Genomic DNA, 57,671 nt, shown 5'->3' with positions numbered 1-57,671 from the left:
GCGCAACAAGTCGTTGCTCTACATACAGCGAGGTTGAAGATGGCCGAGGTGACGGTGGTTGGAGGCGGGCTTTCGGGCTCGGAGGCGGCGTGGCAGCTGGCGGAGCGCGGGCACGACGTCACGCTGTACGAAATGCGCCCGGTGCGCGGCACCGATGCGCACAAGACGGAGCTGCTGGGCGAGATCGTCTGCTCCAACACCTTCAAGAGCGAAGACCCCTCCAACGCGCACGGCCTCCTCAAGCAGGAGATGGACGCGCTGGGCGTGGGCGGCTCGCTGCTGCTGGCCTGCGCCCGCGAAAGCCGCATCCCCGGCGGCACCGCGCTGACGGTGGACCGCGGCGAGTTCGCGCAGCGGATGACGGACGCCATTGCGTCGAACTCCCGCATCCGCGTGGTGCGCGAAGAGGTGACGGAGCTGCCGGCCGGCCCCGCCATCGTGGCCACGGGGCCGCTGACCAGCGACGCGCTCTCCGCCGCCATCCGCGGCGCGCTGGGCGACGAGGGGCTGGCCTTCTTCGACGCCATCGCGCCCGTCGTCAGCGCCGACTCGCTGGACATGGACACGCTCTTCTTCGCCAGCCGCTGGGGCAAGGGCGACGAGGCCGCGGGCGACTACCTGAACGCGCCGATGACGCAGGAGCAGTACGAGGCCTTCATCGAAGCGCTCAAGACGGGCGAGGAGCACGCGGGGCACGACTGGGAGAACGTGCCGTACTTCGAAGGCTGCCTGCCCATCGAGGTGATGGCGCACCGCGGCCCCGAGACGCTGCGCTTCGGACCCATGAAGCCCGTGGGCCTGCAGGTGCCGCAGTGGGACGGAAAGCGCGCGCACGCCGTGGTGCAGCTGCGCCGGGAGGACCGAGCGGGGAACCTGTGGAACCTGGTGGGATTCCAGACGCGCCTGCGCATCCCCGAGCAGAAGCGCATCTTCCGGATGATCCCCGGGCTGCAGGAGGCGGAGTTCCTGCGCTGGGGATCCATCCACCGCAACACGTACCTGAACTTTCCCGCCAGCCTGTCGGAGCACGGCTCGCTGCGCGACCGGCCGGAGCTGCTGTTCGCCGGCCAGGTGACGGGGGTGGAGGGATACACGGAGTCCACCGCCGTCGGAATCCTGGCGGCGGCGAACCTGGACCGCATCGTCCGCGGCCTGGACCCCGTCGTCCCCCCGCCGACGACGATGATGGGCGGGCTGATGCGCTACCTGCGGGAGAGCGACCCGAAGCACTTTGCGCCCATGAACAGCAACTTCGGCCTGCTGGACCCGCTGGACCGGCGGGTAAAGGACAAGGACGAGAAGCGCGCGCTGCTGGCGGAGCGCGGCCGGGCGGACTTCGCGGCGTGGATGGAGGCGCACGGGCTGACCGGCGGCGTGATGGCCGCGGCCGCGCGGTGACCGACGCGGGCGCGGCCGCCGAGCTGCAGCGCGGGGGCGAGCTGGACGAGTTCATGCGCTACGTGGCGCACGAGCGGCAGCTGTCCCCGCAGACGGTGCGCGCCTACGGCGACGACCTGCGCGAGTTCCAAGAGTTCCTGGACCGCTACTACGGCGCGCCCGAGTGGTCGTGGGGCGGGGTGGACCGGCTGGCCATCCGCGCCTGGATGGGCGACTGCGCCACCCGCCGCGGCCTGGCGCGGACGAGCATCGCACGAAAGCTCAGCGCCATCCGCTCGTTCTACCGCTACCTGCATGTGGAAGAGCGGGTGCAGGCCAACCCCGCCCGCGCCGTGCGGACGCCCAAGAAGCAGCGCACGCTGCCGGGGTTCCTGACCCGCGAGCAGATGCAGGAGCTGTTCGAGACGGCGATGATGCGCGCGCAGGCCGGCGGATTTCGCGCCCAGCGCAACCTGGCCATCGTGGAGCTGTTCTACTCCGCCGGCCTGCGCGTCTCGGAGCTGGCGTCGCTGAGCACCAGCGCGGTGGACCTGGTGAGCGAGCAGCTGCGGGTGCTGGGAAAGGGAAGGAAGGAGCGCATCGTGCCCATCGGCGGGATGGCGGTGCGGGCGCTGCGGGGATACTACGACCAGCGCGAGCGGATCATCGCGCAGGCGACGCGGCCGGACGCGCGCGCCGTGTTCGTGGGGCAGACGGGGCGGCGGCTGGGCGTGCGGCAGGTGCAGAACGTGGTGGGGGTGTTCCTGCGCGAGGTGGCGGGCGAGGCGGGGCTGAGCACGCACTCGCTCCGCCACACCTTTGCCACCCACATGCTGGACGCCGGCGCGGACCTGCTGGCGGTGAAGGAGCTGCTGGGCCACGCCAGCCTCTCGACGACGCAGATCTACACGCACACCAGCAAGGAGCGGCTGAAGCGCGTGTACCGGCAGGCGCATCCGCGGGCGTAGGGGGAAGTGCGGGAGTGCGTGAGTGCGTGAGTGCGTGAGTGCGTGAGTGCGTGAGTGCGGGAGTGCGTGAGTGCGGGAGTGCGGGAGTGCGTGAGTGCGGGAGTGCGGGAGTGCGGGAGTGCGGGAGTGCGGGAGTGCGGGAGTGCGGGAGTGGGCGCGCGGAGCTGACTTCGGGCTGCGTCCGCGGGGGCCTCACCCGCGGCTTGAGAGCCGCACCCTCTCCCACAAGCGGGGAGACGGGATAGGCGTCGCGGCGGCCCTCTGTGCGCTCCGGCTTGCGTATCTGCTGGCGCGGCGCGAGTTTGTCAGCCCCGTGCGCGGGAGCGAGTGAACTCGCCGCAACAACGGCGGAAAGCCCCGCAAACGGCGCGGGGCTTCACCTGCGGTAAAGACGAGGCCCGGGCGCGCACCGTACGCTCCGGAACACCGGGGCCGCCTGTCCGCGAAGGCGGACTTCGTGTGGTTGTTGCAGCGAATTCATTCGCCCTTGCGGGCGGACGGCACGGGATCCGGACCGGGAGCGAGTCCACCTCCCGCACTAACGCACTAACGCACTAACGCACTAACGCACTTTCGTTTTCGCACTTTCGCACTTCGGTCATACATGGCAATCACCACCTTCCACGCCACCACCATCCTGGCGGTCCGCCGCGACGGCAAGGTCGCGCTGGGCGGCGACGGGCAGGTCACCATGGGCGACGTGGTCGCCAAGAGCAGCGCCACCAAGGTGCGCAAGCTGCGCGAGGGCAAGATCCTCGCGGGGTTCGCCGGCTCGGTGGCCGACGCGTTCACCCTGTTCGAGAAGTTCGAGGAAAAGCTGGAGCGCTACCCCGGCAACCTGTCCAAGGCCGCCGTGGAGCTGGCCAAGGACTGGCGCAGCGACCGCTACCTGCGCCGCCTGGAGGCGCTGCTGGCCGTGGCCGACCGCGAAAACCTGTACATGATCAGCGGCACCGGCGACGTAATCGCCCCCGACGACGACATCGTCGCCATCGGCTCGGGGGGCAGCTACGCCCTGGCGGCCGCGCGCGCGCTCAAGGAGTACTCGACGCTCGAAGCGCCCGAGATCGTCCGCCGCGGGCTGGAGATCGCGGGCGAGATCTGCATCTACACCAACACCAACATCACCGTGCTGGAGCTGGACGGAAATCCAGCCCCCCGCGCGCCGGAAGTCTGAAAATCAATGGCGACCAACGAAACGGAAGCAGCGGCCCCCGCGGCGGCGGACGGACAGACTCCCGAGCAGCCGCTCTGGCTGGACGAGATGACGCCCCGGCAGATCGTGGCCGAGCTCGACAAGTACATCGTGGGGCAGAACGCGGCCAAGAAGGCCGTGGCCATCGCGCTGCGCAACCGCTGGCGCCGCCAGCGCGTCAGCGAGGAGCTGCGCGAGGAGATCGTCCCCAACAACATCATCATGATCGGCCCCACGGGCGTGGGGAAGACGGAGATCGCCCGCCGCCTGGCCCGCCTGGCCGGCGCCCCGTTCGTCAAGGTCGAAGCCTCCAAGTTCACGGAAGTGGGCTACGTGGGCCGCGACGTGGAGTCCATGGTGCGCGACCTGGTGGACGTCGCGGTGAACATGGTGCGCACCGAGCGCGAGGACGAGGTGCAGGAGCAGGCCGAGCAGCGCGCCGAGGAGCGGCTGCTGGACCTGCTGATTCCGCCCGTGGAGACCGGGCCCCCCGCGCAGGGCGAGGACAAGGAGCCGCAGCGCGTGTGGTTCGCCGGCCCCACCGGCGGGCAGACGGAGCCGGTGACGGAGGACGCCGCCACCCGCGAAAAGCGCGAGCGCACCCGTGAGAAGTTCCGCCAGCTGCTGCGCGACGGCAAGCTGGAGGACCGCGAGGTGGAGGTGGAGGTGAGCCACAGCATGCCCATCGAGAACATGATGGTGCCGATGGGCGGCGGGATGGACGGCGGCGGCGGCATGGACGGCAACTTCATGGACATGCTGCAGGAGTGGCTTCCCAAGCGCACCAAGCGCCGCCGCGTGTCGGTGGGCGAGGCGCGCCGCATCCTGGTGCAGGACGAGCTCGACAAGCTCGTCAACATGGACGAGGTCATCAACGAGGCGCTGGACCGCTGCGAGGAGATGGGGATCATCTTCCTGGACGAGATCGACAAGATCGCCGGCGAGCGCAGCGGCTCCTCGGGCCCCGACGTGTCGCGCGAAGGGGTGCAGCGCGACCTGCTCCCCGTGGTCGAAGGCTCCACCGTGCAGACCAAGTACGGCATGGTGCGCACCGACCACATGCTGTTCATCGCCGCGGGCGCCTTCCACGTCAGCAAGCCGTCGGACCTGATCCCCGAGCTGCAGGGCCGCTTTCCCATCCGGGTGGAGCTCACCACGCTGACGGAGGACGACTTCGTCCGCATCCTGCAGGAGCCCAAGAACGCGCTGGTCACGCAGTACCGCGCCCTGGCCGAGGCCGACGGCGCGGACCTGCAGTTCACCAGCGAGGGCGTGCGCGAGATCGCCCGCACGGCGGCCAACCTGAACGTGAAGATGGAGAACATCGGAGCGCGGCGGCTGCACACGGTGCTCACCACGCTGCTGGAGGACGTGATGTTCGACCTTCCCGACATGGTGGACAAGAAGATCACCATCGACCCCGACCGCGTCCGCGACCGGCTGAAGGACATCGTGGAGGACGAGGACCTGCGCAAGTACATCCTCTGATCCGCCGTTTGATGGATGAAGACCGGCCCTCCTCCGGGATTTCCGGGGGAGGGCCGATTGTTTTTGCGTTGCGGCGGGCCGAACTCGCTGCTCGATGCAACAACTACACAAAGTCCGCCTGCCCGGACACGGCGCGCCGACGGCATGCGGCGTCCCAGGCACCTGCGCGTCCGCGACCGGGGGAATTACGGCACCGTGGAGTCCACACCGCACCTGATCGGAGCCTGCGCGCACCGTACGAGCAGGCACGGGCCCGAACCTGACGGTGAGGCTCGGACCCGCTCAGGATGATGCGCCGTACCATTCCCCCGGATTCGCTAGTAAACGCAGATTTTGCAAGGATTCCCCGTATTACACGAGAATTGAGGGTAGCACGTGTCGCCAGTACAGTTGCAGGTCCGAAGCGTGGCCAGGAGGTCGTTCGCGACCACCGTCCCCTCCTCCGCAACTTCCGGCTGCACCTCGAATCGCTCGACGCGCAAGGCGTTTACATCCAGCTGGAGCTTCTTCATGGGGTCTCCTGGTAAAGGATCTCGGTGCAAGGCGGCACGAAACGCCACTCTGTTCTCTGCGTGCCCCAAAGGGTTCCGATGCAGGACGGCTCGCCAAGAGGCGTCCGATAAAGATAGGTTAGCCGGTGGACTGGCACAATACAATCCGGCGGATAAGGTGGCGGAATATTGCGGAACGATAAGGACGTGCGGGATCGAACTCTCCCCTTTCTCCCGCCGCAGCGGGAGAAAGGGGCCGGGGGAGAGAGGCCGCGCCGGGCGCCGGTTCGATGCGATTCGCCGATCCGTGCGCCCTCGGTCAGCCCAAGCGTAACGAACTGATACAGACTGTTTTCTTGTGCTGCGCGCGCTGGACGATTATACCTAAAGCTTCGTGGACAGCTTGCATCGGGACGCTCTGGACGGCCGGACGGCGGGGGACATTTTTCGCGTTTCCCGCCGCACCGCATCCCGTTCGGGACGACGGTTCCCGATCTGCCCACGAGAAGCGGCGCAGCACGGCGCCAAGCCGGATCCTGAAGTCCAGGGATCCGCAGGGTCGTTCCCCACGTTTCCCCCTCGGAGGCTTCATGACTACGCGTCCCGCTCCCCCTTGGTCTCCCTCACGGCCGCGGCTGCTGGCATTGGTGGCCGGCGCCGTGCTGCTGGCGGCGTGCGCCGGAACCGGACCGGCTCCTTCGGCGGGCCCGGAAACGGGCGGCGGCCTGGGGGCGGGGGCGCCGGCGGCCTCGCTCGACACGCTTACCCAGCCCATGGAGATCACCTCCCGGAACCGCGTCCTGGACGTGACGCTGCGCGCCACGTTCCAGAACCTGTTCGTGGCCGACACCCCGCAGGGGTCGACGATGCGGCTGCGGACCTACCAGGTGATGAACGCCAACGGCGTCGACTACACCGACTCGGCGAAGTACGGGTTTCCCGCGCCCACCCTGCGGGCGTACCCGGGCGACTCCATCCACATCGTGCTGCAGAACCGGATGTTTCCGGAAGGCACCAACACGGAGTGCATGGACTACCCCGCCGCCGACTCCATCGACAAGTTCGAGGACTGCTTTCACGGCGCCAACTGGACCAACATCCACTACCACGGCATGCACGTGACGCCCGACTCCGTGGGCGACGACGTGCTGCTGCTCATCCCCCCCGGCCAGGACCACGAGTACGGCTTCCGCATTCCCGCCAACCAGTCGCCGGGAACGCACTGGTACCACCCGCACAAGCACGGGTCGGTGGCCATCCAGGTGATGAACGGGATGACGGGGGCGATCGTCGTGGACGGCGGGCCGCTGGACTCGCTGGCCGACGCGCACGGGATGGTGGAGAAGGTGATCGCGATGCAGCAGATCGACTCGCTTCCCAACCTGATCGACGTGCCGCCGGGAGCGAACACCAGCGTTCCGCTCACCCTGGTGAACGGCAAGGTCACCCCGGTGATCGTGATGCGGCCGGGCGAGGTGCAGCGGTGGCGGCTGGTGGACGAGAACGTCACCAAGACGGCGGCGTTCCGCGTGGCCTTCCGCGACGATCCCGGCGAGGAGCCGGCGATGTACGACGTGGCCCGCGACGGGGTGACCTACGCGGACACCAACTACGCGCCGGGGGGCGTGCTCACGCGCGACACCAGCGTGCTGGTGGCCCCCGGCAACCGGCTGGACGTGTTCGTACAGGCGCCCCGCACCAGTGGGCTGTTCCTGCTGCGCGGCACCTCGGTGGGGCACGACCGGCCCGGCGACGAGACGCGCAAGGACGGGCTGCGCGACGACCAGGACCCCACCACGGTCCGCGGCCGCCGCGGAGCGAACGCCGCCCTGGGGGCCACGGCGACGAACGCGCTCTTCTACGTATACGTGGACAGCACCCTGGCGCCCAACGGCTCGTCGCTGCCGGCCTCGCTGCCGCCGCTGCAGCCGTTCCTGGCCAACCTGCCCGGAAGCCTGAACCCCCAGCAGATCCTGGCCGACTCCGCGAACCTGGCGGTGGTGGTGTTCGCCTCTACCGGGAGGCCCACCGGGAACAGCGGCTCTCCTCCGCGCTTCTTCGTGGGGACGGCGCGGAACCCGTTCATGCAGTTCGATTCGGACTCGGTGTACGTCCCGCGCAACGCGGCCAACGACTCCATGCCCATGGTGCTGGACTCGGTGCAGACGTGGAAGGTGATGAACCAGACCAACGTGAACCACCCGTTCCACATCCACATCAATCCGTTCCAGGTGATCGACGTCTTCTACCCGAACCCCAACGATCCCAACGCCGCCCTGTACGCGCAGCTGGACTCGGCGGCGCAGCAGCGGGGTTCGCCCATCTGGCTGGACGTGCTTCCGCTACCCCAGAACAACGGCACCGTGGCGGGATACGCCCTCATCCGGCAGGGGTACGAGCCGTTCCGCAACCCGGACGGCAGCATCTGCACCAGCTGCGGGCCGGCGTTCGGCGAGTTCGTGATGCACTGCCACATCCTGGGCCACGAAGAGCGCGGGATGATGCAGGTGATCGAGATCGTTCCCACCGCGGGCATGGCACCCGGCCAGGGGCTGCGGACGGGCGGCCACGGCACACACGGCGGCCACGGCTCGGGCTCGGGGTCCAGCCCCGAAGGCAGCGGACACCGCCACTGACCGTTTCGACGCACTGAAGACGACCGCCCGGGGGCTCCCTGCCTCCGGGCGGTCTTCGTCATCCGAACCGCAACCACGAGAAAAACGCGTCCGGCCGATCGGTGTCCAGAATGACAGTTCAGGTGATCTGGTACCATCTCGGATCCGGGAAAACACGTGTCATACCGAATCCCGCAGTCCATTGTGCACCCAAACTTCTACTGCCGTCTCACACGGAAAGGCACGGAAGAGCACGGAGGAGAAACCGGTCCTCTTGTCTTCTCCGTGTCCTCCGTGTGATACCGAATCCGGGAAAACAACACTTCATGAGTACAGAGGAACAGAGTCAGACAGAGGAACGAGGAGGATGTTTCAGTTCGCTTTCTCTGTCTGACTCTGCTCCTCTGTACGATTATTCTTTTTCAGGATCTGGTCTGGAGGATGAGACGGCCTGTGGGGGGGAATGCACAATCGGGCCGAGAATCTGGTATCATTCTGAGGAAGCGCCCACCCTGGGCTCTCTGGAAAACCACAGAGCCTGTTGGCGCGACCGAAGAATCTCCGTCGGAAACGGGCGGCCCTTCGCGCCGAACCCGGCCGTAACCGACGGAATCGTGCGCCCATCCGGCAGATTCTTCGGTCGGCGCACGGGCTGTGGTGCATTCGGAAAGGACTGGGCGGGCGCCTCCCTCAGAATGACACCGATCCGCAGAACGGGCGGGGGGCCTCGCGCAGAACCCGGCCGTAGCCGACGGGGATCGCACGCCCATCCGGCAGATTCTTCGGTTGGCGCACGGGCGATGGTGCAACCGGAAAGGATGGGCGGGCGATCGGCACGGGACACGTGCATCAGAACTGGACCTCCCGTACGCGGCCCGTCTTGCATAACGATTGATGCAAGATTATCATTCGGACATGACGACGCAGAGGCAGCAGGACCAGATTGGCCGCCGTATCAAGGCGCTTCGCGACGCTCGGAACCTTACGCAGGCGGAACTCGCCCGGAAACTCGGCTTCAGCGATCGCCAAACGCTTGCCGCGATCGAAGCCGGGGAGCGGCGCGTGGGGCCGCAGGAGCTGGTCAGCCTGGCCGAGGCCCTGAACGTGGAGGTCGATCTCTTTCTCGACCCTTTTCAGCTGATTGGCGAAGGCGCGTTCAGCTTTCGGGCGAGAGGGGTAGAGGAAACCGTCCTTGCCGCGTTCGAGGAGCAGGCCCGCCGCTGGATTGCCACCTACCGTGAACTCGGGCTGCAGGCGGGGAGCGAGCCACGCCGCCTCGGCCATAAGCTGGAGCTGTACCCCTGGTCCTCCTTCGAGGACGCGGCCGCCAGCGCCGAGATGCTGTGGAAGGAGTGGGAACTGGGGGATGTGCCGGCGGACCGGCTGGAGGAGGCCATCGAGACGCGGCTTGGCGCGCTGGTGCTGTACGTGGACGCTGCCGAAGGAATCTCGGGCGCGGCGTCGCAGCTGCCGGGGTTGCACACCATTCTGGTAAACCGGCGCGAGTCGCAGGGCCGCCGCTCCTTTGACCTGGCGCACGAGCTCTTTCACGTGCTCACCTGGGACGCCATGCCGCCCCGGCGGGTGGAGCCGCTGGAGGTGAAGCCCGTAAAGGGGAACCGGGTGGAGCAGATGGCCGAAAGCTTCGCGGCCGTGCTGCTGATGCCTGCGCCCATCGTCTCCGACCGCTGGGCGGCGCGTGGAGGGGAGGACCTGCCGTTGTGGATGAGCCGCACGGCCGCGCAACTGCGGGTCAGCATACCTGCGCTGCGGTGGCGGCTGGTGAACCTGGGGCTGATGCCGAAGGCAGAGGTGCAGTCGATGGGTTCTGCGCCTCGACCGGCGGGGGGCGGTCCCCAGCAGATGCCGCTTCTGTTCAGCCGCCGCTTCGTCGAGCGGGTTTCCGGCGCTGTCGAGGCGGGACGGCTCTCCATGCGTCGCGCGGGCGGCCTGCTGGGCCTGTCCCGGACGGAGCTTGCGGACGTGTGCGCCGCACACGGCTACCCTCTCTCGTACGAGCTACCGGGGTAACGCGTGCTGCTGGACGGAGTCGCGCGGAAAGACACGGTCGTGCTGGTGGACACGAACGTGGTGATGGAGGCGGTCCGGACGCGGTGCTGGAACGCCGTTTCCGGTGGGCTGTGCATTGAGACGGTGGAGGAGTGCCGTGACGAGGCGCTACGCGGAGACCGCGGACGCCCGGACTACCTGCCGGTGAGCGAACAGGACCTGGCACGGATCCGGAACGTGCATCCGGTCAGTGCGCTCGAGCGCGCCACCTTTGCGCTGGCATACGGGGATGCCGCGGGAATGGACGCTGGCGAGCGCGACCTGTTCGCGCACGCATACGGCCGTATGACCCGGGGCGACTCCGTGTGGGTCGTGTCCTCGGCGGACCAGGCGTGCGTCCGTGCCTCCGTCGCGTTAGGCTGGCACGAGCGCATGTACTCCCTCGCATCGCTTGCGGCCGCCGTCGGGGCGAATCCCAATCCGGCTCTCCTTGCGCACCACACGGAGCGGTGGCTTGCACACGTGCGCACGAAGTACCTGCTGGGATCGTAGTGCTCAAGGCGCAGGCGCAGAGGACGGCTCTCTGCGCCTGCGCCGCTATGTACCTCACCCTCTCTGGGTGCCTGCCGAGGCGTCCTCGTACAGGGTGACGGCGGTGGTCTTGATGAGCAGGTAGAGCACGGTGCCGGGGACCAGGTGCAGCTCGGTGCTGGCGTCCGCCGTCACCTCGGCCACGACGGGCGGGGCGTCGGTGGCCACGCGCGTGGTCACCAGGCACACGGGGCCCACGCGCTGCACCTTTTCCACGCGGGCGGGGACGGCGTTGCGGGCGGAAAGGCCGGCGGGGTGCTCCAGCGCCAGCACGATCTCGTCCGCGGGAACGCTCAGCAGCAGGGGGCTGCCGGGGGGAAGGGCGCTGCGGGGCACGGTGAGCGCCGGGCCGTCCGGGCCGTGGCCCAGCCGCACGCGGCTGGTCTCGGCCGAGCTTTCGATGACGCGGGCCGGGAGCATGTTCTCGAAGCCCTCGTGCTCCGCCAGCGGAAACACGTCCGGCCGCGTGAGCACGTCCCGCGGCTCGCCCCGCGCCACGATGCGCCCTTCGCGCAGCACGATCAGGTCCTCGCACAGCGCCTGCACCTCGACCGGGTTGTGCGAGACCAGCAGGATGGGAAGCGAGAACTCGGCCTGCACGCGGTGAAGAAAGGGGAGCACTTTGCGGCGCAGCCCCGCGTCGAGCGACGCCAGCGGCTCGTCCAGCAGCAGCAGGCGCGGCCCGGAGCAGAGCGCGCGCCCCAGCGCCACCCGCTGCCGCTCGCCGCCGGAGAGCATGGTCACCGGGCGGCGGAGCAGGGGGGCGAGATCCAGGACGCGGACCACGTTCTCCAGCGTTTGCTCCACGTGGTTGCCGCCGCGCAGGGCCCGCGCCCGGCCGGCGTGCAGGTTGCCCAGCACGTCCAGGTGCGGAAAGAGCAGGCTGTCCTGCGGCACGTAGCCGATGTGCCGCCGCTCCGGGGGGATCCACAGCCGCTTCTCCGTATCCAGCCACGCCGTTTCTCCCAGCCGGATCTCCCCGCGCGCGCCGCGGCGCAGGCCCGCCACCGCCTCCAGCAGCGTCGTCTTTCCCGAGCCGGAAACGCCGAACACGCCCGTCACCCGGTGCGTCGTCCGGAAGTCGACGTCCAGGCTGAACCGGTCCAGCGGCAGGCGCACGCGCACGTGCAGCGGCATCTCTTCGCTCATCGCACCGTGGCGGCGGCGGCCTGCTTTTGCGCCAGCGCCTCGCTGGCGTACACGGCGGCGAACCCCGCGAGCAGGGCGACGACCAGCAGCACGTTGGCCTCGGATTCGCGGCCGGCCTGCTGCGCGCTGAAGATGGCGGTCGCCAGCGTCTGCGTGCGGCCGGGGATGTTGCCGGCCAGGATGATGGTGGCGCCGAACTCGCCCACCGCGCGCGTAAAGCCCAGGATGAGCGCCGCCATCAGCCCGCGGCGGGCCATCGGCAGGGTGTAGCGCAGGAAGGTGGCGGCGCGGCCGTGGCCCAGCGTGCGCGCCATGTCCTCGTAGCGCGGGTCCACCCCTTCGAAGCTCACCCGCGCCGTGCGGACGACGAGCGGCGTGGCCATCACCGCGCAGGCGACGACGACGGCCTTCCAGCTCAGAATCACGTCCAGGTCGATGCCGATGGTGTCGCGCCCCAGCGGCCCGTCGAAGGAGAACAGCTTCAGCAGCAGGTATCCCACGGCCGTGGGCGGCAGGACCAGGGGAAGGCTGAACAGGGTGGATACGACGCGCTTGCCCCGGAAGTCGCGGCGCGCCAGCAGGTACGCCACCAGTGTTCCGGGCACCATCACCAGCGCCGTGGCCAGCGCGGCCCACGCCAGGGTGTTGCGCAGCACCTCCCACACGGCGTGGCTCACGGCGCGGGAAGCGGCTCGAAGCCGTGCCTGCGGAACACCTCCGCCCCCGGCTGGGCGACCAGGTACGCGTAGAACGCCATGGCGGGCTCCGCCGCGCGGCTTTCCGTGAGCCGCGCCAGGACGAAGCGGATGGGCGGGCCGCCCCGCACCTGGTGCAGCACGCGCGTGCGGTCCGCGAACGCCAGCTGGTCGGTGCGGTAGACGATGCCGATGACCCGCGGGTCCGCCAGCACCAGCCCCAGCGCCGCGCGCACGTCGGGCGCGGGGGCCACGCGCCCCTGCACCGCGTCCCACAGCGGCGTTCCGCCGCACCGCACCGACCGCAGCCAGGTGCGCGCGTAGGTTCCCGCCGGCACCGCCTCGGGGTCGCCGATGGCCAGGTTGCGGAACGGCATCGCCGCCAGCGCGCACGGCTCCGCCATCGTCGAGGTGTCGCGCGCGTTGCCCACGACCACCAGCGCGTTGGCCAGCAGGTCGCGGCGCGAGCCCGGCAGCACGCGGCCGGCGCTCTGCACCGTGTCCATCCACGCCGCGCTGGCGCTCAGGAACAGGTCGGGCCCGCGCGTGGCCATGATCTGGTGCGCCAGGTCGTTGCTCCCCGCGAAGTTGAACACCACGCGGACGCCCGTGTCGCGCTCGAAGCCGGCGCCCAGCTCCTCCATCGCCTCGCGCAGGCTGGCCGCGGCAAAGACGAGGATCTCCTCACCCTGCCGTTGCGCCGCAGTTTCCTCCTTCGGCTTGCAGCCGCCCGCCAGAAGGGCCGCGAAGGCCGCCAGCAGCAGGATGGGTCGGGCCTGGATCATCGTCTAAAAGCCGACGCTGGTGAGGATGTTTCTGGATTGACCCGCGTGCGGGCTTGGGCAATGTTGCTCATTGTACTCGCGGGCCGCTCTGCGCCTCGCGGTGGTGGTGCCGTCCTGGGAGCGTCCGCCAGCCGATGCAGCCGAACTCGCCGACTCAGCCTTTGGATTCTACACCGGACACGGACTCGCCGCGAAAGGACGGGGCGATCCGGCGCATCGGCCTGGGCGTGCTGGCGGCGGCCTCGGCGGCGCTCTTCGCCGCGGCGGAGGTGCTGGGCTGGGGCGCCCCGGCGCGGGCGGCGATCATCGGCGGCCTGTGCGTCGCGCTCTGGCTGAGCGAGTGGGTGCCCGTCTGGGTTCCCACCATCGTCCTCTGGGGTGCGACCCCGCTGCTGCTGCGGCCGTTCGGCCAGGACTTCGGGCCGCTGCGGGTGCTGGCGTGGTCGGTGGATCCCGTGCTCGCGCTGTTCTTCGGCGGCTTTGCGCTGGCCGCGGCGGCGGGGCGGCACGGCGTGGACCGCTCGATGGCCGCGGTCGCCCTGCGCCTGTCGCACGGCAGCGCCATGCGGACCATCGCCCTGGCCGCGCTGGCCACCGCGGCGCTCTCGATGTGGATGTCGAACATCGCCGCCGCGGCGCTGATGCTGGGCGCCTTTCGCCCGGTGCTGGACCAGGAGCCGGCCGACGGCTCGCTGCGCCGGGGGCTGCTGCTGTCCATCGCCATGGCGGCCAACGTGGCTGGGATCGCCACGCCCATCGGCTCCGGGCCCAACGGCATCGCCATCGCGGCGGCGGAGCGCTACCAGCACATCACCTTCGTGCACTGGATGGCGTTCGGCGTTCCGCTGACGCTGTCGCTGCTGGTCGCGGTCCTCTTCCTGGTCCGGGTGTGGCTCAATCCCACCGGGCAGGTGCGGCTGCCGCCGGGCTCGCTGGACGGCCCGCGCGGGCGGGTGCGCACGCTGGCGGCGGTGTTCGGCGCCACCGTCGTGCTGTGGCTTACCGAGGCGGTGCACGGCGTGCCCGCGTGGCAGGTGGCGCTCGGTGCCGCCGCCGTGCTGCTGCTGCTGGGCCTGCTGCGTCCGGGCGACCTGCTGCGCATCGACTGGGCGACGCTGGTGCTGATCGCGGGCGGCATTGCCCTGGGCGCGCTGCTGGACCACTCGGGTCTCATCCGCGGGATGGCGGAGCGGCTTCCGCTGGCCGCCGCGCCGCCCACGCTGCGCATTCTGGGCCTGTGCCTGCTGAGCGCGCTGCTTTCCGCGCTGATGAGCAACACCGGCACGGCCACGCTGCTGGTGCCCCTGGCGCTGGCGGTGAGCGGCGCGCCCTCCGCCGCCGTGCTGGTGGCGGTGGCGGCCTCGCTGGGCGTTCCTTTCGTCACCAGCACGCCGCCCAACGCCATGGCCTTTGGCGCGGGGCTGCGCGCGCGGGACCTGCTGGTTCCCGGGCTGGTGATCATGCTGGGCGGCTGCCTGGTGGTGGCGCTCACCGGCCCGTGGGTCCTGCGGATGATGGGCGTCCCCTGACGCTCCGCCCGTGGAGGCGGACCGGGTAACGCCGATCCCGCCACGCCCTTGCCGGGGGCACCGCCGGGTTTGCGGCTCGACGAAGGACATCGAACTGGCGTCCGACGGGGCCCCTCCCGGCCAGGGCATGGCGGTGAGGCGGGCTGACCCCGCAGTTCTCCCCCGTCGGCACGTCTGATGACACGAAAAAACAGATCCCCCCCCCCGGCACCCACGTTCCTAAGAAGACAGTTTACAATGTTCGTGCTTGCCGCTATTCATTCCTAAGGCAGCCATCTTATCAACCCCCTTGGAAAAGAGATATCTGGATGAAGAAACTACGCTTGAACCTGGACACGCTGCGTGTGGAGAGTTTCTCCACCGACCGCGCGGATCATCCGGGCGGAACAGTACGTGGATACGACTACACCTCGGACTGCCCGTCGGAGATGGCCGGCTGTACGGCGAACGTCTACTGCGATGGTTCCAGCGGCTGCGGCGCCTGGACCACTACCACTGGTCCGGTCCCAACCATGTTCAGCTGCGACGTGACGTGTCAGAACGAGAATTAAGCAAACTGGGACAATGCAGCCCCGCCGAGGAATGGCCACCGGCGGGGCTGTTCCTTCCGGCTCCAGAGGGGCGCGCGGGCGGTCGCCACTGCGGAGGCGACTGCCGACCTGCTGGAGGGCGGTGACACTTCATGTCACGGCCGCCCAGGTTGCGCGTGCGGTCGCTAGAAAACCTTTCTCGCGCCTGCATCTTGCTTCCTGACGGGGTAGGCTCACACGCCGTGTGGTTGTTGCAGCGAAGCAGCGAATTCATTCGCCCTTGTGGTGCTCTACCACGGACGGCGGCTCTGTCGGACTACATCATTGCCGCGGGTGCGGGGCGGGGCTGCCGCGACTACCCTCCAGCAGGCCGACACTAGATTCCTCGGCCCTGCGACCTGCGGTGCGGAGGATGATTCTGGCGCGGCCGGGCCTCGGAATGACAGGCATTGGTGACCTTCTCAAGCAACGACGGTCCGCCATCTCGTGGCGACGCCGAACACCAATCCCGCCACGTCCACAACACCCGCTCTCTCGCTCAACCCTGCCAGCCCGCGAAGGCGGGCTTCGTGTGGTTGTTGCAGCGAATTCATTCGCCCTTGCCGGGTTCACCGCCGGGTTTTGCGGCTCGACGAAGGACATCGAACTGGCGCCCGACGGGGCCCCCTCTCCCCCGGCCCCTCTCCCCCGCGGAGCGGGAGAAAGGGGAGAATCCGATCCCGCTTCGACGGGGTTCTGCGCGAGGGGCACGCCCCCTCCGGGCTCGCATTACTCGCCCACCTCCCCCAAAACCCCTGGGGGAGGTTGAACATCGATTCCTGCTACGTGGCAGACACTCGCCCGAACCCCACATCCTCCAGTCCGCGAAGGCGGGCTTCGTGTGGTTGTTGCAGCGAATTCATTCGCCCTTGCAGCCCTTGCAGCCCTTGCAGCCCTTGCAGCCCTTGCAGCCCTGCAGCCTCTGCCGAGTCAATCCTCCGCCGCGCGGGCCATGGCGTGGCGAGCGAGGGCAAAGAGCAGCGCCGCGAGGATCGCGAGCGGCAGCAGCATCCCCCACGTCTCTCCCAGCCGCCCGAAGAGCAGCGCTTGGCGCAGCGCGTCCGACACCAGGGTCAGCGGGTTCCACTGCGCCACGGCGGCCAGCCAGCCGGGCATCTGCCGCGACGGGACCAGCGCCGTGCTGGTGAAGAGCAGCGGCATGTTCAGCACGTGGACGAACACCGCCATGCTCTCCGGCGCGCGCGTCCGCAGCGCGATCCAGCACGACAGGCTTCCGTACGCCGCCGCGAACAGCGCCAGGCCCACGCCGCCGACGAGCACCGCGCCCCAGTCGATCCACAGCCGCGCGCCCAGCATCTTTCCGATCATACCCACCACCAGCGCCTGCGCCAGCAGCCGGCTTACGTCCGCGGCCAGCTTGCCGGCCAGGATCCACCCCGGATGCGCCGTGGACCGCACCATCCGCTGCACGAACCCCGTCTGCAGGTCGCGCACGAGGTCGATCCCCGCCTGCGACGCGCCGAACAGCACCGTCATGGCACAGATGCCGGGGAGCACGAACGTCAGGTACGGGATGCGGAAGTAGCCCGGCCCCAGGTCGTAGCGGTGAAAGAGGAAGCCGAAGATCAGCATCCACCACAGCGGCTGCACCAAGCTGAACGCCAGCGGCACCGGCCGCCGCAGCGACTTGCGCCACCCCCGCCGCGCCGTCTCGCGCGCAATCGCGAGCCGCGCGCTCACGCCCCGCCTCCCCGCCGCGAACCCCCGGTTGCGGACGCGCATGCGTGCGGGACGCCGCACACCGCCGGGCCGCCGAGTCCGCGCAGGCGGACTTTGCGCCTTTCCCGCGGCGAATTCATTCGCTCCGGGAGCCGGACGGCGCGTGGCTCGCTCCCGACCACGCCGACCGATCGCTCCGCCTCCCTTCGCCGCGCCCTCACCCCCGCCTCCCGCGCCCGCCACCACCGCCTCGTCCACCGCCTCCGCCGCCACCCCCCCCGCCTCCTCCGCCGCGCTGCGGAAGGGGAGGCGAATCATCCGCCGCCCACGGCTGTCCCGTCAGGCGAAAATACGCATCCGCCAGGTCCGGCGCATGGCGCGCGTACGCCACGTGGCCATATCCCAGGTCCTGAAGCACCGCAAGGATGGGATCCAGCCCCTCCACCGGCGCGTCCCGCCACACCGTGACGGTGCGGCCGGAGACGACGGCCCCCTCCACGCCGGGCAGCCGTGCCAGCGCGGGGCCGATGCCGCCGGCCTCCGCGCCCGGCTCGCGCTCCAGCGTAACGACGGCCCGCGCGCGGCCGTGCGCCGCCACCAGCGCCGCCGGCGGGCCGTCCGCGATCAGCCGGCCGCCGTGCAGCAGCAGCGCGCGGTCGCAGTGCGCCGCCACCTCCACCAGGTCGTGCGTGGCGATCAGCAGCGTGTTCCCCGCGTCGCGCCAGGCGGCGGCGCGGCGCCAGAGGTCGCGGCGGCCTTCGGGGTCCAGGTTCGACGTCGGCTCGTCCAGCAGCAGCAGGGGCGGGGCGTGGATGGCCTCCAGCGCCAGGTGCAGCCGCTGCCGCTGCCCGCCGGACCAGGTGCCCACGCGCCGGTCCGCGAACGGCCGCAGCCCGTATCCATCCACCACCCCGTCCAGGCACGCCGCCCGCCCGGACGCAGGCAGCCCGCGCAGCGCGTGGAACAGCCGCAGCGTCTCCCACCCCGTCATCTCCGGGTCCAGCGCCGCCTCCTGCCCGGCGTACGCGGCCCGCGCGCGCACGGCGGCGGGATCGCGGCGCGGGTCCGTCCCCATCACCCGCACCGTACCCCCGTCCGCCCGCACGATGCCGAAGAGCACGCGCAGCAGCGTGCTCTTTCCCGATCCGTTGCCCCCGATCAGCCCCACCAGCTGGCCGGCGGGGACGTCCAGGTCCACGCCGTCCAGCGCGCGCACGCCCCCGGCGAATGTTTTCGCCAGGCCGTGCGCGTGGACGGCCGGCTCAGTCGGCGTAGACGATGGTGCCGGCATGCTCTCCGCGCACCGCGGCGGCAATGCGGTCCGGGTCGCGCCCGTTCACCACCTGGAACTGGCGCACCAGCCGCGCGTTCAGCAGCACGTCCATCAGCACCTCGTCGAAGGGCAGGGTCTTCAGCTGCCGCTTCTTCAACTCGTTGGCGCCAATGGAGTCGATGAACGACGCCGACGGGTTCTCCTTGGGATCCTCGGTGTAGAGGCCGTCCACGTCCTTGACCAGCGTGACCGACTTGCAGCCGAAGCACTCGCCCAGGATCAGGCATCCCGCGTCGGTGCGGTGGGGCGGAATGCGGCCGATCTCCGGCGGGTGCTCCCACAGCGAGTAGGGCGGCACGCCGTTGAAGATGACGCCCGGGGCGCTGTGGATGAACAGCGGCAGCAGGTGCCCGAAGATCTCGGGCGGAATGGCCACCACGCCGTACGGCGACAGCAGCGTCCCCAGGATGTGCGCGTTCCCCAGCGCGTCGGCCACGGACACCTGCGCCAGCACCCCCGTCGGCAGCCCCAGGTCGATGCCGATGGAGAACACGTGGCGGCTGCGCACCCCGCCGCCCACCCCCAGGATCAGCTTGCTTCCGCCCTTGAGCAGCTGCGCCAGGACGTCCACGACGGGATAGGTGACCGCGCGTCCCTGGTCCAGGATCGAGCTGCCGCCGATCTTGACCACGTGCACGTCGGGGAGCATGCGCACCACGTCGCTCTCCGTCGACGCCATCACCTGCTTGTCCAGCAGGCTCTCGCGCATCAGCATCGACTGCACGTGGTGGCGGTCGTCCGGCCCCGTCCGCGGCTCCAGAATGGTATCGCTCATGGTCGTTCAGTCCGCGGTGATGATGGTGCCGACGGGCTCGCCCTCGAGCGCGCGGGTCAGGTTGCCGGGCACGAGGCCGTTGATGATCTGGATGGAGCGGCGGTTTTCCGCGTTGGGCATGATGTCGAGCACGGCGCGCTCCACCACCACGTCGTCCAGGTCCATCGCCTTGAGCTCGCTCACGCTGATGCGGGGGATGAACCTGGCGTGGCGGTCCTTCTTGGGGTCCGCCGTGTACAGCCCGTCCTCGTCCTTCACGTAGATCATGGACCGCGTGCCGAACACCTCGCTGATGAGAAAGCACCCCGTGTCGGTGCGGTGCGGGGGGATGCGGCCGATGGCGGGGTTCTTCTGCCAGAAGGTGTATGGCGGCATGCCGAAGAAGATGGCCGCGCCGCGCTCCGCCAGGTAGAGCGGCAGCTGGGGAAACTGCACGGGCTCGATGAAGGGGATGCCGTGCTTGGCCAGCAGGTAGTGCAGCATGCGCGCGTTCTGCATGCTCACGAAGGTGCCCAGCACGCTCAGCACCCCCGTGGGCATCCCCAGGTCGATCCCCACGCTGTAGGCGTGTCGCGCGCGCGTCCCCGCCCCCGTGCCGATGATCATCTTGTGCCGCCCCAGGTTCGCCGAGATCTCGTCGATCAGGGGGAACACCGCCGCGCGGCCGCGGTCGATGAAGCTCTGCCCGCCCACCTTGACCACGTTGGCGTCGGGGAGGATCTGTACCAGGGGGTGCTCGGAGGTGCGCGCCAGCAGCGCCTCGTCCGTCAGGCTGCCGGTGACCAGCGACTGGCCCAGCGCGGTCAGGAGTTCGTTCTGCATTCGGTGTGGGGGATGGGGATGAGGGGACAGGTTACAGGGGACAGCGGGATTGGCTCTGTCGTGAGCCGGCGCGACATGTGGGGATGCTCCCGGATGCGTCGAGAAAGCCGATCTGCGTCCGCGGAGGGCCCCTGAGCGAAAGGCCTGACGGGGGAGAGGGCCCGGCGGGAACGCGACTCACCCCACGCGGATGGCGTCCAGCTCGAACGATTCTTCCTGCTCGCGCGGCTGGCCGAGGTCGCCGAGCGCCGCCTGCGCCCAGGCGCGGAGGTCCGCCAGCACGCGCGCCTTGGCCTCCGCGGGAACGTCGATGCCGGCCAGGCCGCTCTTGCCCTCCCACGCGGCCAGGGAGTCGGCGGGGCGGTGGGGGTGCGTCCAGCGGGCGGCGATGCGCGGCTCCATCCGGCGCCCGCCCGCCTGCTCCAGCGCGGCGAACACGGCCCCGGCGCGCGCGTCGTGGCTGCGTCCCGCAAAGCCCTGCGCCTGCAGCATGCTCCGCATCTGCCGCCGCAGCACGGACTTGACCGAGTCCGGCGGCCTGCGCACGCGCCCCAGCACCAGCCATCCGCCTGGGGCGCGCAGCACGCGGCGCACCTCCGCCGCGGCGTGGGCGGGATCCAGGTGGTGCAGCGCGCGGGCGGAGAACACCACGTCCGTGCCCGCATCCTCCGCGGGCCAGCGTTCGCCGCCATCCGCCACGTGCAACTCCGCGGCGAGCCCCGCCGCCTCCACCCGCTCGCGGAACACCTGCAGCATCGCGGCGGAGCGGTCGAAGCCGGTGTAGCGGATGGGCAGGCGCAGCAGCGGCAGGCTCAGCGCCCCCGTCCCCGCGCCCACCTCGAGCCATCGCTGCCCCTTCACCGGCCCCACGATCTCCGCCAGCGCGTCCGCCACCGCCCGCGCCGCCTCTTCCGGCACTCCCGCGCGCTCGTCGAACCCCGTCGCCTGGTCGTCGTAGAGCATGGAGGTAGGGCGGGAGAGGAGGCTTCCGGGAAGGCTGCCGTGCGGGCCAAGCGTACTGTATCTTGCTGACCGATTATTTGCAAATCTTTCTGCTGCGGAGATTCGTAACAGGCCAGTCTGCGGTAGATGACGGGCGAATTTGGAATCCGGCCATACACAGGGATTCGATCCTGCTCCGCAAAGAAATCCCTGGGATTAGTGAGTCGGGCCGCAGGATTTTTCGTGCGTACTGGCGGAATATGTACCTGGTTCGTAGCTTCTGCCGGTCCGGCGTTGCCGGGGTACAACTCCACTTTCTCCTGGAGGCACGCATGCGTCTCGTTCGCAACACGGTCGTGGGACGGGGATTGTTCGGGCTCGCGATGGTCGCGGCGCTCGCGTTTGGCGCGAGCCAGGCAGCCGCGGCGCCGGCCGCAGAGAAAAGCGCGGAGCGCGCCTGCGGCCCCACATGGTGCAACAATATTTGCATCAGGGGCGGCTTCGAAGGCGGCTACTGCTACGGCGGGTACGACTGCGTCTGCTACTAACCGCTGACCAGGATTTACGCGGCGGAGCCGGCAGCGGGCACCAACGCGCTCCGGTTTCTGGGGGAGATCGCAAGGTCGAGCCGTGTGGGCGCCGGGGGTGCGCACGCCAGCCACGGCCTTGCGATTAGCCGTGCGTGTGATGCACCCGCGCGAAAAATCCGCGAAGGTGTTATCTTATCCGGAGCATACGGGAACACTCACTCTCCGGGGATATCGCATTGTCGCAACTTGATCTGGCCGCCGAGATGGCCGCGGCGCGTGCACGGCGCGCGGAGCAGACGGCTCGCTCGCTTCGCGAGGCACGCGTGCAGACCATCCGTGGGGCCGTGCGCCCCGGCTCTACCCGCCTCGAGATCGAGGAGCGGGCGCGCAGCTTTTATCCGCGCCTGAACGCGGAGCTGCTGGAAGAGGTCGTGGACCTGGTGTGCGACGACGGCCGCGGCCATACGCCCGTCGCGGCGTCGGCCCCCGCCGCCGAGCCGGAGACGGAGCAGGCCGAGCGCTAACCCGCTCGCACGTTCCGCCAGATACGAAAGGCCGCGCCCAGGAATGGGCGCGGCCTTTCGCGTGTCCTGCACTGCCTGCCTGTCCGCCTCAATGAAGTCAGCGAGGCGGAGCGAACCCGGCTCCGTTGACTCCGTGTGAGCTCCCCACCCGCTCCTCAGAGGGTGTTGCCAAGCCTTGAAGCTAACAGCGGAGCGGTGACTTCCTGAGGGAGCGCACCACGCGTAACCAGAAGCCACACAACCGCCTGCGCGCGACCGAAGGATCTCGTCCGCCTTCGCGAAGGACTGTCCTCCGGGCGCGGCAGCCGGCCGCCCGGTTCTGCTGGCGAGATCCTTCAGTCGGCGCCAAAGTCCATCGTACCCGCAGGTTGCGTAGCAGCGCCTCCCTCAGGAAGTCAATCGCAGGGCGAGGTTTAGCAACACTCTCCAGAGTGTGTTCAAGAATCCCTGCGCTCGCGCCCGGATGTCATTTCGAAGGAGGCGCCAGACCGCACCATCGGCTCGCACGAAATCCTGCGCGCCGACTGAGAAATCTACTGTCTGCTGCTGGTGCCCCGCCGCACCGCTCCGGCACTGGCCCTGTCCGCCCGTGTCGTAGCCACAAGGTAAGCACGGGCTACCGCGTCTGCCCTCCAGCAAATCCGACAGGGGATTCCTCGGCCCTGCAACCTCTGGTGTGAAAGCAGGCTACGGCGTGGCCGGGCCTCGGAACGACAGCGCTGGTAGATCTGCCTGGATGTGCAGCGTCGGATTCTTAAACACGCTCTCAGGGAACCTGGGTCAGCCGCAGCCGCACCCGGCCCGCCGTTGCCGGCTGTTCCCTGTTCCCTGTTCCCTATTCCCTATTCCCTATTCCCTATTCCCTATTCCCTATTCCCTATTCCCTATTCCCTCACCCGAAAGAACCCGCCCCCACGCTTCAATCCGCGGACGGACCGCCGTTGCGCAGGTACGCCCGCACGTCGCCCAGGTCGTAGCGCCCGTTGCGGTTGCCGAATGCGTCCACGGCGGCCTGCTCGCCCTCGGGCGGGGGCGCGGTGCCCAGGTAGGGGCCCAGCAGCAGCGCGGCCCCCAGCAGCGGCCGGCGAAGCACGCCGATGCGCGCCTGGCCGCCCGCCACGGTAATGGAGAGCGCCAGGTTCGACGGGCCGCCGGCGTTCAGCCGCAGCGACGGCGTGGTGGCGTCGGACAGGATGTGGGTGCCGGTGAACACGTCGCCCGCCTCGCCGCGGTTGCCGCCCTCGGTGGCGCTGCGCAGCAGCGTGCCGTTGCCGTCCGCCTCGACCAGTCCCACGCGGTAGATGCGCGGGCAGGTGGGGCAGGGGCGCAGGGGGCGCGACGGCTCCACGTGGTAGATGAGCACCCCGCCGGCGGGAAGGCCCGAGTCGTAGCCGGTGTTGGGGCGGTACTCCAGCAGCAGGTACTCGTCCGCGCCGCGCAGGGGAATGCGCAGCGAGCGGCCGGAGACCTGCACCGGCGGCAGGGTGAAGAACTGGTTCACCGCCGCCCCCGCGTCCGTCTCCACGATCCACCCCAGCCGCTGCTTTTCGTACGCGCCCATGTGCGACGGGCGCATCACCTTGCCAAAGCTGGCGCCGTCGCCGCACCCCCACGAGCCGGCCGCCATCAGCGTCCAGCACCCCAGCACCCAGCGGCGCTGCCCGGGAAGAATGCCGCCCGCGGGGTCGTAGAAGTCCGGCAGCCCGAACGCGTGCCCGGTCTCGTGCGCGATGGTGGGAATGCCCTGCCGCGTGCCGTCGCAGCTCACCGCGCTCTGCATGATGTAGTCGTCCACCAGCACCGGCTGGCCATTGGGGCGCAGGTCGTCGCTGCGGAACGCCGACCCCGTCCACCCGCGTACGGCCGAGCGGTGCGGCCACGGGCCCGGCCCGCCGCACGACGCGTCGACGTCCGTGTACTGGAACACCACCACGTCCACGTAGCCGTCGTCGTCGCCGCTGTTGGGCACGCCGTCGAGGCCGTCGTTGTCGTACTGGCCAAAGTTCACGGTGGCGTCCACGCGCCGCAGCGCGTCCGTCATGTACTCGCCGATCTGCGCGTCTTCGCCCAGCCCCATGGACGCGCCCACGGCGGCGGCGCGCGTCACGCCGGTGCGCACCCAGGGGAGCACGCTCCCCGTAAGGCTGACGCGGCCGCCGCTGATCTCGCGGTAGAAGTCCGTCAGGCTGCCCGTGGGGTTCTGCCCGAACAGCGCCTGCTGCGTAAGGTCGGTGCTGAACGGCGGCTCCGGCGAGTCGGCGAACAGCGTCATCACCACCACCATCCGCATCTCGCCCGTGGCCGGCAGGATGGCCGCCTGGCCGCCGCCCTGCCGGATGGACATCGCCCCGCCCGGGACCCGGTCCCTCCACCCGCGCCGCAGCTCGAAGAAATCCGGGTCCCGCCGCACGCGCTCGTAGTAGCCGGCGGGGAGCGTCACGCCGCGCGCCCGCGCCAGGGTCTCGATGTCCTGCGCCGCCGCCGGCTCCCCGCCGAATCCCATCGCCATGGCGCCCGCCGCCAGCAGCAGCGCCCGTCCGCGTATCGTCATCTCCCCCTCCTCAGCGGCTGAAGGTGACGCGGTAGCCGTCCAGCGACGGCCGCGGCTGGTCGCTTCCGTCCACCACCTCCACCACGCGGACGGCGGGCGGGGCCTGGCCGGCCGCCATGGTCACGCGGAACTCGATGGGGCCGGCGGGCTCCTGGATCAGCACCACGCGGGTGCTGGTGGGCGAGGCGGGCTGCGTGTGCAGCGTTCCCGTCCCGGCCTCGATGGATTCCACGCCGGGGCCGGTAAGCTCCAGCGCGACGGCGCCCTCGGCTCCGTTGGGCGACTCCAGCACGGCGCGGTACTCGCCCCCGTCGCCGAGGCCGGTGCCGCCCCGCTCGCAGGCGCCCAGCGCCAGGACGGCCGCGAGGACGGTGAAGATGGCTGGGATGCGCATGATGCTTTCGATGGGATCGGGGATGGCCGCGCGGCGTGGCGGCGCGGACGTTGGTACAGGCGATGTGAGACGTACGTTCCGCCCGTAGAACGCGCGCATCGGGGCGGGTCTGACACCCCGCGTCGGGTTGCGCCCGGCGGCGCGGGCCCCCTATCGTGCACCCGGTGAGCGGGACGCGTGCGATTTTGAGCCGGCCGCGTCCCGTCCGGCCGCGGGAGCGAACGAGTTCGCCGCGGGAAATTCGCGAAAGTCCGCCCGCGGGAGCGAATGGATTCGCCGCTGGAAAATCGCAAAGTCCGCCTTCGCGGACCCGGCGGCCCGGCGGTGTGCGGCGTCCCCGGCATCTGCGCGTCCGCCGCGGGGCGATCCGCCGGTCCGGTGCGCACGCCGCGCCGTCATCCTGCTTCCGTGTCTCTTCTCTCCATCCGCCGCCGGTGACCCTGACTCCTTCCGCCGGCCCGCGCCCGCTCACCGTAGGCATCTGCACGCGCGACCGGCGTGCGTCGCTGCTGCGCTGCCTGCGCTCGCTGCGGCACGCGGAGGCGTTCATCGACCGCGTGCTGGTGGCGGACGACGGCTCCGATCCGCCGGTGGAGGCGTGGGTGCACGAGGCGCTGGGCGCCGACGCGCCGCCGGGGCTGACGACGCTGCGCGTGGAGACGTCCATCGGCCCCACGGCGGGGCGCAACCGCATCTCGGCGGCGGCGCGGACGCCGTACATCCTGTACCTGGACGACGACGCGGCGGTGCTCTCGGAAGCGGCCGTGCGCGACGCGCTGGCGGTGCTGGACGGCGATCCCGCCGTGGCCGCGATCGCCTTTGCCCAGGCGGACGCGGAGGGGCGGCTGTATCCCCCCGGCGCGCAGCCGTCGGCGGCCACGGTGCCGTCGCTGGTGAACACCTTCATCGGGTTCGCGCACATGGTGCGGCGGGAGGCGCTGGTGGCGGCCGGCGGGTACCGCGAGATGCTGGGGATCATGGGCGAAGAGCGCGAGCTCACCTTTCGGCTGCTGGACGCCGGCCTGCACGTGGTCTACCTCCCCGGCGCGCCGATGGCGCACCTGTCGGACCCGGCGGGGCGCGACGCGCGCAAGTTCCTGTTCCAGACGGTGCGCAACGACGCGCTCTCGGGCCTGCTCAACGAGCCGCTCCCCGTCGCGCTGGGGATGCTGGGGCCGCGGCTGCTGCGCTACTTTCCCATGCGCCGCGGCTGGGGCGGCGAAGACCCCGGCGGCTTTCGGCGCATCGTCCGCGGGGTGGCGGATGCGCTGCCGCGGGTGCGCGCGGAGCGGCGGCCGGTGCGGTGGTCCACGCTGCGCACCTGGTACGCGCTCAAGGTTTCGCCGCCCTACCACGGACCCGGAGCCGCGCCGTGAGCCGGCCGCGGCGGCTGCTGACGCTGGGGCACTCGTACGTGGTGGGCACCAACCGGCGGCTGGCCCGGGCGATTGCAGAGGCCGGGGCGGGGGAGTGGGAGGTGACCGCCGCCGCGCCCGCCAGCTTTCCCGGCGACCTGGGGCCGATCACCCTGCGGCCCGAGCCGGGCGAACGCGTGGAGGCGCTGCCGCTGCGCGCGGCGGGCGGAATCCACACCATGCTGTACGGCGGCGAGCTGCGGGCGCTGCTGCGGCGCGGGTGGGACGTGGTGCACTGCTGGGAAGAGCCGTACATCCTGGCGGGTGCGCAGGTGGCCACGTGGACGCCGCGCGAGTCGAAGCTCGTCTTTGCCACCTTCCAGAACCTGCGGAAGCGCTATCCTCCCCCTTTCCGCTGGACGGAGCGGTACGCCATGCGCCGCGCGGCGGGGTGGATCGCCTTCGGCCACACGGTGGAGGGCGCGCTGCACGACCGCCCCGGCTACGCGGACCGTCCGCACCGGGTGATCGCGCCCGGCGTGGACACGGACCTCTTTCGCCCGGATCCCGCGGCCGGCGCACGGGTCCGGGCTTCGCTGGGGTGGATGGACGAGGGGCCGCCGGTGGTGGGCTACCTGGGCCGCTTCGTCCCCGAGAAGGGGCTGGATACGCTGATGCGCGCGCTGGACGCGGCCGCGGAGCCGTGGCGCGCGCTGTTCGTCGGCGGCGGGCGGATGGAGGCGGAGCTGCGCGCGTGGGCGGCGGGCCACGGCGACCGCGTGCGCATCGTGACGGGGGTGGACCACGCGCGCGTGCCGGAGCACCTGAACGCGATGCACCTGCTCTGCGCGCCCAGCCGCACGACGGCTGCGTGGCGCGAGCAGCTGGGGCGCATGCTGACGGAGGCCATGGCGTGCGGCGTCCCCGTCGCCGGCAGCGCCAGCGGCGAGATCCCGCACGTCATCGCCGACGCCGGCCTCATCGTCCCCGAAGACGACGTCCCCGCGTGGACGGAGTCCATCGGCCGCCTGCTGGCGAGTGCCGGCTTTCGCGCGGACCTCTCCGCCCGCGGTCTCGCCCGCGCGGAGGCCGAGTTCTCGCTCCGCGCGGTGGGACGCCGGCACCTGGAATTCTTTAATGAATTGCTCGCGGATTCACCGCGTCCTTCGTGAGAAGGTGTTTCCTGACATCCCACCGCGCTTGATTTCCTGAGGGAGGCGCCGCTCCGTAATCTGCTGGCACGATGTACTTTGGCGCCGGCCGAAGGATCTCGCCGGCAGGATTGTGGGGCTGGATGTTGGGCGAAGATCTTGCCCCTCGCGGTCGGAGAGGAGGTCCTTCGGTCGCGCGCAACCGGTTGTGTGGCTTCTGGTTGCACGTGGTGCGCTCCCTCAGGAAGTCAAGCGCGCGTGTGGCTGGTAACCATCTGCGGGCTCCGCGTGCGCGCCGATCCTCGGGATCGCCCTCGCGATTCTGTCATTCCGAAGGAGGCGCCGCACGGAACCTGCCCGACCGGATACTCTGGCGCCGACTGAGGAATCTACTCTCGGGTTGCTCGTAACCAGTGGGTGGGCTCCAGACCGGCGGCTACGTTCGTCTGCCCGGCCAGGAGAGCCAGGCGCGTTGGCTATCCGGCTCTGTCCGGGTTTGCTGCATCCGCGGCACCGGTGCGGGCTGCCGCGTCCGGGATCGAGGGGGCCGAGAGTAGATCCTTCGGCCCTGCGACCTGCGGCGCGAACGGAAGGTGCGGTGTGGCCGGGCCTCAGGATGACAGTCCTGGCCGAGGGCCAGGAACGGATCGTCATCCCGCAATTTACTTGAAGCTCCCCTGAGCCATTCCCCAGTGCAAGATCCAGCTTCGAACACGCCAGCAGACGAACGCGACGCCCTGCGCTCCGGCGAGTACGCGCGAAAGCAGCTCTTCGGGAAGGGGCTGATCGGGTGGAGCCACGCGCGGCGGTTCGCGGCGGCGCAGCGGGCGGTGCAGCCGTACGCGGGCAGGCCGCTGCTGGACTACGGCTGCGGCGACGGGACGTTCCTGGCGCTGGTGCACGACCGGTTTCCGCACTCCGTGGGCGCGGAGATCGATCCGGCGCTGGTGGCCGACGCGCAGACGCGGTTCGGGGGGATGCAGGGGCTGCGCTTCATCCACACGAATGAGGTGCCGGCGTTGCCGGACGGATCGTTCGGCGTGGTGACGTGCATGGAGGTGCTGGAGCACTGCACGCCCGACGCGGTGGAGCGGGTGATCGGCGAGATGCGCAGGCTGGTGGCGGCGGACGGCGTGGTGATCGTCAGCGTCCCGGTCGAGACGGGTCCGGCGCTGCTGGTGAAGACGGCGGCGCGCGCGGTGGCGGGCCTCCGGGGCGTGAGCGGATACCAGGACCGCGAGCGGCACACGATGGGCGAGCTGGCGCGGATGGTTTTCGCGGGCGCGGAGACCTCCATCGACCGCCCCGTCTACGAGACGCGGCGCCCGGACGGCACCCCCAACCGCTACCACGGCCACAAGGGCTTCAACTGGCGCCGGCTGGCGGCGCGGCTGCGGCGGGACTTCCACCTGCGCGAGACGCGCTTTTCGCCGCTGCCGGTGGTGGGCGGGCTCATCAACAGCCAGGCCTGGTTCACGTGCACCCCCCGCTGACCGTCGGCGTGGTGTGCGACTACGCGGACGAGGGGTGGCCCAGCATGGACCTGGCGGCCGAGCTGCTGGACGCGGGGCTGCGCGCCCACGCGCCGGGGTTCGCGCCCGCGCTGCTGCGGCCGCAAATGCCGCGCGCCTTTCGCCGCGTGCTCCCCGGGCGCGCGGGGCTGAACGCGGACCGGCTGGCCGCGCGGCACCTGGCGTATCCGCGCTGGCTGCGGCGGCACGCGCGCGGCATCGACCTGTACCACGTGGCGGACCACAGCTACGCCCACCTGGTGCACGCGCTTCCCGCCGAGCGCACCGTGGTCACCTGCCACGACCTGGACGCCTTTCGCTCGCTGCTGGACCCCGCCGCCGACCCGCGCCCTGCCTGGTTCCGCGCGATGTCGAATCGGCTCCTCACCGGCCTGCAGCGCGCGGCGCACGTGGTGTGCGACAGCGACGCCGTGCACGCCGAGCTGCTGTCGTATGGCGCGCTGCCGCCGGAGCGCGTGTCCACCGTTCCGCTTCCCGCGCACCCCGACTTTTCCGCCGGGCCCCATCCCGCGGCGGACGCGGAGGCGGTGCGGCTGCTGGGGCCGGCGGGGGGGCACGTAGACCTGCTGCACGTGGGGAGCACGGTGGCACGCAAGCGCATCCCCCTGCTGCTGAAGGCGTTCGCGGAGCTGGCGCCCGTGGTCCCCGCCGCGCGGCTGGTGCGCGTGGGCGGCGCGCTGCAGCCGGAGCAGCGCCGGATCGCGACCGAGCACGGCATCAGCGACCGCATCGTGGAGCTTCCCTTCCTGGATCGAACCACGCTGGCCGCCGTCTACCGCCGCGCCTCCCTCGTCGTCTATCCCTCCGAGCGCGAGGGTTTCGGCCTGCCGCTGGTGGAGGCGATGTCGTGCGGCGCGCCGATCCTGGCCTCCGACCTCACCGTCTTTCGCGAAGTGGCCGGGGACGCCGCCCGCTACGTCGCGCGAGACGATGCGGACGGCTGGGCGGAGGCGCTGGCGGACGAGATCGACCGCCTCGCATCCCCCGAAAATCGTGCGGAGACGCGGGATGCGGTGCTGCGGCGGGCGGAGCGGTTCACGCTGGCGGCGTACGCGGGGTCCATCGCGCAAATCTACGATGGCGTGTTGGCATGATTCAGCAAAAGATGGCCTCACACAGAGTCAGCAGAGTCAACAGAGTACGTGCGGCCACCACTCTGCTGACTCTGTTGACTCTGTGTGAGGCCTGTCTTTTGGGGGATGGGCGATGAGCCGGCGGCTGCGCGTGCTGCACGTCGGCAAGTTCTATCCGCCGCACCGCGGGGGGATGGAAAGCGCGCTGGAAACCCTCTGCCGCGAGCTGCGGGCGGAGGTGGACGTGCAGGTGCTGGTATCCAACGATGCGCGGCAAACGGTACGCGAGACGGTGGACGGCGTGCCCGTGACCCGCATCGGCACGGCGGCGACGCTGGCGTCCGCGTCCATCAACCCGGGAATGGCGCGCGCCATCCGCGAGGCAAACGCGGACGTGGTGCACTTTCATCATCCCAATCCCACCGGCGTGCTGTCGTACCTGGCCAGCGGCCGGCGCGGGCCGCTGGTGGTCACCTACCACAGCGACATCGTGCGCCAGCGCGTGCTGGGCGCCGTGTTCTCGCCCATCCTGCACAGATTCCTGCGCGGGGCGGACGCCATCCTGGCCACCTCGCCCGACTACGCCGGCAGCTCGCCCGTGCTGCAAAAGCACCGAGGCCGCGTGCGGATCATCCCCTTCGGCATTCGCGCGGAGGAGTTCGAGAGAGCGGACGCGGAGGCCGTGGTGGACATCCGCGCGCGGTATGGCCCCAGACTGGTGCTGGGTGTGGGTAGGCTGGTGTATTACAAGGGGTTTGAGTACCTTGTACGCGCGATGGTAGCAGTGGAAGGACGGTTGGTGATTCTGGGCGACGGGCCCCTGCGCGGCGCGCTGCAGGCGCTGGCCGCGGAGCTGGGAATCGGGGACCGGGTGGCGTTTCCCGGGCCCGTCCAGGAGCTGGCCCCGTGGTACCACGCGGCGGACGTGTTCGTGCTGCCGGCCGTGGCCCGCAGCGAGGCGTTCGGGATCGTGCAGCTGGAGGCCATGGCCGCCGGCACCCCGGTCGTAAACACGCGGCTCGAAAGTGGCGTCCCGTTCGTCTCGCGCGACGGAGAGACGGGGATCACCGTGCCCCCGGAAGACCCGGACGCCCTGGCCGCCGCGCTGCGCCGCCTGCTGGACAACCCGGCGCTGCGCGGGCGCTACGGCGCCGCGGCGCAGCAAAGAATTCGCGGCGAGCTGAGCCTGGACCGCATGGTGGCCGACACGCTGGCCGTGTACCGCAACGCCGTGAGCCCTTGACGGACCCCATCCCCACTCCCGAGCCGATGACCCCGAGCGACGGCCCCGAGGCATCCGTTCCCCCCGCATTCCCCGAGCGCGAGCCTTCGCCCCGGTTCTGGGCGGGCCGCCGCGTGCTGGTGACCGGCGGCGGCGGGTTCCTGGGCTCGCACCTGGTGGAGCGGCTGCGCGCCCTGGGCGCCGACCCGTTCGTCCCCCGCCGCGCGGAGTACGACCTGACCCGGCAGGCCGACGTGGAGCGGCTGTACGCCGAGTCCACCCCCGGGCTGGTGATGCACCTGGCGGCGGAGGTGGGCGGCATCGGCGCCAACCGCGAAAGCCCGGGCCGCTTCTTCTACGCCAACGCCATCATGGGCACCATGATGATCGAGGAGGCGCGGCGGGCCGGGGTCGAGAAGTTCGTCCAGGTGGGGACCGTCTGCGCGTATCCCAAGTACACCCGCGTCCCGTTCCGCGAAGAGGAGCTGTGGGCGGGGTACCCGGAAGAGACCAACGCCCCGTACGGCATCGCCAAGAAGGCGCTGCTGGTGCAGCTGCAGGCGTACCGGCAGCAGTACGGGATGAACGGCATCTACGTGCTTCCCACCAACCTGTACGGGCCGCGCGACAACTTCGACCCGCGCACCAGCCACGTGATCCCCGCGCTCATCCGCCGCATGGACGAGGCGCGGCGCGGGGGGCTGGCGGAGCTGCCGGTGTGGGGGACGGGGAACGCCTCACGCGAGTTCCTGTACGTGGAAGACGCCGCCCGCGCGCTGGTGCTGGCGGCCGAGCACTACGACGGCGCCGAGCCCGTCAACGTGGGGATCGGCAACGAGATCCGCATCGCCGAGCTGGCCGGGCTCATCGCGCAGCTGGTGGGGTACGAGGGGCGCATCGGCTTCGATCCCTCGCAGCCCGACGGGCAGCCGCGCCGGTCGCTGGACACCCGCCGCGCCCGCGAGCGCTTTGGCTTTACGGCCCGCGTGGGGATGCGCGAAGGGCTGCGGCGCACGGTGGACTGGTACCTGAGCAGCCTTTCCGGGTAGCGGGCCCGGTCGCCCGCGCCACCCCTCTTCCTGGCAGTGCCCTTGTCCGACATCGTTCCCACGCCCCGCCCGCCGCACCCCGACGGGGGGCACCGCACCCCGCAGCTTCCGCTGCTGCACTCGCAGCCGCAGGCGGCCGACGCCACGGCGGCGCCGGGCGAGGGCATTCCCCTGCGCGAGTACCTGGGCGCCCTGCGCCGCCACCTGTGGCTGGTGCTGGCCGCCGTGCTGGTTTCGGTGGGCTTCGCCGCGTACCGCATCAGCCAGGAGCCGCCGCGCTTTACGGCCGGCAGCGCGGTGCGGCTGGTGAACCCGCGGCAGGAGCTGGCGGGGGAGATCGGCACGGGGCAGTCGGACCAGCTGCAGGGGTGGTACACGGACCCCATCCTTTCCCAGGTGCAGGTGCTGCGCAGCCGCGCGGTGGCGCAGCAGGTCGTCGACTCGCTGGGCCTGCGCCTGCAGCCGCAGGGAACGGGCTTTCCGTACGCGGAGCTGGCGGACGTGCGCGTCTCGCCCGCCGCGCGCACCGGCGACACGCTGCACCTGGCCTTTGCGCCCAACGGGGTGCGGGGGCGGCTGGGAAGCGTGCGGACGCAGGCGCCGTACGGCCGGCCGCTGGACCTGGGCACCGTCAGCCTGACCTTTGCGCGGCGGCCGGCGGACGTGAGCATCGCGCGGATGACGGTGGTGGAAGAGCAGGACGCGGCGATGTGGGTGATCGGGTCGATGGTGCCGGTGCAGCGCGAGATGACGAACGTGCTGGACATCCAGTTCACCCTGAACGACCCCCACCTGGCGCAGCGCGCCGCCAACGCCGCCGCCGCGGCGTTCCAGGACGTGTCCATGCGCTCGGCGCAGACCACGTCCCGCCGCCGGCGCATGTTCGTCGAGGAGCAGTTGCGCAGCACCGACCGGCTGCTGCTGACGGCGCAGCACCAGCTGAGCGCATTTCGCAAGGGCGTGCGCTCGTTCAGCCCGCGCGAAAGCTACCGCACCACCGAAGAGGGGCTTACGCAGTTTCGCCTGCAGCGCCAGGCGCTGATCACGGAAAAGAGCATCTACGACCAGATGTCGCGCGAGCTGTCCAGCGACCGGGGGCGCGAGGGAAGCGAGCAGATCGCCGCCCTGGCCGCGTCGCCGGAGGTGGCGTCGAACAGCGGCATCCTGGCGCTGTACAACCAGCTCATCCAGTACCAGACCGCCCGCGACAGCGCCACCACGGGCCGCTGGTCGCGCGCCAACACCAACCCCGACGTGCAGCGGCTGGACTCGCTGATCTCCACCTACCGCGGCCGGCTGGTGCGCGCGGTGCAGGGGCGCAGCGACGCGCTGGCCGCGCAGATCGGCGTGCTGGACCAGGTGATGGCCAGCGACGCCGCCGCCATCAGCGCCCTCCCCGACGCCGAGGCCGAGGAGATGCGCCTGTCGCGCGAGGTGGAGACGCTGCAGAAGATGGTGGACGACATGCGCCGCCAGCAGCAGGAGGCGCGCATCGACGAGGCGGTCGAGGCGGGGCAGGTGGAGATCGTGGACTGGGCGCTGGTCCCCGGCACGCCCGTGGGGACGGGCTCCAGGCGGCGGCTGCTGTTCGCGCTGCTGGTGGGGTTGATGATCGGCGGGGGCGGCGCGCTGGTGCTGGACCGGCTGAACACCGCCATCGTGCGCCGCGAAGATGCGGAGGCGATGCTGCGCGTGCCGGTGATCGCCGTCATCCCGCGCCTGGGCGAGCCCATGCAGGCGGCGCGCAGGCTGGACGTGCGGCGGCTGCTTCCCCGCCGCGGACCGCCGCCCGAGACGGGGCTGGTGACGGTGAGCGAGATGCAGTCCGCCGGGTCGCAGGCGTACCGCAAGCTGCGCACGCACCTGATTTTCTCCCAGGGAGGCCAGCCGCCGCGCACGCTGATGGTGACCAGCGCCGCCGCCAGCGAGGGCAAGACCACGGTCTGCGCCAACCTGGCGACCACGTTCGCGCAGCAGGGGCTGCGGGTGGTGATCATCGACGGCGACCTGCGCCGGCCGCGGCTGCACGGGCTCTTCGGCCAGGCGCGTACGCCGGGGCTCAGCGAGCTGCTGGAGGACGATGCGCCCATCTCCGAGGCGGTGCGGCAGACGTCGGTGCCGGGGCTGCACCTGATCACGGCGGGGCGGATGGTGCCGCACGTGTCGGAGCTGCTGGGCGGCGCGGCCATGGGCCGGCTGGTGCGCGAGCTGAACGCGGCGTACGACCTGGTCGTCATCGACACGCCCCCCGTCCTTGCCGCGGCCGACGCCGAGATCCTGGGCGCGCAGGCCGACGCGGTGCTGGTGGTGGTGCGCGCCGGCAAGACGGAGCGCCAGAGCGCCGTCTACGCCATGCAGCAGCTGCGCGCCGTGGGCGCGCGCATCGTGGGCGCGGTGCTGAACGACCCGGACCAGAAGATCGCGGGGTACGGGCGGTATGCGTATTACTACGATTACTACACGGAGCAGACGGTAGGGTAGGGCGGGGGGAGTGCCCAGTGCCGAGTGCCCAGGAGTGAGTGCCGATCGGAGGGGATCGCGCGGGGCCGCCTCGATACCAAGTCCGGGAAAACACCTGTCATTCTGAGGAAGCGCCCACCCCGGGCTCTCGGGAAAACCGCGGAGCCCGTTGGCGCGACCGAAGAATCTCCTTCCCCTCGCGCTGAACCCTTTCCCGGGCGCCGCCCGGGAACCCCGCGTGACGGAAAGATCCTGCCGCTTCGGATAAAGATTCTTTGGTCGGCGCCACGCTCCCGGGCGAAGGGAGAGCACTCGGCGGCGCCTCCCTCAGAATGACAGGTTTTGTCAGGTCTGGTTCAAACAAAGTCCCGGGAAACGCCTGTCATTCTGAGGGAGCGCCCACCCCGGGCTCCCGGGAAAACCGCGGAGCCCGTGGGCGCGACCGAAGAATCTCCTTCCCCTCGCGCGGAACCCTTTCCCGGGCATCGCCCGGGAACACATCGTGACGGAAAGATCCTGCCGTTCCGGACAAAGATTCTTCGGTCGGCGCCATGCATCCGGGCGAGAGGAGAGCACTGCGCGGCGCCTCCCTCAGAATGACAGGTTTTGTCCGCGCTCAACCGTCAGCGACCCGGATCTCTGCGCGCGAGAACAGAACGGCCCTCCCCGCGGAGGGCCGTTCCGCGTGTGTGCGCGGGGTGCATCGCCGCATCACGGGACGGAGGCTTTGCGCGGACGCGCCGGGAAGGCCAGATTGTTGCGGATGCCGCAAGGCTGGCCGTTTCCTCTTTCATCTCCGTTCTCAGCATCATGCCTTACGAGTCCCTGCCGGTGGTCCGTTCCGTACGCCAGGTGCTGCGCACCGCCTCGTCGCGCGACGAGGCCATCACCCGCGTGCTGGAGGCGGTGGGCGACAGCATGGGGTGGCTGGTGGGCGCGTACTGGGCCCCCGAGGCCGACGACGGCACGGTGGCGGCGCAGTGCGTGTGGGCCGCCCGCATCCACAAGGGCACAGTGTTCGCCACCGAGACCCGGCAGATGCGGCTGGCGTACGGCGAGGGGCTGCCCGGCCAGGTGTGGACCACCGGCGAGACGCTGTGGATCGAGGACGTGGGGCAGGACTCCAACTTTCCCCACCACGCCGCCGCCCGCACCGACGGCCTGCACGCCGCCGTGGCCTTTCCCGTGCGCCACGGCGAGCAGGTGCTGGGGGTGCTGGAGTTCTTTACCGACCTGCTGCGCGCCCCCGTGCAGACGCTGCTTCCCGTGTTCGACCAGATCGGCGGCGACCTGGGCGCCTTCGTGGCCGGCGCGTGGACCCCCGAGCCGGAGCCCGAAGAGGCGCCCGAAGACCGCGCGGAGGCCGGCGACGCCCGGCGTTGACAGGGTGGCGGCCACGGCGTAACTTCCGCCATGGAACGACCGAAGACCATACGCACGACCCTGTTGCCCGCCGACCTCCTCCCCTGCCCGGGAGCCGAGGGCCGGCGGGCTCGCCGCATTACGGAGGCACGATGAACCGTCCGGACGCGCCCGGGGCCCGCTTCGTGGGCGAGGGCCTTACCTTCGACGACGTGCTGCTGGTGCCGCGCCGCTCGGCGGTGCTGCCCGGGCAGACCGACCTGCGCACGATGCTCACCCGCAGCATCGAGCTGGCCATTCCGCTGATCTCGGCCGCCATGGACACCGTCACCGAGAGCCGGATGGCGATCACCATGGCGCGCGAGGGCGGGATCGGCATCATCCACAAGAACATGTCCATCGACCGGCAGGCCGAGGAGGTGGACCGGGTAAAGCGGTCGGAGAGCGGGATGATCGCCACGCCGTTCACCATTGGCCCGCGCGAAACGCTGGCCGACGTGCTGCGGCTGATGGAGCGCTCGGCCGTCAGCGGCATTCCCGTGGTGGACGAGGGGCTGCTGGTGGGCATCATCACCAACCGCGACCTGCAGTTCGAAACCGACCGCTCGCGCCCCGTGCACGAGGTGATGACGCCGCAGGACCGGCTGGTCACCGCGCCCGTGGGCACGTCGATGGAGGAGGCGCGCCGCATCCTGCACCAGCACCGCATCGAAAAGCTGCCGGTGGTGGATGAGCAGGGGGTGCTGCGCGGGCTGATGACGGTAAAGGACATCCGCAAGCGCCAGCAGTTCCCCAACGCCTGCAAGGACGAGCGCGGCCGCCTGCGGGTGGGCGCGGCGCTGGGCGCGTCCATGAAGGACGTGGACCGCGCGCGGGCGCTGGTGGACGCGGGGGTGGACGTGCTGATCGTCGACACGGCCCACGGGCACAGTGAGGGCGTGCTGGACGCGGTGTCGCGCATTCGCGAGGCGTTTCCCGACGCGCAGATCATCGGCGGCAACATCGCCACCAGGTCGGCGGCCGAGGCGCTGGTGGAGCGCGGGGTGGACGCGGTAAAGGTGGGGGTGGGGCCGGGCTCCATCTGCACCACCCGCGTGGTGGCGGGGATCGGCGTGCCGCAGCTTACGGCGGTGCTGGACGCGGTCGAGGGCGCCGCGGGGCGGGTGCCGGTGATCGCCGACGGCGGCATCAAGTACTCCGGCGACATCGTCAAGGCGCTGGCGGCGGGCGCGCACTCGGTGATGATGGGGTCGATGCTGGCGGGGACGGAGGAGAGCCCGGGCGAGAGCTTTCTGCTGGAGGGCCGGCGCTTCAAGATCGTGCGGGGGATGGGGTCGCTGGGCGCCATGAGCGAGGGCTCGGCGGACCGCTACTTCCAGGAGGGGAGCGACGCCCGCAAGTTCGTCCCCGAGGGGATCGAGGGGCGGGTGCCGTACAAGGGCCCCGCTTCGGACACGCTGTACCAGCTGACGGGCGGGCTGCGCAGCGGGATGGGGTACCTGGGTGCACCGGACATCGAGACGCTGCGCCGCGAGCCGCAGTTCATGCGCATCACCGGCGCGGGCCTGCGCGAGAGCCATCCGCATGACGTGACGATCACGCGCGAAGCGCCGAATTATCATTCGTGATGCGGTGAAGGGGTGAAGGGGTGAAGGGGTGAGGCGGGGCTTTCCCGACCCGCGGGGCCCTCTCCCCCGACCGGCCTTTCGCTCGTTCCTCGCGACGGCGGTCGACCCCTCCCCCAAACTGCGGGGGAGGGGTTGTTCGCATGCACGATTGTTGAGGAACGGCACCCCTCCCCCGGGGTTGGGGGAGGGGTCGCCGCGAGGAACGAGCGGCGAAGTCGGCGGGGGAGAGGGCTCGTCGGAAACGCGTTGGGCGTTCGGGATCCGGTATCAGCCGCCGGAGAGGGGGAGACGGTCGATGCGGTCCAGCTCCAGGCCGAACGCAAGGCGCGCGGAACGGCGCATGGCGTCGGGGTCGCCGGTGGTGAAGAAACGATGCGCGGGTGGCGCCGGCGACGGCGCGGAGGCGAGGCGCCATTCGCGCGCCACGTGGGAGAGCGCGGCGTTTGCGGGGTCGTACAGCTCGGCGCGGGGGCAGTGCTCGCGCAGCAGCGGGGCGAGCGCGGGATAATGCGTGCAGGCCATCACCAGCACGTCCACGCCACCCAGCGGCGCGAGGATGGAGGCTACGTCGCCGCGCACCGCCTCGGTGGCCAGGCGCCCGGCCTCGACGTGCGCGGAGAGCGGCTGCGCCACCCGCTGGCGGACGTGGTGGCCGGCGGCCCGCAGCGCGCGCCCGTACGCGCCGTTGCGCACCGTGCGCCGCCCGCCGATCACGCCGATGCGCGCGGGCGCCCTGCGCGCCAGCTCCGCGAGCGCGGGGGCGATGATGCCGCACACCGCTACTCCGTCGCGCGGCGCGTCCAGGTCGGGGAGCACGGTGCTGGCGGCGTTGCAGGCGAGCACCACGTGGTCGGCGCCGTGCGCGCGGGCCAGGTGGCGAGCGAGGTGGTCCACGCGCGCGGCCAGCGCACGCCGCGGCACCTTGCCGTACGGGGTGAAGCCGGCGTCGGAGAGATAGACGACGGGCACGGCGGGGTACCGCGCCGCCAGCAGCCGGAACACCCCCAGTCCGCCGATCCCCCAGTCCAGGACCGCCAGCTTCACGGATAGCTCTGCGGCGCCACGGTCCCCGGCTGCAGCGGGCCGCTGTCGAAGGCCAGCACCCGCGCGTTCCATCCCACGTTCAGTTTTTCGACCTTTCGCCCGGGAAAGCGGCTTTCCAGGTACCAGGTCATCTCGTGCTCGGCGCGGATGGGGTTGTAGCGCAGCATGGCCTGCCAGCGCGGGTCCGTCACCAGCCGCCGCAGCCGCCGCGCGAAGTCGCGGGCGCGAAAGCGCTGCAGGTAGCCGCGCCCCTTGCTGGCCAGCAGCAGCGGCGTCTCGCGCCAGCGCACCGGCGCCGTCACCATGTCCACGATCAGCACGCGGCCGCCGGGGCGCAGCACGCGGCGGATCTCGTTCATCACCGGGTCCCAGTCCAGGTAGCGGAACGAGAGCAGCGAGGTCACCACGTCGAACGAGGCGTCGGGGAAGGGGAGCACGGGGCCGTCGATGCGGACGAACTCCAGGTCGGGCGCCCCGGCCGCGCGCATTCGGGCCCGCTCGATCATCCCCGCCGAGGCGTCCACCCCGGTGCCGTGCGCCAGACGTCCCCGCATCTGCAGCAGAAGCGCGCCGTTGCCGCACCCCACGTCCAGAACGCGCGCCGGCTCCCGCGGCAGCCGCGACTTCAGCCAGCGCCACTCGTCCCGGCGCACGGTGATGTCCTCGAACACCTCGTCGTACAGGCCGGCCACGGAGTCGTAGGTGGGGTCGCCCTCCGGCGGCGCGGGGTCGAAGCGCTTCATGGCTTCCACCCGGCCGGTGGCGTACTTGGAGAGCGAGCCCAGCACCCCGTGCGACTTGCGGCCGGGGCAGCCCAGCACGTACAGCGGCGGATCGGGGCGCGTGGCCAGCCGCTCCCAGCGAAAGCGGTCCGGGCGCAGCGACACCGTAGTGTACCAGTGGTAGCCGTACGCGGGCACCCCGAAGGTTCGCGCGAAGAAGGGCGCGAACCACCGCGCGGTGCGGCAGGCGTGGAACCAGGCGCTGGCGCCCGGCGCGAAGGGCACGTCCAGGGTGCGCCACTCGTGCGGGCTGAACTGCTCGGGGATGGCCCGCGTGCGGAACATGGGCCCGTACATCCCGCTGTGCCCGATGAAGTGCAGCTCGGCGATCGGCGTCCCGTCCTCCCGGGCCGCGCGGAACTGCGCCACCACGTCCGCCTTGCTCTCCACCGCGACGGCGCGGACGGTGGCGCCGGGATGCTGCCGGCGCTTGTCGTCCGCCAGCGTCCGCGCCGCCCGCGCGAACTTCTCTCCGCCCTCGCGATACTGCGTGGTATAAAGAATCAGGATCATGATGCCGGCATATGGTTGAGGAACAACGGAGCAGACGGGATGAACGGCACCTGCGAATCCAAATGTAGTCACCCCGCGCCTCTCCCTACCAGCTTTTCGCTGTCCGCCGGGTCCTCTCCCCCGGCCGGGCCTTTCCCTTGTTCCTCGCGGCGGCGGCCGATCCCCCAAACCGCGGGGGAGGGGTGACGGGGCAGGAACGGGAGCGGGGCTCCGCCGAGGGTGGCGGAGCCCCGTTGTTCCATCAGCCAGCCACCGGTTACAGCGGGTAGGCCAGCGTCGAGTTGGTGATGGCGCGGTACACGTTCAGCCGGCCGTTGCCAAAGACGACATCGTAGCCCAGCGCGCCCTTGTCGTCGGCCGTGTTCTGCAGCCGGGCACGCAGCGAGGCGCCGGTCAGGCCCGTTACGGAGGCCACCACGCCGGCGGCTCCCGTGACCTGCGGCGCGGCCATGGACGTGCCCTGCAGGTACGCGTATCCGCCGGCCAGGTAGGCGCTGTAGATGCCCATGACGTTGGTGGTGTTGCTGTACAGCTCGCCACCGGGCGCCGAGATGTCCAGCCCGGAGCCGTACTGCGAGTAGTACGCGCGGGCGTCACGCCAGTTGGTGGCCGAGACGGAGATGGAGTTCACGTTGCACGCCGGGCATCCCACCGTGCTGGTGTTGCCGTTGCCCGCCGAGGCGATCACCAGCACGCCCTTGGTGTTCACGGCGTAGTTGATGGCGTTCACCTCGGCCGTGGAGATGCTGGGGCCGCTCAGGCTCAGGTTCATGGCTACCATGCCGGGGTAGTCCGCGGCGGCGTAGATCGCGTTCACGATGTTGGCCGTGGGGCAGCTGCCGGTCGCGGTGCACACCTTCTGCACGTACACCTTTACGTTGGTGCCCGCGCCCGTCACGCCGGCCACGCCCACGGTGGCGCCCACCATGGTGCCGATGGTGTGCGTGCCGTGGCCGTTGTCGTCCTCCGGCAGCGCGTCGCCGTTGGCCCAGTCCCAGCCCAGGATCAGGTTGGCCGCGATCTCCGGGTGGTCGGTGTCGGCGCCGGTGTCCAGGCTGCCGATGACCACCTGCGCGCCTCCGACGGCGATCCCCTCGATGTTGTCCTGGTCGGCGTCGGTGATGGACGTGTACCCGGACGGCAGGTAGCCGTAGGGAGACGTGTTGAACTGCGCCTGCAGGCCGCCGGGGTTGTAGAACGCCCACAGCGCGGGATTGATGGCGTTGATGCGGCGGACGTAGTTGGGCTCGGCGTACTCCACGCGCGGGTCGGCCGACAGGCGGGCCGCCTCGGCGCGCTCCTGGCCGCGCGCCACGCCCAGCACCGCGATGCGGCTGCGCTCCGCCAGCCGCCGCTCCAGGCGCAGGCCGGGGGTGCGGCCCGTGAGCTCGGTCAGCGAGATGCCGTCCTTCATCTTCACCAGGATTTCGCCGGGAACGACCTCGTCCTGCCGCTGCTGAAGCGCGAGGGGCTCGGGGCGCGCTTCGCCGGAGGGTGCGGAGGGCTGGTCCGAGCACGCGGCCAGGCCCAGTGCGAGCAGCGCGGCGGCTGCCATGCGGGGTTGGAACATGTGGATCCTCCAAACAGGGGAGTGGGGGGTGAAGAACGCGGCGTCCAATAGGGAGCGCCCGTTCCGTGACACAGGCAGAGGCAACCCGTGTGCCCACCCCTTTACGGACCTCAAGTTGTTCTATTCCAGGCAAATAAACGGTCGAGGTGCAGATCCCCACCTGCACCATCCTGGTTCAGCCTGCACCATAATGGGTCACGGGTAGCACCATTCCGCGGATTGTGCTGGAGTCCAGATCCCGTGTCTCATCCACCAATGTGGCGGAAATGCTACAATCGAAGGCGCGTCCGGATTTTCGTAGCTCGTCAAACCGAAGGAAGAGACACGATTCCGCTGCCTGTATCAGTTAAAGACACTTATATAGGCAAGCATTCCATTCTGTTTCGTGAATGCACCTCGTCGTCGGCTCCACCCCTTGCGCGTACCGCAGTACTTTTTCGTGCTTTCCACCCTCGCCTCCGTCTACACGCGCACGTTCACCCGTTCACCCGTTCACCCGTTCACCCGTTCACCCGTTCACCCGTTCACCCGTTCACCCGTTCACCCGTTCACCCGTTCACCCGTTCACCCGTTCACCCGTTCACCCTCTGCCTCACCCAAGGCCTGCCCCTTGCACCCGCGTGCCGGCAAAACCTACTCTTCACCTCGGACGGAGCCGGCGCGAATGGACAATCGAGGCGCATCCCCCCTGAAGATCATCCTGATCGTCGCGGCGGTGCTGGTCGCGATCGTGTTCGCCTTCTTCGGACAGCTGTACTTCGCGTACTTCCTGGGCATCGTCGCCATCGTCCTGGTGCTGGTGATGCTGTTCACGAGGGCCAAGACTCCCACGGACTGACGGAAACACCGCCTCGCATGCCCCGACTTCAGCTGCTGCACCTGGCCCACGCCCGCTCGGGCGACAAGGGCGACACCGCCAACGTGGGCGTGATTGCCCTGCGCCCCGAGTTCTACCCGGTCCTGGTGGAGCAGCTCACCACCGAGCGGGTCAAGAAGCACTTCGAGGGGATCGTCCACGGCGGCGTGGAGCGGTTCGAGCTCCCCAACCTCGAGGCGCTCAACTTCCTGCTGCACAACGCGCTGGGCGGCGGCGGCACCGTCAGCCTGAAGACCGACGCGCAGGGCAAGGTGCTCTCCACCGCCATCCTGCGGATGGAGGTGGACGTCTCGGACGAGGTCGCCGCGCTGGCGCAGGGGTCGTGACCGCGCCGTCCGAATCGCTGCTCACGCGCGACGAGGGCGGCATCCGCCGGCTGGTGCTGAACCGTCCCGACAAGCGCAACGCCCTGAACGCGGAGCTCATCGCCGCGCTCAAGGCCGCGCTGCGCCAGGCGGACGCGGACGACGCGGTGCGCGTGGTGGTGCTGGAGGGGGCGGGAAAGGACTTCTGCTCGGGCGCCGACCTGTCGGCGCTGCGGAAGATCGCCGAGTCGTCGGTGATGGAGAACCTGGAGGACGTGGACGAGCTGGCGGAGCTCTTCCTCCTTCCCCGGCGGATGCGCAAGCCCGTCGTGGCGTGCGTGCGCGGCCGGGCGCTGGCCGGGGGATGCGGGCTGGCGACGTCGTGCGACATCGTCCTGGCGGCCGAGACGGCGGAGTTCGGCTATCCCGAGGTGAAGATCGGCTTCGTGCCGGCGATGGTGATGGCCATCCTGCGCCGCAACGTGTCCGAGAAGCGCGCCTTCGAGCTTGTCGTCCACGCGCAGCCGGTCGCGGCGGCCGAGGCGGAGCGGATGGGGCTGATCAACCACGCCTGGCCCGACGCGGACTTCGACCGCCAGTGCGCGGTGTTCCTGGAGGAGCTGGCCAAGCGCAGCCCGTCGGCGGTGCAGCTGAGCAAGCGGCTGCTGTACCACGCGGACGGAATGGGCTTCGAGGCGGCGCTGCGGTCGGGCGCGGACGTGAACGTGGTGGCGCGGATGACGGACGACATGAAGGCGGGCGTGGCGCGGTTCCTGGAGCGCGCCTGATGGTGGACCGCACCCGCCGTGAGCCGGACCCGTTCCTGGACTGGAAGGTCCGCGTCTTTTTCGCGGGCGCGGCGCTGCTGGTGCCGGGCGTGCTGCTGGGCTACGACCCGCTGGTGCTGCTGGCGATCGTCATCCTCGCCGGTGGCCTGATGCTGCTGACCGCCCTCGGCGCCCGCCGCCGCCGCCAGGCCGAGGCCGCGGCAGCGGAGGAGTGGGAGGAGGAGGCGGACGGGCAGGGGGCGAGGGAGGTGTGAGGCGTCTCGGCCGGTTTTGGCCCCACCATGGCTCCGCGCCATGGGTTAAAAACCCACGGCTAAAAAGGCCATAAGCCCCACCCATTGGCTCGCCTGGGCTCGCCGGTGGGGCTTCACCCGCTCGGGTGGGCCGGGTCCGCGGGAGGTGGACGGTCCGTCGTGATGCAGGCGAGGTCCTTCGGTCGCGCGCCGGGTCTGGAGTACGGGAGGGTGTAGCGCGGCGCTCCCTCAGGAAGTCACGGGTGGCGCGTGGGTGGAGGATTACGAACGGTTGAAGCCCCGTTCGGCGAGCGCAAGCGAGTCGGCCATGGGCTAAAGCCCACGGCTAGAAAGGCCATAAGCCCCACCCAATGGCTCGCTTAGGCTCGCCGGTGGGGCTTCACCCGCTCGGGGGGCGGGTCCGCGGCAGGTGGACGATTGGTCGAGAAATCATGTTGTTGAAGCCCCGTTCGGCGAGCGCATGCGAGCCGAGACGGGGCTTCTGGCATTTCTAGCCGCGGGCTTTAGCCCGTGGCGGGACGCGTGGCAGAGAGCCCGGTGTGTCACCCCTTCACCCGTTCACCCGTTCACCCGTTCACATCCTCCATGCAGTACGTTCAGTATTGACTGAACGGCGCCGAGCCGCTATCCTTGGGTCCACCTTGCGGCAGAGGGATGATGGACCCGACGACGATCGACTTCATCGAGAGCATGGGACGGCAGTTCGAGGAGGACGGGGCTCCGCGAATCGCGGGGCGGCTCTTCGGATTTCTGATGGTGCAGGAGACCCCGTGCTCGCTGGACGACGTCGCCGAGCAGCTGCGGGTAAGCAAGGGAAGCGCGAGCAGCAACGCACGCCTCCTGGAGCAGCTGGGCATCGCCGAGCGGGTGACCCGCGCCGGCGACCGCCGCGACTACTACCAGATCTCGCCCGACACCGGCGAGCGCACCCTGGAGCGCGCGGTGCAGGGCATCGGCTCCATGCTGCGCCGGCTGCGTCAGGGGGCCGAAACCGTGAACGGCGGCTCGCCCGTGCTGCGGCAGCGCTTTGAAAGCGCCATCGCGTTCCACGAGCGGGCGCAGCAGGTGGTGAGCGACCTCCTGGGGCAGGTGCGCGGCCGGCGCGAGGACTGACGCCGGCGGCGGACGCGCGGGATCCCGGACGCCCGCGCGGATCAAATCGGATTCTGAATGGATTGCACGCGGATGATGCGTGAGGACGATACGGGGCTGGACCCCGCGGACGAGGTGTTCGTGGAGCGCGTGGGCCGCTTTTTCGAAGGCGACGGCGCGCCGCGCACCGGCGGGCGGATGCTGGGGCTGCTGCTGCTGTCGCCGCGCGAGATGAGCATCGACGAGATCGCGGAGCGGCTGCGGGTAAGCCGCGCCAGCGTCAGCACCAACGCGCGGCAGCTGGAGGGGTTCGGGGTGGTGGAGCGGGTGAGCCACATGGGCGACCGCCGCGACTTCTACCGCATCGCCCCCGGCCTGGAGCGCACGCTGCTTCGCCACCGCATGGAGCGGCTGGCGCAGGTCGAGGCGCTGCTGGCGGCGGGGACGGCCACCCCCGCGGCGCGCGACGAGCGCGTGCGCGGGCGGCTGCAGGTGCTTTCGCGCATGCACGGCTGCGCGGCCGATGCGCTGCGGGCGTGCTGCGCCGCGGAGGCCGCGTGAGGGTGCCGGCGGCGGGACAGGCGCCGCGGTGGCTGCTGATGGTGGGGGCGCCGCCCCCCGGGGCCTCGGCGCCCCGGGTGCGGCTGCGCGACGCGGTGCGGGCAGGGGTGGCGGCCCGAACGGAGGCTCCGGATGCGGAGCCCGGCGACTACGGAACGGATGGGCGGGGAACCGCCCTGGAGGAATGATGAACAGACTGGGATGGACCCTGGCCGTGGCGCTGTCCGCCGCTCCCGCCGCCCTGGCGGCGCAGGCGCCGGCGACCGCGTCCGCGGCGCGGGGAGACACCGTTCCACTCTCGCTGCAGGCCGCCGTGGGGCGCGCGCTGGGGCAGAGCGAGGAAGTTCGCCTGGCGCGCAGCCAGGTGCAGATCGCGGAGTCGCAGGTGCGCGAGGCGCGCGCCGGCGCCCTGCCGCAATTGAACGCCAACGTGGGCTACACGCGCACCTTCGCCTCGTCGTTCAGCGGCGGCGGCGGGTTCACCCTGCCGGACTCGCTGCGGTTCGCGCCCGACAGCACGGCGCCGCTGGCGGAGCGGGTGGCCTACCTGGAGCGGACCGCGCCGCTGGCGGGCCTGGGCGGGCTGGGTCAATTGTTCGGCAACCTGCCCTTTGGGCAGGCCAACGCGTACCAGGCCACGCTCAGCGGCTCGCAGCTGCTGTACTCCGGCGGCCGCACAGGCGCGGCGCAGGCCATTGCCCGCGAGTTCCGCGAGGTGGCCCGGCTGGGGCTGGTGGAGCAGACGGCCGAGATCGAGCTGCAGGTGCGCTCCGCCTACGTCAACGCGCTGCTGGCGCAGGAGCTGGCCCGTGGCGCGCAGCAGGCGCTGGAGCAGGCCGAGGCCTTTCTGCAGCAGGAGCGGCTGCGGCTTTCGGCCGGCCGCGCCTCGGAGCTCGAAGTGCTGCGGGCGGAGGTGTCGCGCGACAACCTGCGGCCGCAGCTGGTGCAGGCGCAGAACGCGGCCGAGCTGTCGCTGCTGGAGCTGAAGCGGCTGGTGGACGTGCCGCTGGACGCGCCCGTGGTGCTCACCACCCCGCTGGACGTGCCCTCCGCCGAGGCGCTGGCCCGTCCCGTCGTGGCGGCCGAGGCGCTGGCGCGGCGGGCGTCCATCGCCCAGGCCGAGCGGCAGGTGACCATCGCCGAGCAGGGAATCCGCATTGCCCGCGGCGCCTTTCTCCCCAACGTGTCGCTGTCGATGAACTACGGCCGCCTGCTGTACCCCAGCAGCCCCGTGGACCTGGCCGGCGAGTGGCGCACGGACTGGACGGCGGGGCTCACGGTGCAGGTGCCGCTGTTCGACGGCGGCCAGCGCGCGGCGCAGCTGGCGCAGGCGCGCATCCAGGCCGAGCAGGCGCGCATTCAGCTGGCGCAGCTGCGCGAGGGCGTGCAGCTGCAGTACGCGCAGGCCACCGCCGAGCGCGAGCGCGCCCGCACCGCCATCGCCGCGCGGCAGACCACGGTGCAGGCGGCGCAGCGGGTGCACGATTTGACGGTGCTGCGCTACCAGCAGGGGCTGGCCACGCAGCTGGAGGTGTCGCAGGCGCGGCTGGAGCTGCTGCAGGCGCGCACCAACCTGGCCCAGGCGGTGGCGGACTTCCTGAACGCCGACGCCTCCGTCCTTCGCGCCACCGGCGGCTCGTCCGTGCTGGGCGCGCTCGACACGCTGCAGCCGCTGGACACCACGCCGTCCATCCTGAACCCGACGGTGCCGGCCCCGACGCCGGCGCCCAGCACGACCGTTCCGGCCACCGCGCCGGTGCCCGCTACATCGACGACCACGCCCTGAAGACCGGAGATCAGAAGAGATGAACGCATACAGCGACACGCGCCGCCCCCTGCGGGCGGCGGTCGCGGCCCTGCTGGTGCTGGGCGCCGCCGCCTGCGGCGGGGGCGAGGGCGAGGCGGCGGAGACGACGAAGGCGCCGGAGAAGGTGACCGTGCTGGCCCCCGACGACGTGGCCGCGGCGGCCATGACGGAGCTGGCGGCGGGCGTGGCCCTTACCGGGAGCCTGGAGCCCTTCCGCACGGCGGAGGTCAAGGCGCAGGTGCCCGGCGTGGTGCGCGGGCTGTCGGTGGACCGCGGCAGCGGCGTGCGTGCCGGCCAGGTGCTGGCCCGCATCGAGGCGGCGGGGATCCAGAGCCAGGCCGCCGGCGCCCGCAGCGGCGTCGCCGCGGCCCAGGCGCAGCTGTCGCTGGCCCAGCGGCAGCTGGAGTCGGCCCGGACGCTGTTCCAGGCCGGCGCCATGAGCGAGCTGGACTTTCGCGCCGCCGAGGCGCAGTTCCAGGCGGCGCAGGCGCAGCTGGCCGCGGCCCGGTCCACCTCCACCGGCGCGGCCGAGCAGGCCGGCCGCACCGCCGTCACCGCGCCCTTCGGCGGGCAGGTGAGCGAGCGCACGGTGAACGAGGGCGAGGCCGTGAACCCCGGCCAGACGCTGCTGACGGTGGTAAACTCGCAGTTCCTGGAGCTGCGCGGGCAGGTGCCGGTGGACCAGGCCAACCTGGTGCGCCCCGGGCAGCCGGCCGAGTTCACCCTGACGGCGTTTCCCGGGCAGACCTTTACGGGGACGGTGGCGCGGGTGGACCCCGTGGCCGACGCCTCCACCCGGCAGGTGGGCGTCACGCTGCGCCTCCCCAACCCGGGCCAGCTGATCGCGGGGATGTTCGCCAGCGGCCGCGTGGTGACGGCGGGCGGCCGGCAGGCGCTGGTGGTCCCGTCCGCCGCCGTGCGCGGCACCGGCGCCGACCAGCACGTGCTGGTGCTGCAGGGCGACTCCGTCGTCCGCCGCCCGGTGACGCCCGGCTCGCGCGACGACGCGCGGGGCGTGGTGGCCATCGAGAGCGGGCTGCAGGCGGGCGAGCAGGTGATCGTGTCCCCGGGCATGGTGCCCGCGGGATCGAAGGTGCGGGTGCAGACGGCCGCCGCGGCGGCCCCTGCGGCCGCGCCCGCGAAGGAGGACTGAGATGGCCGAGATCAACGTTCGCGGCCCCGGCGACGGGTCCGAGCAGGAAGCCCGCAAGGCGCCGGGCGGCGGGCTGAGCGGGGTGGCCGTGCGCCGTCCCGTCTTTACGGCCATGATGATGTTCGGGCTCATCGTGCTGGGCATCTTCGGCTTTCGCCGGCTCCCCATCGACGAGTTCCCGGACGTCGACATCCCCGTGGTGGCGGTGCAGACCGTCTACCCGGGCGCATCGCCCGAGACCATCGAGCGCGAGGTGACGCGACGGCTGGAAGAGGCGTTCAACACCACCGAGGGGGTGGACCGCATCACCTCCAACTCGCTGGAGGGCGTCTCGTCCGTCGTGGTGGAGTTCGAGCTGGAGCGCGACGGCGACCTGGCCGCGCAGGACATCCGCGCCCGCATCGACCAGGTGCGCCGCGACCTGCCGACGGAGATCGAGGCGCCGGTGGTGCAGAAGTTCGATCCCTCGGCGCAGCCCATCCTGTCGCTGGCCCTTTCGTCCGGCACGCTGACGGTGCCGGAGCTGACCACGCTGGCGGACGAGACCATCCGCCGCCGGCTGGAGTCGGTGAGCGGCGTGGGGCAGGTGCAGATCGCCGGCGGGCTTGAGCGGGAGATCCGCGTGAACCTGCTGCCGGAGCGCATGCAGGCCGTGGGGGTGAGCGCGCAGGACATCATGGGCGCGCTGGGGCGGCAGAACCTGGAGGTCCCCGCCGGCCGCGTGGAGCGGGGGACGGGCGAGCAGCTGGTGCGCGTCACCGGCCGCATTACCGATCCCGCGCAGTTCAACGACGTCATCGTCGCCACGCGCGGGGGGATGACGGTGCGGCTGAGCGACGTGGCGCGGGTGGAGGACGCCACGGAGGAGGAGCGCTCGCTGGCGCTGGTGGACGACCGCCGCGCCGTGTCGCTGGACGTGCTGAAGGTGTCGGGCGCCAACACGGTGGAGGTGGCGGACGGGGTCAAGGAGGCGGTGGCGGAGCTCGAGGCCACGCTCCCCCAGGGCGCGCAGCTGACGATGGTGCGCGACAACTCCATCAACATCCGCCAGTCGGTGGACGACGTGATCCACGAGCTGCTGCTGGGCGCGCTGCTCACGGTGATCGTGGTGATGCTCTTTCTGAACGACTGGAAGGCCACCGCCATCACCTCGCTGGCGCTGCCGGTGTCGGTGATCAGCGCCTTCATGCTGATGGACGCGCTGGGCTTTACCCTCAACGTGCTCACGCTGATGGGGCTGTCGCTCTCCATCGGCATCCTGGTGGACGACGCCATCGTGGTCATCGAGAACATCGTGCGCCACCGCGAGCACGGCGAAGGCTACTTCACGGCGGCGCGGCGGGGAACGTCCGAGATCTTCCTGGCGGTGATGGCGACGACGCTCTCCATCGTGGCGGTGTTCGTCCCGGTGGCGTTCATGGGCGGCATCATCGGCCGGTTCTTCTACCAGTTCGGGATGACGGTGGCGTTCGCGGTGCTGGTGTCGCTGTTCGTCTCGTTCACCCTTACGCCCATGCTGGCGGCGTGGTGGGGCGTGGACCCGCACGATCCGTCCGCCGGCGGCGGCAACCCGCTCAGCCGGGCGATCGCGGGGTTCAACCGCTGGTTTGACCGGGGCGCGGACCGCTACCGCGGCATCATCGGCTGGGCCCTGGGGCACCGCAAGAGCACGCTGGGGCTGGCCGCGGCGGCGTTCTTCGGCACCTTCATGCTGTTTCCGCTCATCGGCGGCGGGTTCATGCCCGAGCAGGACCAGAGCTCGTTCAACGTGAGCTTCGAGACGCCCGAGGGCTCGTCGCTGGCGTACAGCGCGCAGAAGGCGGACGAGATCGGCAAGGCGCTGCGCTCGCTGCCGGGGGTGGACTTTACCTACACCACGGTGGGCGCGGGCGTCACGGGAACGGTGACGGCGGGGAACGTCTACGTGGACCTGGTGCCCTCGGCCGAGCGCGACAAGTCGCAGCAGGAACTGATGGTGGACGCGCGTGAGAAGCTGTCCTCCCTCTTCGGCGCCACCATCGCGGTGGTCGAGGCGGGCGGGCTGGGCGGGCCCACGCAGCCGCTGCAGGTGAACCTGCGCGGGCCCGAGGTGACGGAGCTGGCGCGCCTGAGCGAGCAGGTGGCGGAGCGGATGCGGGCCATCCCGGGGATCGCGGACGTGCAGACCTCGCTGGGCGCGCCGCGCCCGGAGTTCCGCATCGACGTGAACCGCGACCTGGCCAACGAGCTGGGGCTGGACGTGGGGCAGGTGTCGGGTACCGTCCGCCCGCTGCTGGCGGGGCAGACGGCGACCACGTGGGAGGACCCCACGGGCGAGGAGCGCGACGTGGTGGTGCAGCTGGCGCCCGAGCGGCGCACGTCCCTGGAAAGCATCACCAACCTGCCGATCGCCACGTCGGGGGGGGCCACGGTGCCGCTGGGGCAGGTGGCGCGCGTGGCCGAGGGCGTGGCCCCGGCGCAGATCGACCGGCAGGACCTGGAGCGCGTGGGCTCGGTGGGCGCGGGCGTAACGCCGGAGCTGAGCATCGCCGAGGCGTCCACGGCCATCACGGCGGCGCTCGAGGACATGCAGATGCCGGCCGGCTACACGGTCACGCTGGGCGGCGAGACGGAGCAGCTGCAGGAGACCATGGGCTTCGTGCTGGAGTCCATCCTGCTGGCCATCATCCTGATCTTCCTGATCCTGGCCAGCCAGTTCGAGAGCTTCACGCAGCCGTTCGCCATCATGCTGTCGCTGCCGCTGTCGCTGATCGGCGTGCTGCTGGCGCTGCTGCTGACGGACGACACCTTCAACATGATGAGCATGATCGGCGTGATCATGCTGATGGGACTGGTGACCAAGAACGCCATTCTGCTGGTGGACAACGCCAACGAGCGGCGGGAAGCGGGCACCGAGCGGATGGCGGCGCTGGTCGAGGCCGGGCGCGTGCGCCTGCGCCCCATCGTGATGACGACGATGGCGATGATCTTCGGCATGCTTCCCATCGCCATCGGGATGGGCGAGGGCGGCGGGTTCCGGGCGCCGATGGCCCGCGCGGTGATCGGCGGCCTGATCACCTCGACGCTGCTGACGCTGGTGGTGGTGCCGGTGGCGTACACCTACTTCGACGACTTCGGGGGATGGGTGGCGCGCGGCTTCAAGCGCAAGCCGAAGCCCGCCGCGGCGCCGGCGCGCGAGCCGGGGCACCCGGGGCTGAACCCCGAGCCCACGTTCGGCGACTGACGCTGGACCGGGGTTGATGGATGTGATGCGAAGCGCCCCGCCGGGTTCGTCCTGGCGGGGCGCTTTCGTGTGTGCCGAGGCCATGCAAAAGAAAACTGCGGAAGGGTACAGAGGAACAGAGTCAGACAGAGGAACAAGATGACCATTCAGCTCGCTTTCTCTGTCTGACTCTGTTCCTCTGTACGATCATTCTTTTTCGGGGTCAGGATCTGGGTATTACGGAGGCGCGTCGCTGGGGGCGGGGCAGTGCGTGGGCAGGGCGAGGGTGTCGCCCACCGCCAGCGCGCCGCCCGGGTAGGTGATCCACCGCGTCCGGCCATCCGGGGCGGGCGCCCTGGCGTACAGCGTGTTTCCGAATACCAGGTACTCCGGCGCGGAGCCGCCCGGCCGCACGTTCTCCTCGTGCCCGGCCGCGAGGGTGTCCGCGCGGGCGTCGGGCATGCAGCCGCGGATGGCGGCGCCGATCAGCACCAGGACCAGCAGCGTGATCCCCAGCGGCGCCGGCAGCCAGTGCGCGTCCGCGGGCCTGTGCCACCGCATGCCCAGGTCCCAGCGCCGCGGCTGAATGTGCGCCCCTTCCGGTGCGCCGCCGCCGATCCACGCGGGGCGCGGCAGGGGAGCGGACGGCGGGCGCGGCTCTCCGGTCCCCGGCGGGAGGGACGGCCCGGGCTCCGGCCGCACCTCCAGCGTGGGCTCCGGCGCGGACTCGGGCTCGCAACCCGACTCCTCCTGCTCCGGGCCGAGTTCCGGCCCTGGTTCCCTCTCTGGCTTCGCTTCCTGCGTGGGCGCGGCGATCGGCAGGGCTTCCGGCGCCGGACGCGGCTCGCGCTCGAACGTGAACGCGGGGAGCGGAGCCGGGAGCGGCGCGGGTGAGGAGGGCCGCGGCGCGGGCGGCGGAGGCGCGTCGGCGGGCTCGGAGACGCGCAGCAGCTCGGCCAGGGCGCGGGTCTCCGGGTCCGGCTCGGCGCCCACCTCCTCGGCCAGCCACGCCTCGAACGCCTGGTAGTGCCGCAGGGCCCGGTTGCGCTCGCCGCTGGCCGCCTGCGCGCGCATCAGCATGCGGTGGCCCTGCTCCCACACGGGGTCGATCTCCACGCCCCGCTCGGCCAGCCGCAGCGCGCGCGCCCAGCGCCCCGCGGCGGCGGCCTCGTCGCCCGCGCGCTCCAGCAGCCGCAGCGCCGCGTTGCGCAGCTCGGCGCGGCGCCGGTCCGCCCACTCCATGAACTCCTCGGCCCCCGCGCCGGGATCGAACCCCTCCAGGAACGGGCCTCCGTACACCGAAAAGGCGTCGTCCACCTCGCCCGGCTCCAATCCACCCCGCAGCAGCACCACGGCGTCGCACTCCAGGGGCGTCCCGGTGCGCACGACTTCCTTTTCCACCACCAGCGCCCCCGGCGGCAGGGCACGCGTCAGCCGCCCCAGTGCCTGCGTCAGCGAGTGGCGGGCGCGCTCCTCGGGACTTTCGCCCCACAGCAGCGACGCCAGCCGCCCGCGCGCGTGCACCGCCGCACCCTCGACGCACAGGTACACGAGGAGCGCAACGTCCTTTCGCCGCAGGCCCTTGGCGGCCGAACCGCCGGCCCGGTACAGGGCGGGATGCCCAAGCGTCTTCAGATACACGGCAGCCATGAAAAAGCAGAGGGGGCGTACCGCGCATCCCCGGTTTCCTCTCGCAAATTAACCCTTTTGGTGCGGTGTCGCGCAATGGTGCATCCGTTCGGCCCGGCCGGAAAGCCGCCGTTGCGGGCGGTTTTTCCGATGCCGGCGATGTCTCCCGGGAATGCCTGCCGCGCAATGGTGCATCGCTGCACCCGTACGAAGAACGCAGGTCGCTTCCCATTCAGGACGCGCACACTTTGTACTCTTTTCGAACACCCTTCGTTGTGCGGCCGGCGTGCGGCGGCGGTGCGGGTGGTGTGCGGGGGGGCGATTAGCCTTGGCTCCGCAACCTCCGGCACCGATGCCGGGGTGCGACGAGAACCCCGTACAGGAGCTCAACCCATGTTCCGCAAGACCCTCTTTGCCGCCCTTCTGTTTGCCGCCGCCTGCGGCCCCGCCACCACCGAGCCGCAGCCCGCGCGCCCCGCCGGCGCCGTGCACGACGACGCGCCGCCGCCGCCGCCGGCGGACACCACCAAGCGCGGGGGAGGGACGATCGGGTCCGGCACCTGATCCCTCGCACACCAGACGACATTCCACGGGGGGCGGTCACCATGGGTGGCCGTCCCCCGTCCTTTCTTGAGACGGTCCCGTCCCCCCACATTCACCGTGGCGGGCGCCCCTGCATCGTCCCGATTACACGGGCGTGGGACACTCTCCAATCACCCAGGGCCGTCATTCCGGGGCCCGCCCACTCCGGGCTCGCCGCGGGCGGCAGGTTGCGGGGCCGGGGAAGCCAGCCGCGGCGTGCTCGGATTCTCACGCGGCAGCCCGGGCCGACTCGCGGCCACACGATCATCCCACGATGCCGATGGCGGATCGCGCCGGACGTTGCCGCGGGTGGGCGGCGCGTCGAAACGCCTCCAGCAACCCGAAGGCAGATTCCTCGGTCGCGCGTCCGGTCCGCGGCCAGGGAAGGTGGCGGGCGTGCGCTCCCTCGGAATCACAATCTGGTGCGTCGGGAGGTTGGCAGGCGGAGTCCGCGCACGTTGCGGCGCTTCGCACCTCATACGACGGGCGGAACGAACGCGGAGCCGGCGGAAGATCGTTCTCCGCCGGCTCCGTGCCGTTTTCATCCCCCGTGCCTTCGCCAGGCGCCATCCAGGCCGCGGCTCAGCGCCCGTCCGCCGCCTCGCGCGCGGCCTGCCGCTCGGGCTCGCGGCGCAGCGGGGCCGCCTCGCCCTCGGGGGCGGCGCGCAGCTGGGGCGGCTCGCCCAGCATGGCCAGGTCGAAGATCTGGTCCATGCGGTCCACGTAGTGGAACTGCATCCCCTCGCGCACGTCGCTGGGCACGTCGCGCAGGTCGCGCTTGTTGCCCGACGGCAGCACCACGTGCGGGATCCCCGCCCGGTACGCCGCCAGCACCTTTTCCTTGACCCCGCCGATCTCCAGGATCTTGCCGCGCAGCGTGACCTCGCCCGTCATGGCCATGTCGTGCCGCACGGGGCGCTCGGCCAGCGACGAGGCCAGCGCCAGCGTGACCGCCGCGCCCGCCGAGGGGCCGTCCTTGGGGGTGGCGCCCACGGGAAAGTGCACGTGGATGTCGTTGTCGCCAAAGACCTCGCGGGTGATCCCCAGCTCGTCCGCGCGCGAGCGGACGTAGCTGTACGCCGCGTTCACCGACTCGCGCATCACGTCGCCCAGCAGCCCGGTGATCACCAGCCGCCCGGTGCCGGGCATCTTGAGCGCCTCGATGAACATCAGCTCGCCGCCCGAGGCCGTCCACGCCAGGCCGGTGACCACGCCCACCTCCGGCCGCACCTCGGCCGGCGTGGTGGAGTAGCGGGGGTAGCCCAGCACCTTCTCGATCATCTCCTGCGTGATCGTCCAGCCGGTGGCCGTGCCCTCCGCCTTTTCGCGGGCGATCAGGCGCATCACCGCGGCCAGCGAGCGGCGCAGGTTGCCCACGCCGGCGTCGCGCGCGTAGCCGCGGGTCAGGTACAGCAGCGTCTCGTCCGTGATCCGCACCTCCTCCATCGCCAGCCCGTGCTCCCTGACGATGCGCGGGAACAGCCAGTCGCGGGCGATGACGATCTTTTCCTCGGGCGTGTAGCCGGCGATGCGCACCTCGATGAAGTGGTCGCGCAGGTCGCGGGGAATGCGGTAGAAGTCGCCCGCCGCGCCCACGAAGAACACCTCCGACAGGTCGAAGGGAAGGTCCAGGTACCGGTCGGTGAACTCTTCGCGGTTCTCCGGGTCCAGCATCTCCTCCAGCGCCTCGACCGGGTCGCCTTCCACGTTGCCCAGCCCCAGCTCGTCCAGCTCCTCCAGCAGGAAGACGGGGTTGCGCACCCCCGCGTCGGCGATCAGCTGCATCACCTTGCCGATCTGGGCCCCGGTGCGCGTGCGCCGCGTGCCCACCAGCTGCCCCTCGCCGCGGCCGCCCAGCTCCAGGCGCACCAGCGGCCGGCCCAGCCCGCGCGCGATGGCGGTCGCCAGCGTGCGCTTGCCCACCCCCGGCGGCCCCACGATGCAGGGGGCGGGGCCGCGCAGGTCGCCGCGCAGGGCCGCCACGGCCAGCACCTCCAGCAGCCGCTCCTTGCTCTCGTCCATACCCAGGTGCTCCTGGGCGAACGCCTCTTCCACGGCGTCCAGGTCGATCTTTCCGTCCCCCGCGCGGCGCGTCCAGGGGATGGAGATGAGCGCGTCCAGCCAGGCGCGGATCTCGGTGGCCTCGGGCCCGGTGGTGGCGCTGGAGCGCAGACGCTCGGCCTCGCGCCGGGCGGCGGCCGCCACCCGCTGCGGGAGCCGCGCCATCTCCAGCTTGCGCAGCATCTCGTCGGCCTCGCGCTCCAGCGGGTCCAGCTCGCCCAGCTCGGCCTGCAGCGCCTGGATGCGGCGGCGCACCTCGGAGGTGCGGTCGCGGCCGCTGCGGGGCTGCCCCTCGGCGGCGGCGGGGCTCTCTTCGCCCGCCACCGCCTCCACCTCGCGCGCCCGCTCCCACGCCTGCTCCAGCGACGCCAGCACCAGGTCCAGCCGCTTCGCCACGTCCAGCTGCTGCAGCACGGCGTCGCGGTCGGGAAGCTTCAGGTTGCACAGCGTGGAGGCCAGGTCGGCGAAGCGGCCGGGGTCGCCCAGGTTCATCCGCAGGATGCGCGGCACCTCGTCGGGAACGCGGTCCACCTTGGCGGCCAGCCCGGACACGGTGGTCAAAATGCGCTCCACCACCGGCTCGGCGTCCTCGGGCGAAAGCGGCGTCTCTTCGACGGCGCGGGCGCGGGCGGTGTAGTAGCCGTCCTCGAAGCGCACGTCGTCCAGGTGAATGCGCTTGAGCCCCTGCAGCGTGGTCTGGATGGTGCCGCCGGGCAGGTTCAGCCGGTCCAGCACGCGCACCGCCGTGGCTACCTTTTCAAGCGAGCGGGGCGGGATGTCCTGGCTTTCGTCCAGCGTGGCCACGATCGCCACGATGAGCTCCGGCTCGGGGTGCGCGTTCAGCGCCTCGACGTTGGGTGCGTAGCCGATCTGCAGCGCGGTGGCCCCGGACGGGTACACCACGGTGCTGCGGATGGGGAGCACCGGCACGCGGTCGGCGAGCCTGGGCGGGGCCTTCCTGACGTCCTGTAGAGGCATCCTAACCGGTGGTGGTTCAACGGTTTGCGTTTCTGCTTTCCAAAAGGCGGGCGTCCAGCGTCCGCAAGAACCGGGCAATCCGCCGGGCGTTGGTGCCCAGGTCGCCGCGCTCGCCGCGGCTGGCGGAGGTCATTTCCACGCACGTCTGCCCGTCCTGGTCCAGCGACAGCCGCACCCACACGTCGTCCGTGGACTTCCACAGCCCCGTGGCCACAGCGACGATTTCCCCCGCCTTCCAGTCACTGCCGACGATCGTCCACCCGGGCGTGCCCCGGGCGATCTCGTGCGCCGTCTCCCACACCTGCACGAAGGGAATGGCGTAGCTGCGCCCCCGCATCCGCGGGTCGTCGTCGTCCGGGTCGGTAAAGGCCCGGTTCTGCGTCAGGGCTCTGCGAAGACCCATGCTGGGCGGATTCGGTTCTGGATGTCGTCCCGCGTGCTGCCGGAGCCGCGGCTGCGACGAATCTACGTCGCAGGGGGCGTGGAGGGGAGGCGGGGTGGGTGAAGGGGTGAAGGGGTGAAGGGGTGAAGGGGTGAAGGGGTGAAGGGGTGAAGGGGTGAAGGAGTGAAGGAGTGAAGGAGTGAAGGAGTGAAGGAGTGAAGGAGTGAAGGAGTGAGCGGGGGAGCG

General features: G+C 70.9%; 46 protein-coding genes. 30 read left to right on the top strand and 16 right to left on the bottom strand.

Annotated elements, in window-relative coordinates; genetic code table 11:
- Positions 1–39 precede the first annotated feature (39 nt).
- From trmFO to VGC13_RS05215, 7 genes are all read left to right on the top strand, one after another.
- Entirely contained in the window at positions 40–1,398 is a 1,359-nt protein-coding gene (gene trmFO / locus VGC13_RS05245; protein ID WP_331124164.1) for a methylenetetrahydrofolate--tRNA-(uracil(54)-C(5))-methyltransferase (FADH(2)-oxidizing) TrmFO, read from the top strand.
- The gene (locus tag VGC13_RS05240; RefSeq protein WP_331124163.1) at positions 1,395–2,345 is read left to right on the top strand and encodes a tyrosine recombinase XerC; all 951 of its coding nucleotides are present in this window, start codon (positions 1,395–1,397) and stop codon (positions 2,343–2,345) included. The genes trmFO and VGC13_RS05240 overlap by 4 nt, the downstream gene beginning before the upstream one ends.
- Positions 2,346–2,949: 604 nt before the next feature.
- Positions 2,950–3,522, top strand: coding sequence for an ATP-dependent protease subunit HslV (gene hslV, locus VGC13_RS05235; protein ID WP_331124162.1), 573 nt, complete (start codon positions 2,950–2,952; stop codon positions 3,520–3,522).
- A 6-nt stretch (positions 3,523–3,528) separates the two neighbouring features.
- Entirely contained in the window at positions 3,529–5,028 is a 1,500-nt protein-coding gene (gene hslU / locus VGC13_RS05230) for an ATP-dependent protease ATPase subunit HslU (protein ID WP_331124161.1), read from the top strand.
- A gap of 1,081 nt (positions 5,029–6,109) precedes the next feature.
- On the top strand, positions 6,110–8,155 hold the full coding sequence (locus VGC13_RS05225) for a multicopper oxidase family protein (protein ID WP_331124160.1): 2,046 nt from the start codon (positions 6,110–6,112) through the stop codon (positions 8,153–8,155).
- 894 nt (positions 8,156–9,049) lie between these two features.
- A complete protein-coding gene (locus VGC13_RS05220) occupies positions 9,050–10,165 on the top strand; it encodes an XRE family transcriptional regulator (protein WP_331124159.1) in 1,116 nt (371 codons plus the stop codon).
- 3 nt (positions 10,166–10,168) lie between these two features.
- A complete protein-coding gene (locus tag VGC13_RS05215; RefSeq protein ID WP_331124158.1) occupies positions 10,169–10,696 on the top strand; it encodes a hypothetical protein in 528 nt (175 codons plus the stop codon).
- A gap of 54 nt (positions 10,697–10,750) precedes the next feature.
- Here the strand turns inward: VGC13_RS05215 and modC are convergent, their stop codons facing one another.
- From modC to modA, 3 genes are read right to left on the bottom strand one after another with little or no spacing between them, the layout of a single operon-like run.
- Entirely contained in the window at positions 10,751–11,884 is a 1,134-nt protein-coding gene (modC, locus tag VGC13_RS05210; RefSeq protein WP_331124157.1) for a molybdenum ABC transporter ATP-binding protein, read from the bottom strand.
- Positions 11,881–12,561 carry a molybdate ABC transporter permease subunit gene (gene modB, locus VGC13_RS05205; protein ID WP_331124156.1) on the bottom strand — a complete coding sequence of 227 codons (681 nt, stop codon included), beginning with the start codon at positions 12,559–12,561 and terminating at the stop codon, positions 11,881–11,883. The genes modC and modB overlap by 4 nt, the downstream gene beginning before the upstream one ends.
- Positions 12,558–13,364 (bottom strand): molybdate ABC transporter substrate-binding protein, encoded by an 807-nt coding sequence (gene modA, locus VGC13_RS05200; protein ID WP_331124155.1) that lies wholly within the window; start codon positions 13,362–13,364, stop codon positions 12,558–12,560. The genes modB and modA overlap by 4 nt, the downstream gene beginning before the upstream one ends.
- 161 nt (positions 13,365–13,525) lie before the next feature.
- Here modA and VGC13_RS05195 point away from each other — a divergent pair, with 161 nt between their 5' ends.
- Entirely contained in the window at positions 13,526–14,893 is a 1,368-nt protein-coding gene (locus tag VGC13_RS05195; protein ID WP_331124154.1) for an SLC13 family permease, read from the top strand.
- Positions 14,894–16,392: 1,499 nt separating this feature from the next.
- Here the strand turns inward: VGC13_RS05195 and VGC13_RS05190 are convergent.
- The 5 genes from VGC13_RS05190 to VGC13_RS05170 form a co-directional block, all read right to left on the bottom strand.
- On the bottom strand, positions 16,393–17,163 hold the full coding sequence (locus VGC13_RS05190) for an ABC transporter permease (protein WP_331124153.1): 771 nt from the start codon (positions 17,161–17,163) through the stop codon (positions 16,393–16,395).
- 196 nt (positions 17,164–17,359) lie between these two features.
- A complete protein-coding gene (locus tag VGC13_RS05185; RefSeq protein WP_331124152.1) occupies positions 17,360–18,433 on the bottom strand; it encodes an ABC transporter ATP-binding protein in 1,074 nt (357 codons plus the stop codon).
- Entirely contained in the window at positions 18,405–19,250 is an 846-nt protein-coding gene (locus tag VGC13_RS05180; protein ID WP_331124151.1) for a hypothetical protein, read from the bottom strand. The genes VGC13_RS05185 and VGC13_RS05180 overlap by 29 nt, the downstream gene beginning before the upstream one ends.
- Before the next feature lie 6 nt (positions 19,251–19,256).
- Positions 19,257–20,072, bottom strand: a complete 816-nt coding sequence (locus tag VGC13_RS05175) for a hypothetical protein (RefSeq protein ID WP_331124150.1) — start codon at positions 20,070–20,072, stop codon at positions 19,257–19,259.
- A gap of 177 nt (positions 20,073–20,249) precedes the next feature.
- On the bottom strand, positions 20,250–21,035 hold the full coding sequence (locus VGC13_RS05170) for a class I SAM-dependent methyltransferase (RefSeq protein ID WP_331124149.1): 786 nt from the start codon (positions 21,033–21,035) through the stop codon (positions 20,250–20,252).
- Between the two features lie 311 nt (positions 21,036–21,346).
- On the opposite strand from VGC13_RS05170, the gene VGC13_RS05165 reads away from it, so the two are divergent.
- Positions 21,347–21,562: a hypothetical protein gene (locus VGC13_RS05165; protein WP_331124148.1), complete on the top strand. Its 216-nt coding sequence runs from the start codon at positions 21,347–21,349 to the stop codon at positions 21,560–21,562.
- Between the two features lie 218 nt (positions 21,563–21,780).
- Positions 21,781–22,068 (top strand): hypothetical protein, encoded by a 288-nt coding sequence (locus tag VGC13_RS05160; protein ID WP_331124147.1) that lies wholly within the window; start codon positions 21,781–21,783, stop codon positions 22,066–22,068.
- A 919-nt stretch (positions 22,069–22,987) separates the two neighbouring features.
- Here VGC13_RS05160 and VGC13_RS05155 read toward each other — a convergent pair.
- Both VGC13_RS05155 and VGC13_RS05150 read right to left on the bottom strand, forming a co-directional pair.
- Positions 22,988–24,619 (bottom strand): M6 family metalloprotease domain-containing protein, encoded by a 1,632-nt coding sequence (locus VGC13_RS05155; RefSeq protein WP_331124146.1) that lies wholly within the window; start codon positions 24,617–24,619, stop codon positions 22,988–22,990.
- Between the two features lie 10 nt (positions 24,620–24,629).
- Positions 24,630–25,013: a hypothetical protein gene (locus VGC13_RS05150; RefSeq protein ID WP_331124145.1), complete on the bottom strand. Its 384-nt coding sequence runs from the start codon at positions 25,011–25,013 to the stop codon at positions 24,630–24,632.
- Positions 25,014–25,447: 434 nt separating this feature from the next.
- On the opposite strand from VGC13_RS05150, the gene VGC13_RS05145 reads away from it, so the two are divergent.
- From VGC13_RS05145 to guaB, 9 genes are all read left to right on the top strand, one after another.
- Positions 25,448–26,389, top strand: coding sequence for a glycosyltransferase family 2 protein (locus tag VGC13_RS05145; RefSeq protein ID WP_331124144.1), 942 nt, complete (start codon positions 25,448–25,450; stop codon positions 26,387–26,389).
- On the top strand, positions 26,386–27,540 hold the full coding sequence (locus VGC13_RS05140; protein WP_331124143.1) for a glycosyltransferase family 4 protein: 1,155 nt from the start codon (positions 26,386–26,388) through the stop codon (positions 27,538–27,540). The genes VGC13_RS05145 and VGC13_RS05140 overlap by 4 nt, the downstream gene beginning before the upstream one ends.
- Positions 27,541–28,211: 671 nt before the next feature.
- Entirely contained in the window at positions 28,212–29,012 is an 801-nt protein-coding gene (locus tag VGC13_RS05135; RefSeq protein ID WP_331124142.1) for a class I SAM-dependent methyltransferase, read from the top strand.
- Positions 28,997–30,145, top strand: coding sequence for a glycosyltransferase family 1 protein (locus VGC13_RS05130; RefSeq protein ID WP_331124141.1), 1,149 nt, complete (start codon positions 28,997–28,999; stop codon positions 30,143–30,145). The genes VGC13_RS05135 and VGC13_RS05130 overlap by 16 nt, the downstream gene beginning before the upstream one ends.
- A 112-nt stretch (positions 30,146–30,257) precedes the next feature.
- On the top strand, positions 30,258–31,367 hold the full coding sequence (locus tag VGC13_RS05125) for a glycosyltransferase (RefSeq protein WP_331124140.1): 1,110 nt from the start codon (positions 30,258–30,260) through the stop codon (positions 31,365–31,367).
- 26 nt (positions 31,368–31,393) lie between these two features.
- A complete protein-coding gene (locus VGC13_RS05120) occupies positions 31,394–32,395 on the top strand; it encodes a GDP-L-fucose synthase (protein ID WP_331124139.1) in 1,002 nt (333 codons plus the stop codon).
- 42 nt (positions 32,396–32,437) lie between these two features.
- Positions 32,438–34,876 (top strand): polysaccharide biosynthesis tyrosine autokinase, encoded by a 2,439-nt coding sequence (locus VGC13_RS05115; RefSeq protein WP_331124138.1) that lies wholly within the window; start codon positions 32,438–32,440, stop codon positions 34,874–34,876.
- A gap of 789 nt (positions 34,877–35,665) precedes the next feature.
- The gene (locus VGC13_RS05110) at positions 35,666–36,238 is read left to right on the top strand and encodes a GAF domain-containing protein (RefSeq protein ID WP_331124137.1); all 573 of its coding nucleotides are present in this window, start codon (positions 35,666–35,668) and stop codon (positions 36,236–36,238) included.
- A gap of 131 nt (positions 36,239–36,369) precedes the next feature.
- The gene (gene guaB / locus VGC13_RS05105) at positions 36,370–37,845 is read left to right on the top strand and encodes an IMP dehydrogenase (RefSeq protein WP_331124136.1); all 1,476 of its coding nucleotides are present in this window, start codon (positions 36,370–36,372) and stop codon (positions 37,843–37,845) included.
- Positions 37,846–38,112: 267 nt separating this feature from the next.
- Here the strand turns inward: guaB and VGC13_RS05100 are convergent, their stop codons facing one another.
- From VGC13_RS05100 to VGC13_RS05090, 3 genes are all read right to left on the bottom strand, one after another.
- Complete coding sequence (locus VGC13_RS05100; RefSeq protein ID WP_331124135.1) at positions 38,113–38,889, bottom strand: glutamate racemase; 777 nt, start codon at positions 38,887–38,889, stop codon at positions 38,113–38,115.
- On the bottom strand, positions 38,886–40,184 hold the full coding sequence (locus VGC13_RS05095; protein ID WP_331124134.1) for a class I SAM-dependent methyltransferase: 1,299 nt from the start codon (positions 40,182–40,184) through the stop codon (positions 38,886–38,888). The genes VGC13_RS05100 and VGC13_RS05095 overlap by 4 nt, the downstream gene beginning before the upstream one ends.
- Before the next feature lie 256 nt (positions 40,185–40,440).
- Positions 40,441–41,754, bottom strand: a complete 1,314-nt coding sequence (locus VGC13_RS05090; protein WP_331124133.1) for a S8 family peptidase — start codon at positions 41,752–41,754, stop codon at positions 40,441–40,443.
- 664 nt (positions 41,755–42,418) lie between these two features.
- Between VGC13_RS05090 and VGC13_RS05085 the strand changes: the two genes are divergently transcribed.
- From VGC13_RS05085 to VGC13_RS05040, 10 genes are all read left to right on the top strand, one after another.
- Positions 42,419–42,592, top strand: a complete 174-nt coding sequence (locus VGC13_RS05085; protein WP_331124132.1) for a hypothetical protein — start codon at positions 42,419–42,421, stop codon at positions 42,590–42,592.
- Positions 42,593–42,609: 17 nt separating this feature from the next.
- Positions 42,610–42,957 carry an AtuA-related protein gene (locus VGC13_RS05080; protein ID WP_331124131.1) on the top strand — a complete coding sequence of 116 codons (348 nt, stop codon included), beginning with the start codon at positions 42,610–42,612 and terminating at the stop codon, positions 42,955–42,957.
- Positions 42,954–43,724 (top strand): enoyl-CoA hydratase/isomerase family protein, encoded by a 771-nt coding sequence (locus VGC13_RS05075; protein ID WP_331124130.1) that lies wholly within the window; start codon positions 42,954–42,956, stop codon positions 43,722–43,724. Before VGC13_RS05080 ends, VGC13_RS05075 begins: the two co-directional genes overlap by 4 nt.
- Entirely contained in the window at positions 43,724–43,978 is a 255-nt protein-coding gene (locus tag VGC13_RS05070; RefSeq protein WP_331124129.1) for a hypothetical protein, read from the top strand. Before VGC13_RS05075 ends, VGC13_RS05070 begins: the two co-directional genes overlap by 1 nt.
- Positions 43,979–44,635: 657 nt before the next feature.
- A complete protein-coding gene (locus VGC13_RS05065) occupies positions 44,636–45,091 on the top strand; it encodes a GbsR/MarR family transcriptional regulator (RefSeq protein WP_331124128.1) in 456 nt (151 codons plus the stop codon).
- A gap of 75 nt (positions 45,092–45,166) precedes the next feature.
- Positions 45,167–45,631 carry a GbsR/MarR family transcriptional regulator gene (locus VGC13_RS05060; protein ID WP_331124127.1) on the top strand — a complete coding sequence of 155 codons (465 nt, stop codon included), beginning with the start codon at positions 45,167–45,169 and terminating at the stop codon, positions 45,629–45,631.
- Complete coding sequence (locus VGC13_RS05055) at positions 45,628–45,819, top strand: hypothetical protein (protein ID WP_331124126.1); 192 nt, start codon at positions 45,628–45,630, stop codon at positions 45,817–45,819. The genes VGC13_RS05060 and VGC13_RS05055 overlap by 4 nt, the downstream gene beginning before the upstream one ends.
- Entirely contained in the window at positions 45,819–47,417 is a 1,599-nt protein-coding gene (locus tag VGC13_RS05050) for a TolC family protein (RefSeq protein ID WP_331124125.1), read from the top strand. The genes VGC13_RS05055 and VGC13_RS05050 overlap by 1 nt, the downstream gene beginning before the upstream one ends.
- A gap of 19 nt (positions 47,418–47,436) precedes the next feature.
- Complete coding sequence (locus tag VGC13_RS05045; protein WP_331124124.1) at positions 47,437–48,591, top strand: efflux RND transporter periplasmic adaptor subunit; 1,155 nt, start codon at positions 47,437–47,439, stop codon at positions 48,589–48,591.
- A 1-nt stretch (position 48,592) separates the two neighbouring features.
- The gene (locus VGC13_RS05040; RefSeq protein WP_331124123.1) at positions 48,593–51,814 is read left to right on the top strand and encodes an efflux RND transporter permease subunit; all 3,222 of its coding nucleotides are present in this window, start codon (positions 48,593–48,595) and stop codon (positions 51,812–51,814) included.
- Between the two features lie 216 nt (positions 51,815–52,030).
- Here the strand turns inward: VGC13_RS05040 and VGC13_RS05035 are convergent, their stop codons facing one another.
- Complete coding sequence (locus VGC13_RS05035; protein WP_331124122.1) at positions 52,031–53,443, bottom strand: BTAD domain-containing putative transcriptional regulator; 1,413 nt, start codon at positions 53,441–53,443, stop codon at positions 52,031–52,033.
- Between the two features lie 372 nt (positions 53,444–53,815).
- On the opposite strand from VGC13_RS05035, the gene VGC13_RS05030 reads away from it, so the two are divergent.
- Positions 53,816–53,986 (top strand): hypothetical protein, encoded by a 171-nt coding sequence (locus VGC13_RS05030; protein WP_331124121.1) that lies wholly within the window; start codon positions 53,816–53,818, stop codon positions 53,984–53,986.
- A gap of 600 nt (positions 53,987–54,586) precedes the next feature.
- Here the strand turns inward: VGC13_RS05030 and lon are convergent.
- The gene (gene lon / locus VGC13_RS05025) at positions 54,587–57,043 is read right to left on the bottom strand and encodes an endopeptidase La (protein ID WP_331124120.1); all 2,457 of its coding nucleotides are present in this window, start codon (positions 57,041–57,043) and stop codon (positions 54,587–54,589) included.
- A 16-nt stretch (positions 57,044–57,059) separates the two neighbouring features.
- Entirely contained in the window at positions 57,060–57,446 is a 387-nt protein-coding gene (locus VGC13_RS05020) for a DUF1499 domain-containing protein (RefSeq protein ID WP_331124119.1), read from the bottom strand.
- Positions 57,447–57,671 lie beyond the last annotated feature (225 nt).

Source organism: Longimicrobium sp. (genome assembly GCF_036399255.1).
Classification (GTDB): domain Bacteria; phylum Gemmatimonadota; class Gemmatimonadetes; order Longimicrobiales; family Longimicrobiaceae; genus Longimicrobium.
The sequence above is the reverse complement of the archived record's forward strand: the minus strand, read 5'-3'. Positions and strand labels throughout refer to the sequence as shown.

Coding starts and splice junctions, on each gene's coding strand:
- modC (WP_331124157.1), bottom strand. CDS start 11,884: ATGAGCGAAGAGATGCCGCTGCACGTGCGCGTGCGCCTGCCGCTGGAC.
- VGC13_RS05120 (WP_331124139.1), top strand. CDS start 31,394: ATGACCCCGAGCGACGGCCCCGAGGCATCCGTTCCCCCCGCATTCCCC.
- VGC13_RS05060 (WP_331124127.1), top strand. CDS start 45,167: ATGCGTGAGGACGATACGGGGCTGGACCCCGCGGACGAGGTGTTCGTG.
- VGC13_RS05085 (WP_331124132.1), top strand. CDS start 42,419: ATGGACAATCGAGGCGCATCCCCCCTGAAGATCATCCTGATCGTCGCG.
- hslU (WP_331124161.1), top strand. CDS start 3,529: ATGGCGACCAACGAAACGGAAGCAGCGGCCCCCGCGGCGGCGGACGGA.
- VGC13_RS05065 (WP_331124128.1), top strand. CDS start 44,636: ATGGACCCGACGACGATCGACTTCATCGAGAGCATGGGACGGCAGTTC.
- VGC13_RS05110 (WP_331124137.1), top strand. CDS start 35,666: ATGCCTTACGAGTCCCTGCCGGTGGTCCGTTCCGTACGCCAGGTGCTG.
- VGC13_RS05050 (WP_331124125.1), top strand. CDS start 45,819: ATGAACAGACTGGGATGGACCCTGGCCGTGGCGCTGTCCGCCGCTCCC.
- VGC13_RS05080 (WP_331124131.1), top strand. CDS start 42,610: ATGCCCCGACTTCAGCTGCTGCACCTGGCCCACGCCCGCTCGGGCGAC.
- VGC13_RS05220 (WP_331124159.1), top strand. CDS start 9,050: ATGACGACGCAGAGGCAGCAGGACCAGATTGGCCGCCGTATCAAGGCG.
- VGC13_RS05035 (WP_331124122.1), bottom strand. CDS start 53,443: ATGGCTGCCGTGTATCTGAAGACGCTTGGGCATCCCGCCCTGTACCGG.
- VGC13_RS05155 (WP_331124146.1), bottom strand. CDS start 24,619: ATGACGATACGCGGACGGGCGCTGCTGCTGGCGGCGGGCGCCATGGCG.
- VGC13_RS05180 (WP_331124151.1), bottom strand. CDS start 19,250: ATGAGCGATACCATTCTGGAGCCGCGGACGGGGCCGGACGACCGCCAC.
- VGC13_RS05045 (WP_331124124.1), top strand. CDS start 47,437: ATGAACGCATACAGCGACACGCGCCGCCCCCTGCGGGCGGCGGTCGCG.
- VGC13_RS05095 (WP_331124134.1), bottom strand. CDS start 40,184: ATGATCCTGATTCTTTATACCACGCAGTATCGCGAGGGCGGAGAGAAG.
- trmFO (WP_331124164.1), top strand. CDS start 40: ATGGCCGAGGTGACGGTGGTTGGAGGCGGGCTTTCGGGCTCGGAGGCG.
- VGC13_RS05225 (WP_331124160.1), top strand. CDS start 6,110: ATGACTACGCGTCCCGCTCCCCCTTGGTCTCCCTCACGGCCGCGGCTG.
- VGC13_RS05170 (WP_331124149.1), bottom strand. CDS start 21,035: ATGCTCTACGACGACCAGGCGACGGGGTTCGACGAGCGCGCGGGAGTG.
- VGC13_RS05020 (WP_331124119.1), bottom strand. CDS start 57,446: ATGGGTCTTCGCAGAGCCCTGACGCAGAACCGGGCCTTTACCGACCCG.
- modA (WP_331124155.1), bottom strand. CDS start 13,364: ATGATCCAGGCCCGACCCATCCTGCTGCTGGCGGCCTTCGCGGCCCTT.
- VGC13_RS05185 (WP_331124152.1), bottom strand. CDS start 18,433: ATGCCGGCACCATCGTCTACGCCGACTGAGCCGGCCGTCCACGCGCAC.
- VGC13_RS05090 (WP_331124133.1), bottom strand. CDS start 41,754: ATGTTCCAACCCCGCATGGCAGCCGCCGCGCTGCTCGCACTGGGCCTG.
- hslV (WP_331124162.1), top strand. CDS start 2,950: ATGGCAATCACCACCTTCCACGCCACCACCATCCTGGCGGTCCGCCGC.
- VGC13_RS05030 (WP_331124121.1), top strand. CDS start 53,816: ATGTTCCGCAAGACCCTCTTTGCCGCCCTTCTGTTTGCCGCCGCCTGC.
- VGC13_RS05040 (WP_331124123.1), top strand. CDS start 48,593: ATGGCCGAGATCAACGTTCGCGGCCCCGGCGACGGGTCCGAGCAGGAA.
- VGC13_RS05150 (WP_331124145.1), bottom strand. CDS start 25,013: ATGCGCATCCCAGCCATCTTCACCGTCCTCGCGGCCGTCCTGGCGCTG.
- lon (WP_331124120.1), bottom strand. CDS start 57,043: ATGCCTCTACAGGACGTCAGGAAGGCCCCGCCCAGGCTCGCCGACCGC.
- VGC13_RS05175 (WP_331124150.1), bottom strand. CDS start 20,072: ATGCAGAACGAACTCCTGACCGCGCTGGGCCAGTCGCTGGTCACCGGC.
- guaB (WP_331124136.1), top strand. CDS start 36,370: ATGAACCGTCCGGACGCGCCCGGGGCCCGCTTCGTGGGCGAGGGCCTT.
- VGC13_RS05070 (WP_331124129.1), top strand. CDS start 43,724: ATGGTGGACCGCACCCGCCGTGAGCCGGACCCGTTCCTGGACTGGAAG.
- VGC13_RS05165 (WP_331124148.1), top strand. CDS start 21,347: ATGCGTCTCGTTCGCAACACGGTCGTGGGACGGGGATTGTTCGGGCTC.
- VGC13_RS05125 (WP_331124140.1), top strand. CDS start 30,258: ATGAGCCGGCGGCTGCGCGTGCTGCACGTCGGCAAGTTCTATCCGCCG.